General features: G+C 71.9%; 47 protein-coding genes and 2 tRNA genes (1 of these 49 cut by a window edge). 18 read left to right on the top strand and 31 right to left on the bottom strand.

Annotation, left to right across the window (positions count from 1 at the left end; translation table 11 throughout):
* The 4 genes from ACYVOO_RS05465 to ACYVOO_RS05450 all read right to left on the bottom strand — a co-directional run.
* Positions 1-1,126: the 5' portion of a sensor histidine kinase gene (locus tag ACYVOO_RS05465; protein ID WP_461014487.1), read on the bottom strand. It extends 446 nt beyond the left edge of the window; only the first 1,126 of its 1,572 coding nucleotides appear in the window; its start codon is at positions 1,124-1,126; its stop codon lies off the left edge, out of view.
* Between the two features lie 80 nt (positions 1,127-1,206).
* Entirely contained in the window at positions 1,207-1,737 is a 531-nt protein-coding gene (locus ACYVOO_RS05460; RefSeq protein ID WP_461014486.1) for a hypothetical protein, read from the bottom strand.
* A 408-nt stretch (positions 1,738-2,145) separates the two neighbouring features.
* The gene (locus ACYVOO_RS05455) at positions 2,146-2,541 is read right to left on the bottom strand and encodes a hypothetical protein (protein ID WP_461014485.1); all 396 of its coding nucleotides are present in this window, start codon (positions 2,539-2,541) and stop codon (positions 2,146-2,148) included.
* Complete coding sequence (locus ACYVOO_RS05450) at positions 2,538-2,972, bottom strand: ATP-binding protein (protein WP_461014484.1); 435 nt, start codon at positions 2,970-2,972, stop codon at positions 2,538-2,540. Before ACYVOO_RS05450 ends, ACYVOO_RS05455 begins: the two co-directional genes overlap by 4 nt.
* Before the next feature lie 248 nt (positions 2,973-3,220).
* Here ACYVOO_RS05450 and ACYVOO_RS05445 point away from each other — a divergent pair, with 248 nt between their 5' ends.
* The gene (locus tag ACYVOO_RS05445; protein ID WP_461014483.1) at positions 3,221-3,988 is read left to right on the top strand and encodes an SDR family NAD(P)-dependent oxidoreductase; all 768 of its coding nucleotides are present in this window, start codon (positions 3,221-3,223) and stop codon (positions 3,986-3,988) included.
* A 19-nt stretch (positions 3,989-4,007) separates the two neighbouring features.
* Here ACYVOO_RS05445 and ACYVOO_RS05440 read toward each other — a convergent pair whose 3' ends face one another.
* Positions 4,008-5,090, bottom strand: coding sequence for a hypothetical protein (locus tag ACYVOO_RS05440; RefSeq protein ID WP_461014482.1), 1,083 nt, complete (start codon positions 5,088-5,090; stop codon positions 4,008-4,010).
* Between the two features lie 621 nt (positions 5,091-5,711).
* On the opposite strand from ACYVOO_RS05440, the gene ACYVOO_RS05435 reads away from it, so the two are divergent.
* Complete coding sequence (locus ACYVOO_RS05435) at positions 5,712-6,599, top strand: radical SAM/SPASM domain-containing protein (RefSeq protein ID WP_461014481.1); 888 nt, start codon at positions 5,712-5,714, stop codon at positions 6,597-6,599.
* 13 nt (positions 6,600-6,612) lie between these two features.
* Positions 6,613-7,749: a methyltransferase domain-containing protein gene (locus ACYVOO_RS05430; RefSeq protein ID WP_461014480.1), complete on the top strand. Its 1,137-nt coding sequence runs from the start codon at positions 6,613-6,615 to the stop codon at positions 7,747-7,749.
* Between the two features lie 307 nt (positions 7,750-8,056).
* Here ACYVOO_RS05430 and ACYVOO_RS05425 read toward each other — a convergent pair whose 3' ends face one another.
* Positions 8,057-12,430, bottom strand: coding sequence for an AAA family ATPase (locus ACYVOO_RS05425; RefSeq protein ID WP_461014479.1), 4,374 nt, complete (start codon positions 12,428-12,430; stop codon positions 8,057-8,059).
* Between the two features lie 476 nt (positions 12,431-12,906).
* Between ACYVOO_RS05425 and ACYVOO_RS05420 the strand changes: the two genes are divergently transcribed.
* The gene (locus ACYVOO_RS05420) at positions 12,907-14,127 is read left to right on the top strand and encodes an IS30 family transposase (protein WP_461014478.1); all 1,221 of its coding nucleotides are present in this window, start codon (positions 12,907-12,909) and stop codon (positions 14,125-14,127) included.
* A gap of 587 nt (positions 14,128-14,714) precedes the next feature.
* Here the strand turns inward: ACYVOO_RS05420 and ACYVOO_RS05415 are convergent.
* Positions 14,715-14,787 (bottom strand) — tRNA-Ala (locus tag ACYVOO_RS05415).
* A gap of 129 nt (positions 14,788-14,916) precedes the next feature.
* Here ACYVOO_RS05415 and ACYVOO_RS05410 point away from each other — a divergent pair.
* Together ACYVOO_RS05410 and ACYVOO_RS05405 are read left to right on the top strand one after the other, a co-directional pair.
* Positions 14,917-15,468, top strand: coding sequence for a helix-turn-helix domain-containing protein (locus ACYVOO_RS05410; RefSeq protein ID WP_461014477.1), 552 nt, complete (start codon positions 14,917-14,919; stop codon positions 15,466-15,468).
* Between the two features lie 122 nt (positions 15,469-15,590).
* Entirely contained in the window at positions 15,591-16,895 is a 1,305-nt protein-coding gene (locus ACYVOO_RS05405) for a serine/threonine-protein kinase (RefSeq protein ID WP_461014476.1), read from the top strand.
* 139 nt (positions 16,896-17,034) lie between these two features.
* On the opposite strand, the gene pknB is transcribed toward ACYVOO_RS05405, so the two are convergent.
* From pknB to ACYVOO_RS05375, 6 genes are all read right to left on the bottom strand, one after another.
* The gene (gene pknB, locus ACYVOO_RS05400; RefSeq protein WP_461014475.1) at positions 17,035-19,041 is read right to left on the bottom strand and encodes a Stk1 family PASTA domain-containing Ser/Thr kinase; all 2,007 of its coding nucleotides are present in this window, start codon (positions 19,039-19,041) and stop codon (positions 17,035-17,037) included.
* Positions 19,042-19,220: 179 nt separating this feature from the next.
* Positions 19,221-20,687: a peptidoglycan D,D-transpeptidase FtsI family protein gene (locus ACYVOO_RS05395; protein WP_461014474.1), complete on the bottom strand. Its 1,467-nt coding sequence runs from the start codon at positions 20,685-20,687 to the stop codon at positions 19,221-19,223.
* Positions 20,684-22,075, bottom strand: coding sequence for an FtsW/RodA/SpoVE family cell cycle protein (locus tag ACYVOO_RS05390; RefSeq protein WP_461014473.1), 1,392 nt, complete (start codon positions 22,073-22,075; stop codon positions 20,684-20,686). Before ACYVOO_RS05390 ends, ACYVOO_RS05395 begins: the two co-directional genes overlap by 4 nt.
* Positions 22,076-22,090: 15 nt before the next feature.
* Positions 22,091-23,734 carry a Stp1/IreP family PP2C-type Ser/Thr phosphatase gene (locus ACYVOO_RS05385; RefSeq protein WP_461014472.1) on the bottom strand — a complete coding sequence of 548 codons (1,644 nt, stop codon included), beginning with the start codon at positions 23,732-23,734 and terminating at the stop codon, positions 22,091-22,093.
* A 22-nt stretch (positions 23,735-23,756) separates the two neighbouring features.
* Complete coding sequence (locus tag ACYVOO_RS05380) at positions 23,757-24,266, bottom strand: FHA domain-containing protein FhaB/FipA (RefSeq protein ID WP_453349262.1); 510 nt, start codon at positions 24,264-24,266, stop codon at positions 23,757-23,759.
* Positions 24,267-24,276: 10 nt separating this feature from the next.
* A complete protein-coding gene (locus tag ACYVOO_RS05375; RefSeq protein WP_453349261.1) occupies positions 24,277-25,089 on the bottom strand; it encodes an FhaA domain-containing protein in 813 nt (270 codons plus the stop codon).
* Between the two features lie 395 nt (positions 25,090-25,484).
* Here ACYVOO_RS05375 and ACYVOO_RS05370 point away from each other — a divergent pair.
* A tRNA-Leu gene (locus ACYVOO_RS05370) sits at positions 25,485-25,568 on the top strand.
* A 161-nt stretch (positions 25,569-25,729) separates the two neighbouring features.
* Positions 25,730-26,365 carry a TetR/AcrR family transcriptional regulator gene (locus ACYVOO_RS05365; RefSeq protein ID WP_461014471.1) on the top strand — a complete coding sequence of 212 codons (636 nt, stop codon included), beginning with the start codon at positions 25,730-25,732 and terminating at the stop codon, positions 26,363-26,365.
* A 69-nt stretch (positions 26,366-26,434) separates the two neighbouring features.
* On the opposite strand, the gene ACYVOO_RS05360 is transcribed toward ACYVOO_RS05365, so the two are convergent.
* The gene (locus ACYVOO_RS05360; protein ID WP_461014470.1) at positions 26,435-27,088 is read right to left on the bottom strand and encodes an FMN-dependent NADH-azoreductase; all 654 of its coding nucleotides are present in this window, start codon (positions 27,086-27,088) and stop codon (positions 26,435-26,437) included.
* Positions 27,089-27,196: 108 nt separating this feature from the next.
* Between ACYVOO_RS05360 and ACYVOO_RS05355 the strand changes: the two genes are divergently transcribed.
* From ACYVOO_RS05355 to ACYVOO_RS05340, 4 genes are all read left to right on the top strand, one after another.
* On the top strand, positions 27,197-27,592 hold the full coding sequence (locus tag ACYVOO_RS05355) for a winged helix-turn-helix transcriptional regulator (protein WP_461014469.1): 396 nt from the start codon (positions 27,197-27,199) through the stop codon (positions 27,590-27,592).
* Between the two features lie 125 nt (positions 27,593-27,717).
* Positions 27,718-29,193 carry a DUF2252 domain-containing protein gene (locus tag ACYVOO_RS05350; protein ID WP_461014468.1) on the top strand — a complete coding sequence of 492 codons (1,476 nt, stop codon included), beginning with the start codon at positions 27,718-27,720 and terminating at the stop codon, positions 29,191-29,193.
* 25 nt (positions 29,194-29,218) lie between these two features.
* A complete protein-coding gene (locus tag ACYVOO_RS05345; protein WP_461014467.1) occupies positions 29,219-30,268 on the top strand; it encodes a J domain-containing protein in 1,050 nt (349 codons plus the stop codon).
* Between the two features lie 177 nt (positions 30,269-30,445).
* Positions 30,446-30,790 carry a rhodanese-like domain-containing protein gene (locus ACYVOO_RS05340; RefSeq protein WP_453349255.1) on the top strand — a complete coding sequence of 115 codons (345 nt, stop codon included), beginning with the start codon at positions 30,446-30,448 and terminating at the stop codon, positions 30,788-30,790.
* Between the two features lie 42 nt (positions 30,791-30,832).
* Here the strand turns inward: ACYVOO_RS05340 and ACYVOO_RS05335 are convergent, their stop codons facing one another.
* The 6 genes from ACYVOO_RS05335 to paaA all read right to left on the bottom strand — a co-directional run bounded on the left by ACYVOO_RS05335 (position 30,833) and on the right by paaA (position 35,864).
* On the bottom strand, positions 30,833-31,987 hold the full coding sequence (locus ACYVOO_RS05335; protein WP_461014466.1) for an acyl-CoA dehydrogenase family protein: 1,155 nt from the start codon (positions 31,985-31,987) through the stop codon (positions 30,833-30,835).
* A 121-nt stretch (positions 31,988-32,108) separates the two neighbouring features.
* A complete protein-coding gene (locus tag ACYVOO_RS05330; protein WP_461014465.1) occupies positions 32,109-33,188 on the bottom strand; it encodes a 2Fe-2S iron-sulfur cluster-binding protein in 1,080 nt (359 codons plus the stop codon).
* 9 nt (positions 33,189-33,197) lie between these two features.
* Positions 33,198-33,776, bottom strand: coding sequence for a 1,2-phenylacetyl-CoA epoxidase subunit PaaD (paaD, locus tag ACYVOO_RS05325; protein WP_461014464.1), 579 nt, complete (start codon positions 33,774-33,776; stop codon positions 33,198-33,200).
* Positions 33,770-34,459, bottom strand: a complete 690-nt coding sequence (paaC, locus tag ACYVOO_RS05320) for a 1,2-phenylacetyl-CoA epoxidase subunit PaaC (RefSeq protein ID WP_461014499.1) — start codon at positions 34,457-34,459, stop codon at positions 33,770-33,772. Before paaC ends, paaD begins: the two co-directional genes overlap by 7 nt.
* A gap of 86 nt (positions 34,460-34,545) precedes the next feature.
* Positions 34,546-34,836, bottom strand: a complete 291-nt coding sequence (gene paaB / locus ACYVOO_RS05315) for a 1,2-phenylacetyl-CoA epoxidase subunit PaaB (protein ID WP_453349250.1) — start codon at positions 34,834-34,836, stop codon at positions 34,546-34,548.
* Positions 34,833-35,864 carry a 1,2-phenylacetyl-CoA epoxidase subunit PaaA gene (paaA, locus tag ACYVOO_RS05310; RefSeq protein ID WP_461014463.1) on the bottom strand — a complete coding sequence of 344 codons (1,032 nt, stop codon included), beginning with the start codon at positions 35,862-35,864 and terminating at the stop codon, positions 34,833-34,835. The genes paaB and paaA overlap by 4 nt, the downstream gene beginning before the upstream one ends.
* Before the next feature lie 154 nt (positions 35,865-36,018).
* On the opposite strand from paaA, the gene ACYVOO_RS05305 reads away from it, so the two are divergent.
* The 3 genes from ACYVOO_RS05305 to ACYVOO_RS05295 all read left to right on the top strand — a co-directional run bounded on the left by ACYVOO_RS05305 (position 36,019) and on the right by ACYVOO_RS05295 (position 39,072).
* Positions 36,019-36,717: a DUF5819 family protein gene (locus ACYVOO_RS05305; protein ID WP_461014462.1), complete on the top strand. Its 699-nt coding sequence runs from the start codon at positions 36,019-36,021 to the stop codon at positions 36,715-36,717.
* A 215-nt stretch (positions 36,718-36,932) separates the two neighbouring features.
* The gene (locus tag ACYVOO_RS05300) at positions 36,933-38,213 is read left to right on the top strand and encodes an HTTM domain-containing protein (protein WP_461014498.1); all 1,281 of its coding nucleotides are present in this window, start codon (positions 36,933-36,935) and stop codon (positions 38,211-38,213) included.
* Positions 38,214-38,256: 43 nt separating this feature from the next.
* On the top strand, positions 38,257-39,072 hold the full coding sequence (locus tag ACYVOO_RS05295; protein WP_461014461.1) for a TrmH family RNA methyltransferase: 816 nt from the start codon (positions 38,257-38,259) through the stop codon (positions 39,070-39,072).
* Positions 39,073-39,240: 168 nt separating this feature from the next.
* Here the strand turns inward: ACYVOO_RS05295 and ACYVOO_RS05290 are convergent, their stop codons facing one another.
* The 9 genes from ACYVOO_RS05290 to pdhA form a co-directional block, all read right to left on the bottom strand.
* Positions 39,241-39,816: a bacterial proteasome activator family protein gene (locus tag ACYVOO_RS05290; protein WP_453349248.1), complete on the bottom strand. Its 576-nt coding sequence runs from the start codon at positions 39,814-39,816 to the stop codon at positions 39,241-39,243.
* A 66-nt stretch (positions 39,817-39,882) separates the two neighbouring features.
* The gene (locus tag ACYVOO_RS05285; RefSeq protein ID WP_461014460.1) at positions 39,883-40,782 is read right to left on the bottom strand and encodes a hypothetical protein; all 900 of its coding nucleotides are present in this window, start codon (positions 40,780-40,782) and stop codon (positions 39,883-39,885) included.
* 121 nt (positions 40,783-40,903) lie between these two features.
* A complete protein-coding gene (locus ACYVOO_RS05280; protein WP_461014497.1) occupies positions 40,904-41,899 on the bottom strand; it encodes an NAD(P)H-quinone oxidoreductase in 996 nt (331 codons plus the stop codon).
* A 132-nt stretch (positions 41,900-42,031) separates the two neighbouring features.
* Complete coding sequence (locus ACYVOO_RS05275) at positions 42,032-43,201, bottom strand: potassium channel family protein (RefSeq protein WP_461014459.1); 1,170 nt, start codon at positions 43,199-43,201, stop codon at positions 42,032-42,034.
* A 13-nt stretch (positions 43,202-43,214) separates the two neighbouring features.
* Entirely contained in the window at positions 43,215-44,984 is a 1,770-nt protein-coding gene (locus tag ACYVOO_RS05270; protein ID WP_461014458.1) for a molybdopterin molybdotransferase MoeA, read from the bottom strand.
* Entirely contained in the window at positions 44,981-45,952 is a 972-nt protein-coding gene (locus tag ACYVOO_RS05265) for an NTP transferase domain-containing protein (RefSeq protein ID WP_461014457.1), read from the bottom strand. Before ACYVOO_RS05265 ends, ACYVOO_RS05270 begins: the two co-directional genes overlap by 4 nt.
* Positions 45,953-45,955: 3 nt before the next feature.
* Positions 45,956-47,539, bottom strand: a complete 1,584-nt coding sequence (locus tag ACYVOO_RS05260) for a dihydrolipoamide acetyltransferase family protein (protein WP_461014456.1) — start codon at positions 47,537-47,539, stop codon at positions 45,956-45,958.
* Positions 47,539-48,549 (bottom strand): alpha-ketoacid dehydrogenase subunit beta, encoded by a 1,011-nt coding sequence (locus ACYVOO_RS05255; RefSeq protein ID WP_461014496.1) that lies wholly within the window; start codon positions 48,547-48,549, stop codon positions 47,539-47,541. Before ACYVOO_RS05255 ends, ACYVOO_RS05260 begins: the two co-directional genes overlap by 1 nt.
* Positions 48,550-48,653: 104 nt before the next feature.
* The gene (gene pdhA / locus ACYVOO_RS05250) at positions 48,654-49,826 is read right to left on the bottom strand and encodes a pyruvate dehydrogenase (acetyl-transferring) E1 component subunit alpha (RefSeq protein WP_461014455.1); all 1,173 of its coding nucleotides are present in this window, start codon (positions 49,824-49,826) and stop codon (positions 48,654-48,656) included.
* A 172-nt stretch (positions 49,827-49,998) separates the two neighbouring features.
* Between pdhA and ACYVOO_RS05245 the strand changes: the two genes are divergently transcribed.
* A complete protein-coding gene (locus tag ACYVOO_RS05245; protein WP_453349242.1) occupies positions 49,999-50,490 on the top strand; it encodes an Lrp/AsnC family transcriptional regulator in 492 nt (163 codons plus the stop codon).
* Between the two features lie 50 nt (positions 50,491-50,540).
* On the opposite strand, the gene ACYVOO_RS05240 is transcribed toward ACYVOO_RS05245, so the two are convergent.
* On the bottom strand, positions 50,541-51,149 hold the full coding sequence (locus tag ACYVOO_RS05240; protein ID WP_461014454.1) for a TetR/AcrR family transcriptional regulator: 609 nt from the start codon (positions 51,147-51,149) through the stop codon (positions 50,541-50,543).
* Positions 51,150-51,338: 189 nt separating this feature from the next.
* Between ACYVOO_RS05240 and paaN the strand changes: the two genes are divergently transcribed.
* Positions 51,339-53,036: a phenylacetic acid degradation protein PaaN gene (gene paaN / locus ACYVOO_RS05235; protein WP_461014453.1), complete on the top strand. Its 1,698-nt coding sequence runs from the start codon at positions 51,339-51,341 to the stop codon at positions 53,034-53,036.
* A 55-nt stretch (positions 53,037-53,091) separates the two neighbouring features.
* Here paaN and ACYVOO_RS05230 read toward each other — a convergent pair whose 3' ends face one another.
* Complete coding sequence (locus ACYVOO_RS05230) at positions 53,092-54,777, bottom strand: protein kinase domain-containing protein (RefSeq protein ID WP_461014452.1); 1,686 nt, start codon at positions 54,775-54,777, stop codon at positions 53,092-53,094.
* Between the two features lie 391 nt (positions 54,778-55,168).
* Here ACYVOO_RS05230 and ACYVOO_RS05225 point away from each other — a divergent pair, with 391 nt between their 5' ends.
* Positions 55,169-56,785 carry a protein kinase domain-containing protein gene (locus ACYVOO_RS05225; protein WP_461014451.1) on the top strand — a complete coding sequence of 539 codons (1,617 nt, stop codon included), beginning with the start codon at positions 55,169-55,171 and terminating at the stop codon, positions 56,783-56,785.
* The last annotated feature ends 156 nt before the right edge of the window (positions 56,786-56,941 follow it).

The following is a 56,941-nucleotide window of genomic DNA, read 5'->3' as shown; positions in this document are numbered from 1 at the left end:
GGGCGAGCCGGGCGATCACCAGCAGGCCCGTACGCCCCTGCGCGACGTGCTCGCCTATCCCGTAGAGATCAGGGTCGACCAGCAGCCGGTTCAGCCGCTTGCGCTCCGGCGGGCTGATGCCCAGGCCCCGGTCGTCGATCTCGATCGCCAGGCCCGCCGGGACCCGCTCCGCGCGCATCGTCACTTCCGTCTCCGGCGGGGAGAAGGCGGTGGCGTTCTCCAGCAGCTCCGCCAGCAGATGGATGACGGCGAGAGCCGCGTGGCCGGGCACCGCCAGGCTCTCCGTCGGCTGGGCGGCCACCCGGGCACGGGCGTAACGCTCGATCTCGGCGGGCGCCTGCCGCAGGATGGTGAAGACCGGCACGGGGGTGCGGATGCTGCGGGGCGTCGCGCCGCCCAGCACCGCCAGGCTCTCGGCCTGCCGCCGGATACGGACGTTCAGGTGATCGATCCCGAACAGATCGTGCAGGAGATCCGGGTCCTCCACCACGTTCTCCACCGCGTCGATCGCTTCCAGCGCGCGAGTGACCAGTGCGTGCAGGCGCCGGGCGACGGCCAGCAGCATCTCCATCTCCTGCCGCCTGCCCGCCGTCATCACCGCCCCCAGCGCCTCGGCCTGGTGCTGCTCCAGCGCGGCGGTGAAAGCCGCACGGACGTCCCCCGGCTGGTGCGGCACCCGGTGGGGCGCGGATTCGGGCGCAGGGTCGGTCGCGGGCGCCGGTGGGCTCTCGCCGCGACCGACCGCCTCCGCCGCCAGAGCCAGCACCTTGCCGTACTGGAGCAGCCGCTCCTTCTGCCCCGTCGCCCAGGTCTCCCACTCCTCCTGGAGCTGCTGGCCCTGGTCGGACAGGGAAGTGGCCGTGCGTGTCGTGGCCTGCCATGCCCACCACAGCCCGCCGACGGTGAGCACACCGCAGGTGAGCGCGGCAACGGCCCGCCACGGACCGTCGATCAGATGCGCCAGGAGAGCCAGAGCCCATATGGGGGACAGCGCCGTGAGCGTCGGGACGAGCGCGAGCTGCCGCAGCCGCCGCCGCAGACCCGGCTCGTTCTCCAGGCCCGGCACGGTCCGACGGCCACGGTGCCGCCCAGGGCGGGCCATGTAGGGGGCATCGGACAGGCGCACAACAACTCCGGAAGAGGAAGACCGGCAAGAAGACCGGGAGGAGAACGGGAAGAGCGGGCGGAGATGAGGCGAGGGCCGGTTCACGGGGCCGCCTCCACCACCTCGCGACGCTGCACCGGCAGCGACCGCGCCCGCACGACGGGCAGGGAGCGGCGCAGCGCGCAGTGGTGGTGCGCCAGCCGCTGCACCAGCGGGTAGAGGTCCCCGCCCATGCCGCAGTCCTGCGAGGCGTCGCCGAAGCGCAGACACCGCGCCGCGATGTCCTGCTGGAGATCGGCCAGCCGCCGGTACGGGTCGGCTGTCGGCATCCGCCCGGCGTACCCGGCCACAGCCGTGATGAGGCCGGGCAAGGTGGCGCGCAACAAGGCCAGGACGGTCGCGGTCTCGCCGTGACCGAACGCGACGGGGCCGGATTCCCCGGCCGTGGCCAGCTCATCGGCGACCGTCGCGGCCAGCGCGCCCAGCAGCAGGCCGGGAGGGGTGAGCACAGGGCCGTCGGAGCGGAAGCGGACCCAGTAGGGGCCGGAGGAGCGGGTGCACCCGCGCGTCGCACCTTCACCCAGCAGCCCCGGCCCAGCACCCGCACCAGCGAGGTCTCCGGCAGCCCCCACGACTCGGCGCGCCCCGGGGCGATGAGCCAGTACAGGTAGTGGGCGTAGGGGTCGCGTATCACCGGCCCGGACTGCTCACCGAGCCGGTCGAGTACCCGTTCCCCCAGGTAGGAGGGCATCCGCGCCGCATCCCACCACCGGCCGGCCGCCACCAGCCCCTCGCCCGGCCCGTACGGGAACGCGAGCCCACGAGACTGCGGGACCCGCTCCGCCCCGCGCGGTTCTTCCGTCAGGTCTGCCGTCACGGGCCGGGGCCGCGGCGCCGTCACCGTCTCGTGCGGCGGGGCGGCAGTGTGCTGGTCGGGGAGAACGCAGTCCTCAACGGTACGGGGGGTCATGGGAGTCCAATCCGGCAAAGCGCGTGAAAGGAAGGAGGGGGGCCGTGAGCGGGGCGGGGCGGGGCGCGGGCTACAGCAGGTCGGACCGCAGTGGTTCGTCGTGCCACTGGCGCTGTTCGCAGGCGGCCGTATCGCTACAGACGACGTCGAGGAACCAGCCCCAGCGGTCTGCGGCCCAGGCGACCTCGATGTCGGCAGCCGTGACGGCGACGTCGCACAGATGGCAGCGGAACAGCGGCGCGCCCGGGGCCGGTTCGCGGACCGGGACGGCGATCTGGAGCAGGCCCCAGTGCTCGGTGGTCCGGCTGCGTCCGGCGCAGGCCGCCGCGTCGCGGCACCTCACCATCACGAAGACCCATGGCTCGTCGTCCACCGTGAAGTAATGGGGCCGCAGCTCGTGCAGGACGATCAGGCACCCGCACAACTGGCACCGCACCCGCCCCGTCCCCGTCTCGCAGCAGCTCACCGGGCCGCCCCCGGTATCCGCCGGGGCTGGGGGATGCCGAAGCTGAAGGAGACCGTCTTGCCCCTACGGGTGCGGGTGACGGTGAAATCGTGCGCCATGCTCTTGATCAGCAGCAGGCCACGGCCGCTGGTGTCCTCCAGCTCGGGACGGGTCGCCACCGGCACCCGGTCGGGATCACCGTCACCGACATGCACCCGCAGTTCCGACTCGGTCCGCAGCAGATCGAGCGTCACCTCGAAGACCGTGGTGGCGGCGGTGGCCGTGGTGTGGAGCACCGCGTTGGTGGCCGCCTCGGACACACACATGCGCACCTCGTCCCGCAGCCCCTCCGGCAGGCCCCAGCGCGCCAGGACATCGGCGGCGAAGTCACGAGCCGCGCGGACCGCCTGGCCTTCGCGGGAGAAGGCGCCCTGGGCCCAGCAGACGGTCACGGCCGGACGGTCGGCAGGTGGCGCTGCGGACCGGGGTGCGGTCTGCCTTGACGTAGTTTTCGACACGGTGCCTCCTTCCGTGACGCGGGGATGCGCGCTGAGCGGACGCCCCCGGGCGTGCGCCGTGCTGGTGGCGACGGCGGTGCATCGGGGGAGAACCAGGCAACCTGCTGGGAGGCGGGAAGGGGAGCCTGCACTCGGGGTGTCTTGACGAACGGAGGTTGCACAACGTGACGGGAAGTGGGCAGATGGCTCTGGGATTGTCCGGACGACGTGTTCTGATCGCGGGCGGAACACGTGGGATCGGCGGTGCGACCGCGCGTCTCCTGGCGGCGGAGGGATGCGTCCTGGCGCTGTGTGGCCGCAACGAAGACGACGTGCGAGCGGCGGTACGGGACACCGATGCCCATGTCTTCGGTCGGACCGTCGACGTCACGTCGCCCGGTGCCGTGGAGGAGTTCGTCACTCAGGCGGCGGAGGAGCTGGAAGGGCTGGACGGCGTCGTGGCATGCGCGGGTACGGCGCGCGGGAGGGGCTTGGGTGAGGCGACGGCGGAGGACTGGTCGGCGACGTGGGAGGCCAACGCCGGGTACAGCGCCCGCCTCCTGGCCGTGGCTGCTCCGCATCTGCGGGCGTCGAGCAGCGGCTCGGCCGTGCTGGTCTCCTCCATCTCAGGGTGGAAACCCGGGCCGCAGGCGCAGTACGGGGCCGCGAAGGCGGCCCAGATTCACATGGCGGCATCGCTCGCGAGGGAGCTGGGCCCGGACGGCGTTCGCGTCAACGCGGTCTCGCCTGGTTCGACGCTGGTGCCGGGCAAGCGTTGGGACCGGATGCGTACGCAACAGCCGCAGGACTTCGCGGTGTTCGCCCGTGAATTCCCTCAACAGCGACTCGTGCAGCCGGAAGAGGTCGCGGAGGTGATCGCCTTTCTGCTCAGCGACCGTTCGAGCGGGATCTCGGGGGCGAACATCCCCGTCGACCGGGCTCAGAACGCGCCCACGCCCGACGGATACTGACCGGCGTCACGCCCCGGCGTCACGCCGCGCCGAGCACCGGACGGGCCTGACGCACGAACTCCCGAACGGCTTCTTCGCGGCGGAAGGGTTCCAGCTCAGCGCGGAAGGCGCGCAGCGCCTGGACGGAGCGCTCGGAATGGATGTTTCCGGAGCCCAGCCGCTCCAGGGCCGTATGGGCGCTCTCCAGCGCCGCGTCGAGCTGCCCCTGCTGAAGATGCGCCGTGGCCAGGACGGATCGCCCGATCGCCTGCCGCCGTCCCCGCTGCGCGTTGTGCCGGACCGACTCCGCTGCCATCTGCTCCGCGCGCTTGCCGTCACCGAGGTCCCGGAAGACCTGCGCTGTCTCGGCCTCCAGGTAGTGGTGGTCCAGGTAGCCCACCCACGGTGATTCCTGTGCGGGGCCACGGCTGCGGGCAAGCGACTCTTCGGCGAAGCGCAGATGTGCGTGCGCCTTCTGCTGATCGCGTCGCGCGGCGTACCCGCGGGCCGCCATCGCGTGCAGACGCATCAGCCCCAGCGGACTGCCCGAATCCTTCGCCGTCGCCAGTCCGACGCGGGCGCTGTAGACGCCGTCGGACGGGTACCCCAAGCTCGTCTGCAAGTGGGAGATGCCGGCCCAGATCTGTCCTCCGAGCACACGGTCACCGCCCTCCCCGCACAGCCGCAGACCGAGGGTCATGTACCGCTGCGCCATGCCGTACTCGCCCGCGTCGTAACTGCTCCACCCCGCCATCGCCGCGAGCTTCGCGGCGGCGGTGAACAGCTCGCGGTGCTCGGCCTCACGTCGGCCTCGCTGCTGGACCATCGGCATGGCCTGGTTGCTGAGGTAGTGGACGATCGCGCTGCGCACGTGCGCCCCGCCGAAGCGGTTGTCCATCGAGTCGAAGGTCTGGATCATGTAGTGCAGCGGCTCCGCCGCGCCCCCGTCGCTGGCGGCGGCCAGCCGCGCAGGCTGCCCGTCCTCCGCCTCCGACAGCCAGAGGAGCCACTGGCGTTGAGGGTCGGCCAGCGCGCCCGCTACGAAGGGGACACCTCCCAGGAGGCTCCGGCGGGAGACATCCGTGGAGCCCAACTCGGCGAGAGTGCGCAACGCGTCATCCACATCTTCACAGTAAGACAACGCTCTGGCGGTCACCGGTCGTGTGTTCTCACCGCCGAGCCCGATCTCGGCGGGAGTAACCGTACGTCGCAGGGCCTCGCTCAGCGCCCCGGCCATGAACTCCGGGGCGCGTCCACGAGGACGCTTGCCCTGGATCCAGCGGGTCACGGATGCCTTGTCGTAGCGCAGAGGAATCCCTTGCTGAGCGCCCAGTTGGTTGACCCTGCGCGCCAGACGGGCATGAGAGAGTCCCGACTCCCGCAGGACAGCATCCAGCGCGGTGTTCTCCACCCGGGAGCTTGCGTCTCGCCTCATAAGCCGATGATGAGGGCTGCTCGGTCTGCCAGCACCGCGAATGCGGCGAGTCGGCCTCCCGTACAACCCCCGTACAACCCCCGTGCAACCCGCCAACCCGTATTGCCCCTGCCCGGAGCGGGTTCGCGGCGCCAGAATGGGCCCTTGGGCCGGTTTCCGTCGGAAGCGACAGGTCGCGCCCTTGCCCTCCCCCGCTTACGGAGGCCCGAGCACGGCGGGCAGGGGCGAGCATCAGGCCGGGCCGGGCTCGTTGACGTCATGCAGGACCCGCCAGGGCCGCGCTCGCAGAACCTGATGAAGGGGAAGCTCGTGACAGCTACTGCGGAAAGCCCCGTCGCCAGTCCCGTGAAGGGGCTGGACATGCTGGAGCTGGAGATCACTGGGAAGTGCCAGCTCTCCTGTACACACTGCCTGACCGAATCGAGCCCCAGGGCGGATCACGGCACGATGACAACGGCGGACTGGCGCGCGGTCATCGCCGACGCCGCCACGCTCGGCATCCCCAAGGTGCAACTGATCGGCGGAGAGCCGACCGTGCACCCCAACTGGCGCGAGTTCACCGAGCTGGCCCTGTCGCTGGGAATGAGGGTCGAGGTTTACAGCAATCTCTTTCACGTCCGGCCCGCGTGGTGGGACACCTTCAGCCGAGAGGGGGTGACGCTGGGCACGAGCTACTACAGCGACCGCGCCGACGAACACGACCGGATCACCGGCCGACCGGGCTCCTACCAGCGCACCCGCGCCCACATCCTGGAAGCCCTGAAGCGGGGCATCGGGCTCCGCGTCGGCATGGTGGACGTCCTTCCAGGCCAGCGCGTCGCCGAGGGCCGCACCGAACTGGAAGCCATGGGCGTTCGCCGAATCCAGGTGGACCGGGCGCGCGCTGTGGGCCGGGCCGCACTGCCGGGCCAGGCTCCGTCACTGGGCGAGCTGTGCGGCCACTGCGCACACGGCCGGGCCGCCATCCTCCCCAACGGGAACCTCGCGGGCTGTGTCCTCTCCCGAGGCTTCCCCGTCGGCAACGTCCGCGAGCGGCCTCTCGCCGAGCTGCTGTGGAGCAGGCAATGGGGCCGCCTGGTGGAACGCATCCCCCGGCCGCGCCGGAAGACCGCGGTGTGTGGGGTGTGCGGTGTCTGCACACCCCACGACTCCGAAGGCTGCGACCCCTCGAACGAAGCCTGCGACCCGACGGACTAGAGGCGGTTGACCGATGGAGTGGCACGACGCGGCGGCGCGACTGGCAGCCGCGGTGACCGATCCGGACTCACGGTGGCGCACGCCGGTGGCGAGCGTCCCCCGCCATGAGCTGATCCCCCGATGGTGGGAGCCCGGCCCCGGCGGGAGGTGGACCCTCAAAGACGGGGCCGCCGACCCCCGCGCGTGGGAGGAGTCGGCGTACGCGAACCGCTCGAAGATCACGCGTGTCGGCCCCCTGCACGCCGACCACGCCACACCGGATGAATCCCCCGAAGGGGCGCCGACCTCGTCGGCGACGCTGCCGAGCCTGGTCGTCCAGATGCTCCGGCACGGGCGGCTGCACGAGGACATGGACATCCTCGACGTGGGCACCGGCTCCGGCTACTCGGCAGCCCTGCTCGCACACCGCTTCGGCAGCTCGCGGATCACCAGCATTGACGTGGACCCGTACCTGACCGAAGCCGCCGACCAGCGCCTGAAGGAAATGGGGCTGCGCCCCACGATCGCCACGGTGGACGCCACCGGCCCACTCCCCGGGCAGTTCGACCGGATCGTCTCCATGGTGTCCGTGAACCCCCTACCCGCGTCCTGGCTTGCCGCCCTGCGACCCGGCGGACGGCTGGTGACGGTGATCGCCCGTACTTCCATGATCGTCACCGCGTGGAAGACGGAGGACGGCGGAGCGGTCGGGACCACCGCCCGTGACTGGGCCGGATTCATGAACGCCCGCCACGGCCAGGACTACCCGCCCGGCCTCGTCTCGCAGTTCGCCGACCAGATCAACCAGGACGCCGACGAGGTCAGCACCGGCCGGTACCCGGTCCTCGACGTGGACGAGGCATGGGAGGTGCGATCCATGCTGGAACTGCGCGCGCCCGGCACCGAATGCGCCTACCGCGAAGACGAGGACGGCCGGCGCACGGCCTGGCTGGTACATCCGGACGGCTCATGGGCCCGCGCCACCGGAAGCAAGAGCGAGCCCCCCACCGTGCACCAGAGCGGCCCCCGACACCTGTGGGACGTCCTGGACCGCATCCGCAACCGCCTCAACACCAGAGGCGGACTACCGGTCTACGGCGTGCCCCTGACCATCACCCCCGAAGGCACCATCCACCTGTCCAGAGGGCAGTGGCACGCCACCATTCCCTAGTTGCGACAGCACGGTGATCGGGTACTCCTTCGTGGCACTCGCGTCCGCGCCAGCCCCGACGGGATCGTGCACCTCGAACACAGCGGTTGGACAGCCACCGCCGATCGCCGACGGACCGGTGACGTCCGGGCGTCGTCCTATGGGCCGCTCTCTGACTTCCGCCGACCCGCGCGGGTGCCGCCTTCACCGGCGTAGGCGGTGATCGGTGCCGTCCAACGCGCTTCGACGCGAAAGTGGCTGTGACACCGTTTCATCGGGTGCGCTCGGCGCCAGCGTCTATTGCGGAGCTGCTAGTGACCCTCTGCCGTCAGACCGGAGGGGCTTCCGGTCCTTCGGGGTCTTGAGGTGTCACTTCGGCTGCCCGTTGCCGGTCCGTGTACGGGCCTGTTCGTCGGGTTTCGACATCGCGGGCCCCGTCGTCCAGGCGGGCGGGTTCGGATCGGCGCTGCTGGAGTTCGGCTTGCAGACCGGTTTCGCGGTGGTCGGCGCCGTCGGCGGTGCTGCGCGCTCGTGTCGCCTCGGTGCGCAGCTCCTTCGCCTGGGCGCGGTCCTGCTGGCGGGCCTGTCGGAGAAGTGCTGGCCTGTTCTCCTGGATGGCTTCCGCTTCGGTGAGTACGGTCGTGTGCTGGTCTGACGGGCCTGCGGTGATCTCCAGCTCGCCGAGTCGTGCGTGCAGGCGGTCCAGTTCGCGGGCGTTCTCCGTGAGTTGCTGCTGAAGCGCGTCGCGCTCGGTTTCGACGCGTGCGCGGTCATCTCCGCGAAGTGAGGGGCGTCCGAACCGCGCGGTGGCGGTGAGCTGCTGTTCGAGCTGGTGGAGTCGCTCGTCCGTACGGCTGTGCGCCTGGGTGTGGCGGGCGACGTTGTCCGAGAGGGCGCGGACCTCGTGAACAGCTTCGGCGCGTGCGGCCAGGTCTTGGTGGCGGCGGTCGAGTGCCAGCGTGTGCGGGCCGGTGCCTGCGGCTGCCTGTTGTTCGGCGTGGTCGGCCTTGGCCTCGGCCTTCGCCGCAGCGGTGTGGGTGGAGCGTGTGGCGCTGGCAGCCTTGCGGAGCGCGTGGCGCAGGGCCTCGTCACCGAGGTGGGCATACGGCCGCTCGTCCCTGGGAACGGGAGCGTTCGGCGTGCTGGGACGGCTCCCGCTCTGGGACTCTGGGGCGTCGTTGTCGTGCGGTTCGCCGGTTCCGGGGGCGCGAGGAACAGGCAGGTCGGCTGCGGCTTCGCGGACGTGTGCGGGGACGGCGTGCTGCGGCAGTTCGGTGAGGATCATGCGTTCCTCGGTGCCGGTCTCGATCTCGCGGATGAGCCCGGCGACCGCGCGGTCCAGCTTCTCCCGGTCGGTTTCCGGTTCGCCTGCGCGGGCGCGGTCGGCGTCGCTCTCGTAGAGGGAGAGGGGGAGGAAGAGGTGGCTCTCCTTCTTGTCGCGCGAGAGCATCGTGTAGAGCGCATTGGCCTGGGCGCCGGGACCGTAGACCAGGGCTTCCTGGACGCTGAGGCCCTGGCTCTTGTGGCCGGTGATCGCGTAGCCGAGGCTCAGCCCGCCCTGGGCGATGTAGTCGGCGTCGACCCATTCGGCGTGGTGCCGGTGGCCGTCGGCGCTCTTCTCCCGCCACTCGACCAGCACGCGGCGCTCCTCGTCGAAGGCGCGGACGAGGCCGCGGTATCCGTTGAGCACGTCCTCGCTCTCGCCGCCGGTGCGCCGGGATCGGTAGTCGTTGGTGCGAAGGAGGACCTGGTCGCCGACAGCGAGGGTGAGTTCCTGGCCTCCGGCGAGCGCGTAGGCGTACTCGGGGCCGGTGAGGTGGCCGCTGGCCCTGCGCAGTGCACGAGCGCCCAGGTTGAGTTCCTCGACGGTGTCGTTGGTGGCGGCGAGCATGAGGAGCTGCTGCACGGCGGTGTGGTCATCGGTGTGCGCGGCGCGCTTGTCGGCCCAGACGGTGAGCATGGCCGCGAGCGTCTCGTCCTTGTCGGCGAGCGCGTGGACGCGGCCGGTGCCCGCGAGGGCGCGGAGCGACTCCGTACGTTGGTCGTCGCGCCACAGCCGGAGCGCGCGGCGCTCGACGGCGTCCTTCTGCCGGAAGTTCTCCGTGAGGGTGACGCCGTCCACGAGGTGGTGGACGGCTGCGAAGTGTCCGCCGACGCCGGGCGAGTGCAACTGCTTGGGGTCACCGATGCCGACGACTTTCGTCCCGCTCGTCGCGGCGTGGGCGAGGAGTTCGGCGACGTCGCGGTCGTCGCACATCGCGGCCTCGTCCACGACCAGGACATCCACCCCCGTCAGCCCCTGCCCACCGTTGCGGATGCCGGTGAGCCAGGAGGCGAGGGTGCGGGAGCTGATGCCCGCTTCGGCCTTGAGGTTGGCGGCGGCGACGGCCGCCGTGGACGCGCCCGCGACCACGAACCCCTGGGCCTCCCATGCCTGTCGCGCGGCGTCCATGAGCGTGGTCTTGCCCGCGCTCGCGACGCCGATGACCGCGTCCACACCGTGCCCGGCGGACAGCAGCCGCTCCAGCACCGCGCGCTGTTCGCCGGAGAACGCGAAGCCCTGCTGGGCCTCGGCGGTGGAGAGGGTCATGGCGACCGCGTCGCCCTCGACGACGGCGGCCCGCGCGCCGAGGCGCCGTGTCGTCTCGGAGACGATCAGTGTTTCGGCGGCGACGATGTCCGTGGTGGTGTAGCGGTCGGCGTGGGTGTAGTGCTGGGCGCCGCGCGGTGCGAGCTTGACCGCGTATCCGGCGTGCCGCAGCACGGAGGCGGTGAGCTGCTCGGCCTCATCGGCGGTGCCGACGCCGTAGGGGAGGGCGTCCAGGGTGGCAGCGATGGCCGCGGCGTGGGTGAACTCCTTCGAGTGCGCCGTCAGCCCCGTCTTCGGGTCGAAGACCGTGGCGCACAGCTCGTCCAGCTCCGGGTTCGCCTCCGGGGCCGTCTGGTGGAGGGCGCTGGCGGCGACGGCGTCGGGGTCATCGCCCGCGGCGCGGCCTTCGGCCTGCCAGTACGCGCGCAGCACGTCGTCCCCCACCCCGGCGGCCTCGCTGTTCTTGGTGGCCTTGGAGACGGTGGAGGCGGCGGTGCGCTCGCGCACGGTGGCGCTGTCGTAGTCCAGCCCGAGCTTGCTCAGCAGCTCCCGGACCTGGCCGTCGCGCTTGCTGAACAGCGTGATGGTGGAGGCGGGGATGGCCGCGATCTCCCACGCTCCGGTGCGCTCCTCGCGGCGGAAGCCGATGCCGTAGCGGTCGGTGAGTTCACGGCGGATGCGCGCGTTCATCAGGGCCTGGGGCGCGCGGGCGTGCCGGTGCAGGTCACGTCCGCCCGCGGCCACCGTCGACCACTTCCCGTCCGTCCCCTTGACCATGTTGGCCAGGGTGAAGTGCAGGTGGAAGTGGGGGTCGCCAAAGGGGGCGCCGCCGACCGGACGGGCGGCGCGGTGGATCATCATCCAGCCGCAGAAGCCGCTCGTACCGAGGGTGCTCGCCGCCTCCCCGTCGCCGTGCCGGCCACGCATCGCGTACGCGGTCCAGCGCTCCAGAGCGTCGACCGATTCGCGCCCGCACGCGGTGTAGAGCGACTCGACCTCGGCGGCGACCTGGGCGGGCACGTAGGCGAGGAAGACACTCTTGGACTTGCCCAGATCCAAGGTCGCGTCCGCGCCCCGGTTGCCGACCTCGACGCGCCCCTCGCGCATGGCGGCCTTGATCTCTTCCGCATCCCAGATCTGCTCGGGGTCCAGCCCTGCGGCCTTGGCCATGGCGACCGCTTCCCGCACGGCCATGGGCAGATCGCGCAGCCGCCGTCCGCCCTCGGCCTCGGTCTGGAGGTAGCGCCGCTTCATCGACGCGGAGCCGAACAGGTCCGCGGGCTCCTGCCCGCCCTCGCGCGCCGTCGTCTCGACGGCGCCGAGGAGCGCGCGGGCGTCAAGCCGTCCGCCGGCCTCGGCGGTGAGCGCCTTCTCCAGCTCCTCTTCGCCATACAGCTCGGCGGCGTCGACGCCGATGCCGTCGGCGAGCTTGAGCAGCGTGGAGACGGGCGCCTTTTGGGCTTCCCCGAACCGCACGATCTGTCGCTCCATCGACCCGAAGGCGTCCTTCTTGCGCTTCGAGTCGAGTAGCGCCTGCGGCTTCGCTCCGCGCTCGGCGGCGCTGCGGCGGATCGCGCGCATCAGCGGGGCTGCGGGCAGTTTCGCGGCGGGGGCGATGGCGAGCTTGGGCTCCACCAGCGTGCGGCCGGTGCGCGGGTCCTCGCCGCGCATGAGGCGCCGCGCGGCCTGGAACTGCCCGGGAGCGAGCACACTTCCAGGGGCGATGCCGAACTCAGCCAAGCCCTGGCCGATCCACACCAGCGGGCGCTCGCTGGCATTGAGGTGGTAGTCCACCTGACCGTCGACGGCCGGGACGGGTAGCGCGTTCTCCCCGTACAGCGCGCGGGCGTCGAGCCCGGCAGCGGCGGCGACCTCGACGGCGTCGAAGCCGGTGAACCGGGCGCTCTTGCCGCTGCGCGACTGGGTGCGGGCCCGGTAGAACGCCTTCTTCGCCTCGGTTGCACCCAGCAGCGCGGCGACGGTGATTCCGGAATCCGCGGCCCTGGCCTCGACGGCGTCAAGAAGCGGAGCCGCGTCGACCGCGACGGCCTTACCGCAGCCGTGGCCCCCGCTCAGGCGGTACTCGACCTGCTCGTCGGACGGGCCGATCATCGTCACCCACCCCACCGGCCCGTCCACCTCCCGTGATCAGCACCGATCAGAACAAGCCATCTTGGCCGATTGTATCGTCACGAAGTGACGATACCTTGGTCCTCCTCACTCAAGACCGGTCAGAGCAGCAGGGACCTCTGCTCTGGAAACAGGGGTGAAGGACGGCCTGGGTCCTCGCTGTTACCGGGCGGCTCGTGATGGCTGTCAGTGGACGGTGCTTTCCTCATGGGACGGAGCGGCTCCCGGCAGAGGGGGCGCCGACCAACGCGAGGGGGCTCTTCGGTGACAGCCGACTCCGACCGTCCCGTGGCGGAGGTCCGACGGGCCCAGCGGCGGATGTGGACCGGGGTGGCCTGCGTCGTCGCAGGCGTGATCCTGATGACGGCAGCAAGCTTCGACGGGCCGTACTTCTTGTCGCCCCCTGCCGGGTCCTTGAGTTCTAGCGGTCATCGCAACACCCGACCTTCGGGGACGCGATGGCCTTCGAGATCCGCAAGATCCGTTCGTCACAGGGATGCAAGAAGCTGGTCCGTGAGCGGGAGGAATACTTCCGGCTCATGGATCAAGGCGTGAGTAGCCGGGAGGCATGCCGGATCGTCGGCATCAACCGGCGGACCGGCAAGCGGTGGCGCAACGGCACCAACCCGACGAAGAAGAGACCCGCTCAGCCCGCACTCTGCGTGCGGGCTGAGCGGGTCATTTCTGCGTCTCGACGCCTGACGCTGGAAGAGCGCCTCTACATCGCCGACCAGGTGTGGGCGAAGGTGTCGGTGCGGAGGATCGCCGCGGCCCTGGAGCGCAGTCCGTCGACGATCAGCCGGGAGATACGCCGCAACCGCCACCCCACCAACGGCCAGTACCGGCCCCACGCCGCGCAGGCCCGCGCCGAGTCGCGCCGGCCCCGCCCCAAGCCTGCGAAGATCGCTGAGAACTCGGAGCTGCGGGAGTACATCCAGGAGCGTCTGGGAAGGCGCTGGAGCCCGGAACAGATCGTGCAGCATCTGCACCGGGACTTCCCCGACCGCCCGGAGATGCACGTGGCCCACGAGACGATCTACCAGGCCCTCTACATCCAGGGCCGGGGAGAACTGCGCCGGGAACTGGCCAAGGCACTTCGCACCGGCCGGGCCCGTCGCAAGCCCCGCCGCCAGGCCCAGCAACGCCAGCCCCGCTACCGGCACCCCATGGTCATGATCAGCGAACGCCCCGCCGAGGTCGCCGACCGCGCCGTCCCCGGCCACTGGGAAGGCGACCTGATCATCGGCAAGGACAGCGGGTCCGCCATCGGCACGCTGGTCGAACGCTCCACCCGCTACGTCATGCTCCTCCACCTGCCCAACGGCCGCGGCACCGAGCTGGTCCGTGACGCGTTGGTGGAGGCCGTGACGGCTCTGCCTGCCCATCTCACGCGGTCCCTGACATGGGACCAGGGCAGCGAGATGGGGCGACACCACGAGTTCACCGTCGCCACCGACGTTCCGGTCTACTTCTGCGATCCGGCCAGCCCCTGGCAGCGCGGGTCGAACGAAAACACGAACGGTCTGCTGCGGCAGTACTTCCCGAAGGGCACAGACCTGTCCGTCCATACCCGCGAGGACCTGGCCGCCGTCGCCGCCGAACTGAACGGCCGCCCACGCAAAACGCTCGGCTGGGAAACCCCAGCCGAGCGCCTGCATACACTCCTCACGGCCGCCTAACACTGACCACGTGTTGCGACGATCGCTGGAATCCGCCGGTTTGCGGTCCTTCTCGTCGAGAGGTGCCGCCGCGCCGGAGGCCAGGTCGTTGACCCACCGCTGGACCATCTCGCGGCTGATGCCGCCTTCCCCGTCGCGGACGGAGAAGGGCTTGAACCACGGCAGCAGGTTTTGCTCGACCAACCGCCGGTACTTGGCCTTGGTGTCGCCCTGGACTCCGGTCAGGAGGTCGATGTGCTTCATCGCGAAGGGCACGAACATCTCGTCCGGGCTGCGGAGGTCCTCGACGAAGCCGCGGCCACGCACCCAGCCAGGGGGCCACTGCTGGCCGTGCCCGTTCACCAGGTCACGGAAGCGTTCTGCGGTCTTCTCGTCGTCGAAGATCTCGGACTCCTGCTTGGCGGACCTCACCCCGCCAGCCCGGAACAGCACGGTGTAGCTCACCGTGCCGTCGTTCCTCTCCCGTTTCCTGATCGAAGCCATGTTGCGCACGGTACGACAGGGGCGTGTTGACACGGTGTTGACGTGACGAACACAGAGAGGCCGTCCAGCCCGCGTTTCCGCAGGTCAGACGGCCTCTCGAAGTGTGGAGCCTAGGGGAGTCGAACCCCTGACATCTGCCATGCAAAGACAGCGCTCTACCAACTGAGCTAAGGCCCCGCTGCGCACTAGAGTACCGGCTCCGGTCGTTGAATTCCGACCGGGTATCGCCCCGTGCCCATCACCCTCCGTAGGATGCACCGCAAGTTCGCGTCAGCGAAGCGACATGGGGAGTCCAGGGGAGACGTGATGGACGCAGCACAACAGGAAGCGACGGCCAAGGCGCGAGAGCTACAGAGTCAGTGGTACGGGGAGCCGCTGGGGACGCTCTTTCGGAAGCTTATCGACGATCTGGGGCTGAACCAGGCCAGGCTCGCGACGGTGCTCGGCCTCTCCGCGCCGATGCTTTCCCAGCTCATGAGTGGTCAGCGCGCCAAGATCGGCAACCCTGCCGTGGTGCAGCGGGTGCAGGCGCTCCAGGAGCTGGCCGCCGAGGTCGCGCGGGGGGACGTGAGCGCGGCGGACGCCACACAGCGCATGGACGAGATCCGTCGTACCGCGGGCGGGAGTGTGCTCAACAACACGGGGCAGACGGCCTCTTCGGGCGCCTCGCAGACCCCGGTGAAGCGGGTGGTGCGGGAGATCCAGGCGCTGCTGCGCTCGGTCTCGGACGCCGCCGACATCATCGAGGCGTCCACCACGCTCGCCCCCACGCACCCGGAGCTGGCAGAGTTCCTCCGGGTCTACGGGGCCGGGCGCACCTCGGACGCCGTCAAGCACTACGAGTCGCACCAGAGCTGAGCCGGGCGGCCCACCCGTCAGCACGGCACGGGTGACCGGCACGGGTACGAGGTTTCAGGGGCACGCACGCTCAAAGCGGACAGTGCACAGTGGACAGTGGACAGGGGGATGGCGCAGCAGCCATGGGTGAGGTCTTCGCCGGCAGGTACGAGCTGATCGATCCGATCGGCCGCGGGGGTGTCGGCGCCGTATGGCGGGCCTGGGACCACCGCCGCAAGCGCTACGTAGCGGCCAAGGTGCTCCAGCAGAGCGACGCCCACACCCTGCTGCGTTTCGTGCGCGAGCAGGCGCTGCGCATCGATCACCCCCACGTGCTCGCCCCGGCGAGCTGGGCCGCCGACGACGACAAGGTCCTGTTCACGATGGACCTGGTCAGCGGGGGGTCGTTGGCCCATCTCATCGGGGACTACGGTCCGCTGCCGCCCGCCTTCGTCTGCACGCTGCTGGACCAGCTCCTCGCGGGGCTGACCGCCGTGCACGCGGAGGACGTGGTGCACCGCGACATCAAGCCCGCCAACATCCTCCTGGAGGCCACCGGGAAGGGCAGGCCCCATCTGCGCCTCTCGGACTTCGGCATCTCCATGCGCAAGGGCGAGCCGCGGCTGACGGAGACCGACTACGTGCTGGGCACGCCCGGTTACTTCGCGCCCGAGCAGATGATGGGTGCCGAACCGGACTTCACCGCCGACCTGTACGCGGTCGGCCTCGTGGGGCTCTATCTGCTGACGGGCAGGAGGCCCGACTCGATGGCGCTGCTGGCCGAGTACGAGCACGGCGTGCCGCCCGCGCCCGCCGGGGTCCCGGAGCCGCTGTGGCAGGTGCTGGGCCAGCTCCTCCAGCCGGACCCGGAGGCCCGCTTCCGTACGGCCACGGGCGCCCGCAAGGCGCTGGCCGCCACGCTGGAGCTGCTGACGGCGGACTCGACCGGCCCGACCGGCCCGACGCCGGGGTGGGAGGCCGTCGAGGTCTTTGACCACATCGGGCCGCTTCCCGAGGGCTTCGGGCCCGAGGGCCCCACGGGCCCGGCCCCCCACGGCTTCGCCGGGCAGGCAGCCGCACCCGCACCCGCACCCGCGCCCGTGCCCGCACCCGTCGCGCCGCCCGTGCCCGCCACGCCCCCCTCGCCCACCGGAAGCTACCCCCTCCAGCCGCCGCAGCCGGTCGCCCCCGCACACACGCCGCCTCCCCCCACGGCTCCCCCGGTGGCCCCGCACGCGTACGCCGTGGCCGGAGCCCCCACCGCCGCGGCACCCGTGACCGGCGCACCCGGCACCGGCGCCCCCACCGCCCCCACCGCCGCATCCTCGTCCGCGTCCGCACCGCGCCCTGCCCGCAGGCCGGGCCCGCCCGTGAAGGTCGCCGTGCCGGTGCTCGTCGTCGCGGCCGTCTGTCTGGCCGTCGGCATCTGGGCAGCGCTCAGCGCCTGACGCCCCGCCCCCCCACGCCCCCCCGCAAGCCGCCCCCCACAGCACCCCGTACACGCAGAACGGGCGGTGCGGGTGACCTCCGTCACCCGCACCGCCCGTTCGTACCGTCTCAGCGCCTCACCGCGCGGCCGCGGTCAGGTCACCAGCCGTTGCCGTGACCCCGGTTCTTCCAGGACTCGCCCATCGTGCCGCCGAAGGGGAGGCCGCCACCGTCGTCGCCGCCGTCCTGGCCCTCGTCGGCACCGGCGGGGCGGGCGACGATGTCGACCTTGTCGCCCTTCTTGCCCTGGCTGTTGGCCGCCGGGTTGGTGGAGATGACGATCGCCTCGTCGTCCTGGGCCCCGGCGATGTTGCCGATCTCGAAGCCCGCGTCCTGGAGGGCCGACTTCGCGTCGCTCAGCTTCTGGTTGGTGACGTCCGGCACCGTCGCGGGCTCCTCGTCGGGCGCCTTGGCGACGGTCAGGGTGACCTGGGTGCCCTTCGGGTGCTGGGTGTTGGCCGCCGGGGTCTGGTCGGTGACCTCGTTGGCCGCCTTGTCCTCCGCCTCGACGTCCTTGCGGGCCACCTCGAAGCCGAGGGCCTCCAGCTGCGTCTTCGCCTCGTCGTAGCTCTTGCCGACGACGTTCGGCACGGCCTGCTTGGCCTGGACGGCGACGGTCAGCGTGACCGTCGACTCCTTCTGGGCCTTCTGGCCGCCGTTCGGGTTCTGGTCGACGACGGTGCCGGGATCGACCTCGGAGTTCTCCTCGGTCTTCCGCTTGACCTTGAAGCCCGCCTCTTCCAGCTTCTGCTTGCCCTCCTGGAACGAGCTGTTCGTGACGTCCGGCACCTCGACGGGGGCCGGGCCCTTGGAGAGGTTGAGCGTGACCGTCGAATCGCGGTCGATCTTGGTGCCCTTGGCCGGGTCCGTGTCGCAGACCGTTTCCTTGGGCTGCTCGCAGAACTTCGTCTCGCCCTTGGCGACCTTGAAGCCGCCGTTCTGGCCGAGCGTCTTGGCCTCGTCGTAGCTCTGCCCCGCCAGCGCGGGGACCTCGACCTGGTCGGAGCCGTCGGAGCCGCTGAACAGGGCCCTGCCCACGAAGATCGCGCCGACCAGGACGAGGATGGCCGCGATGACCAGCAGGATCGTCGACGTGTTGCTCTTCTTCTGGCGGCGCCTGCCGCGCCCGTCGTCGTAATAGTCGTCGTCGCCGACCGGCGCCATCATCGACGTCTGCCCCTCCTGGGGGCGCAGCGCCGTGGTGGGCTGGTCCGGGTCGTAGCCGCCGTAGCCGACGGAGCCGAGCGCGGCTGTGGCCGCGACGGGCTGCCCGTCGAGGCACGCCTCGATGTCCGCGCGCATCTCGTCGGCGGACTGATAGCGGTAGTCCGGGTCCTTGACCAGCGCCTTCATCACGATCGCGTCCATCTCCTGGGAGATCTCCGGATCGAAGGTGCTGGGCGTCTGTGCCTCTTCCCGCACGTGCTGGTAGGCCACGGCGACGGGCGAGTCCCCGATGAAGGGCGGCCGGTTCGTCAGCAGCTCGTAGATCAGACAGCCGGTGGAGTACAGGTCGGAGCGCGCGTCGACGGACTCGCCCTTGGCCTGCTCGGGCGAGAGGTACTGCGCGGTGCCGATGACGGCCGCGGTCTGCGTCATCGTCATCCCGGAGTCGCCCATGGCGCGGGCGATGCCGAAGTCCATGACCTTGACCTGGCCGTTCCGGGTCAGCATCACGTTCGCGGGCTTGATGTCGCGGTGCACGATCCCGGCGCGGTGGGAGTACTCCAGGGCCTGGAGGATGCCGATGCACATCTCCATCGCCCGCTCGGGCAGCAGCTTGCGCCCGGAGTGCAGCAGATCGCGGAGCGTGGAGCCGTCCACGTACTCCATGACGATGTACGGGATGGAGACGCCGTCGACGTAGTCCTCGCCGGTGTCGTACACCGCGACGATCGCCGGGTGGTTCAGCGAGGCGGCCGACTGGGCCTCACGGCGGAAGCGGGCTTGGAACGAGGGGTCGCGGGCGAGGTCGACGCGGAGCGTCTTGACCGCGACCGTACGGCCCAGGCGCGTGTCATGAGCGAGGTACACCTCGGCCATGCCACCGCGGCCGAGCACATTGCCCAGCTCGTACCGGCCGCCGAGGCGACGCGGCTCTTCCATAGTCTCCAGCCCTCTCCGTTCGTCCGGGCCGTATCTGGTGTACGGCACGGCGGTGTGCTGCTCGGGATACGGTACCCGTCCGCTCGCACGGGTCGGAGGTGACCGGGGTCACCTCCTGCGCTCTCGCGGGCAACGCCTGTGCTTTCGTCGCGTCCGTTACGTCCGTCACGTCCGTCGCGTCACTGCTTCCCGTCGAGGACGGCCTCCATCACACCCTTGGCGACGGGGGCGGCGAGCTTGCCGCCCGCGATGTCGCTGCGGAGCGTGTCGGAGCTCTCGATGACGACGGCCACGGCCACCGGGGAGCCGTCGTCCGTCTTGGCGTAGGAGATGAACCACGCGTAGGGGTTCTCGCTGTTGCCCTCGCCGTGCTGGGCCGTACCGGTCTTGCCGCCGACGGTGACGCCGGGGATCTTGCCGCTGGATCCGGTGCCCTTCTCGACCACGGTCTCCATGGCCTGCTGGAGCTTCTGCGCGTTCTCCGAGGAGACCGGCTCGCTCAGCTCCTCGGGCTTGGTCTGCTCGACGACGTTCAGGTTGGGCGCCACGAGCTGGTCCACCATGTACGGCTTCATCAGCTTGCCGTCGTTGGCGACCGCCGAGGCGACCATGGCCATCTGGAGCGGGGTGGCCGCCACGGACGCCTGGCCGATACCGGCCTGCGCGTTCTGCGGGCGGTTGTCCTTGGGGTAGACGCTCTCGGCGGCGCGGACCGGGATGTCCAGCTCCTTCTCGTGGAAGCCGAACTTCTCCGACATCTTCTGCATGTCCTCGTTGCCGATGTCGTCGCTCATCTTCGCGAAGACGGTGTTGCACGACCACTGGAGCGCGACGCGCACCGAGGCGTTCTTGCAGGCCGGGTTGTTGCCCTCGTTGCCCAGCTCGTAGGTGGAGTCAGGAAGCCGGTACGGGTCGGGCGAGTCGGTCTTCGAGTCCAGGTCGTAGTCCCCGCTCTCCAGACCGGCGGCGGCGGTGACGACCTTGAAGGTGGAGCCCGGCGGGTACGTCTGGCGCAGCGCCCGGTTCAGCATCGGGTCGTCGGGGTCCTGGGCCTTCTGGAGCTTCGACCACGCCTCCGTGTCCTTCTCGCCGTTCCCGGCGAAGCTGGAGGGGTCGTACGAAGGAGTGCTGGCCAGCGCGAGGACGGCGCCGGTCTTCGGGTTGATCGCGGCGACGGCGCCCTTCTTGTCGCCCAGCCCCTCGAAGGCCGCCTTCTGGGCCTTGGCGTTCAGCGTCGTGACGACGTTGCCGCCCTTCTGGGGCTTGCCGGTCAGCATGTCGATGGTGCGGTTGAAGAAGAGCCGGTCGTCGTCGCCGGTGAGGATGCCGTCGTTGAGCGCCTCGAGCTGGTTGGCGCCGAACGCCTGGGACGCGTACCCCGTGACCGGGGCCCACATCTCGCCGTCCTTGTACGTGCGCTTGTACTGGAAGTCGTTGCCCTTCGTCTCGGCGTATCCGGTGATGGACTTGCCGTCGACGATGATGTTGCCGCGCGGCTGCGCGTAGCGGGCGATGGCGACCCTTCGGTTCTTGGGGTCGGTCTTCAGCTCGTCGGCCTGGACGAACTGGATCCAGTTGTCGCGGACCAGCAGGGCCAGGACGAGCAGGCCGCAGAAGATCGCGATCCGTCGAAGCGGCTTGTTCACGGTCGGACCACCTGAGTCATCTCGGCGTCGGGGTTGGGGGCCGGGGCGGGTGCCGGTCGCCTGGCGGTGTCGCTGATCTTCAGCAGGATCGCGACGAGCGCCCAGTTGGCGATGACAGAGGAACCGCCCTGTGCCAGGAAGGGCATCGTCATACCCGTCAGCGGGATGAGGCCCATGACGCCGCCCGCGACGACGAAGACCTGGATGCCGAAGGCGGCCGAGAGACCGACGGCGAGGAGCTTGCCGAAGGGGTCGCGTGCCGCGAGGGAGGTGCGGATGCCGCGCTCCACCAGGAGCCCGTACATCAGGAGGATGGCCATCGCGCCGCAGAGCCCGAGCTCCTCGCCGACGGTGGCGAAGATGTAGTCGCTCTTGGCGGCGAAGCCGATGAGCCGAGAGTAGCCCTGCCCCAGCCCGGAGCCGAGGGTGCCGCCCGAGCCGAAGGCCCACAGCGCCTGCGCGGGCTGCTCGGAGCCGTCCTTGTACGCCTGCATCGGGTCGAGCCAGTCCTGCACACGGCTCTGCACGTGCGGCTCGAAGCTGGCGACGGCGACGGCGCCGACGATGGAGAGGGTCAGACCGAAGACGATCCAGCTCGTGCGCTCCGTCGCCACGTACAGCATCACCACGAAGAGGCCGAAGAACAGCAGCGAGGTGCCGAGGTCGGTCTCGAAGACGAGGATCATCAGGCTGAGCGCCCAGATCGCGAAGATCGGGCCCAGGTCGCGGCCGCGCGGGAGGTAGAGCCCCATGAAGCGGCGGCTCGCCAGCGCGAGCGCGTCGCGCTTGACCATCAGATAGCCCGCGAAGAACACCGCGATGATGATCTTGGCGAACTCGGCGGGCTGGAGCGAGCCGACACCGGGGATGGTGATCCAGATCCGGGCACCGAAACGGGCCGGGAAGAACACCGGCAGGATCAGCAGGACCAGCGCGGCGGCCATCGAGATGTAGGTGTAGCGCTGGAGGACACGGTGGTCCTTCAGGAAGACGAGCACGCACACGAAGAGCGCGATACCGAGCGTCGACCACATGAGCTGCGTCGGCGCCGCGGCCCCGCCGGGGAGCGGCTCCAGGTCGAGACGGTAGATGAGGACCAGGCCCATGCCGTTGAGCAGCGTGGCGATGGGCAGCATCAGCGGGTCCGCGTACGGCGCCCAGCGGCGCACGACGAGGTGCGCGACCCCGGCCAGCAGGCCGAGACCGAGTCCGTAGCCGAGCATCCCGGCGGGGAGTGCGCCGTCCTTGGCCAGGCCGACGTTGGCGTAGGCGAAGACGGGGATGAGCACGGCGAAGACGAGCATCGCCAGCTCGGTGTTACGGCGGCTGGGCAGACCTCCGGGGGAGATCGTCGTGTTGCTGCCGGTGGTGCTGATATTGCTGCTCATGCTGTTTTGTGCCCCCTACGGCGCGGTGCACTGCTTGGCGAGCTCCTGCTGTTTCTCCGAGAGCCGGGGGCCGGGTGACGGAGAGCTGGTGCTCTTGTGAGTGCTGTCGTGGTCGGTGCGGAGTGCGACCTGGCCCGCGGTCGCCGAGGACTCGGACTCGGCCGTGCCGCCGGTGCCTCCGTTGGTGGCCCCGGTGTCGGTGCCGCCGCTCTTGCCCGCGTCGCCGGGCTTGTTCTGCTCTTCCTTCTTCTGCTCGTCGCTGGGCTCTTCCTTCTGCTCAGCGACGATCCGGCAGACCTCGGCCTGCGCGCCCAGCTCGTTCACCTTGTCCTCGGCCTCGCCGAGGCTGCTGGTGGCGATGGTCTCCCGCACCTGATTGCGCTGGTACAGCGGAAGGTACTTGAGTTCGATCTCGGGGCGGTCGCGGTAGACCTTGTTCAGCGTCAGACCCGCCAGCTCCTGGCTGATGCCGCGGTAGAGCGCGACGTGCTCGCCCTTGGCTCCCACGTAGTACTGCGTCTGGGTCCAGCGGAAGCCCCCGTAGAGGCCGCCGCCGATGACGGCCAGCGCGACGACGGTCCACGCGGACCGCTTGAGCCACTTTCTGCCCCGGCGCGGTTTGACGAAGTCCTCGTCCGTGTAGGCGCCGAAGGCGCCGGGCGGCGGGCCCGCGGCCATGCCGCCGCTGCCGGGCGGCCCGAAGCCGTCCCCCGGCCCGTCGGGGCCCGGCTGCTGCGGCACGGACTGCCCGCTCCGCCCCAGCTCGGCCGCGCGGGCCGCCGGGGTCTGGAGGGTGCCCATGTCGCTGCCGAGCGAGTTCTGGTTCTCGGCGACGGCGCCGACGATGACCGGGGTGTCGTTGAGCTGCCCCGCGAGGGTGTCGCCCGCCTGGTCGACGTCGAGGACGTCCGCGATGATGCAGGTGATGTTGTCCGGGCCGCCGCCGCGCAGCGCGAGCTGGATCAGCTCCTGCACGGTCTCCTGCGGGCCCTGGTAGCTGCCGAGGGTGTCCTCCATCGTCTGATGGGAGACGACGCCGGACAGCCCGTCGGAGCACAGCAGATAGCGGTCGCCGGCGCGGACCTCCCTGATGGAGAGGTCGGGCTCGACGTGGTCACCGCTGCCCAGCGCGCGCATCAGCAGGGAGCGCTGCGGGTGGGTGGTGGCCTCCTCCTCGGTGATCCGCCCCTCGTCGACGAGCCGCTGCACCCAGGTGTGGTCCTGCGTGATCTGGGTGAGCTGGCCGTCGCGGAGCAGATAAGCGCGGGAGTCGCCGACGTGCACGAGGCCGAGCCGCTGGCCCGTCCACAGGAGCGCGGTGAGCGTGGTGCCCATGCCCTCCAGCTGCGGGTCCTCCTCGACCATGACGCGCAACTGGTCGTTGGCCCGCTGCACGGCCGTGCCGAGGGAGGTGAGGATGTCCGAGCCCGGGATGTCCTCGTCGAGCTGGACCATGGTGGAGATCACCTCGGAGCTGGCGACCTCACCGGCGGCCTGGCCGCCCATGCCGTCGGCGACCGCGAGCAGCCTCGGGCCGGCGTAGCCGGAGTCCTCGTTGTGCTCGCGGATCATTCCGTCGTGTGATCCGGCGGCGAAGCGCAGTGACAGACTCATGCGCACCTCGCCCGTCGGCTCCGGGTACATCCGCACGGTGCCCACCCTCCGGTCGTCATGTCTGTAACTACTTCCGCAGCTCGATGACCGTCTTGCCGATACGGATCGGCGCTCCGGGCGGGATCGGCGTCGGTGTGGTCAGCCGGGTCCGCTCAAGGTACGTGCCGTTGGTCGACCCGAGGTCCTCGACGATCCACTGGCCGTCACGGTCCGGGTAGATCCTGGCATGGCGGCTGGACGCGTAGTCGTCGTCCAGCACGATCGTGGAGTCGTGAGCCCGGCCCAGGGTGATGGTCTGCCCCTGGAGGGCGACCGTGGTGCCGGTGAGGGAGCCCTCGCTCACCACGAGCTTGGTGGGGGTGTTACGGCCGCCGCGCCCGCGACGGCCGCTCTGCTGCTGTTGCCGCTGCGGCTGCTGGCGCTGCTGCGGACGTTGTCCTTCGTTGCGGCGCGCGGCGCGCTGGGTCACGCGCGTACCGAACAGGTCGCTCCTGATGACCTGCACGGCCACGATGACGAACAGCCACAGTACGGCGAGAAAACCCAACCGCATGACCGTCAGGGTCAGCTCTGACATTGCCCCCGCTTCACCCTTCGGCTTGCCGGTAAATGATCGTCGTGCTGCCCACGACGATGCGTGAGCCGTCGCGGAGCGTAGCGCGGGTGGTGTGCTGCCCGTCTACCACGATGCCGTTCGTCGAGCCCAGATCCTGGATGGTCGCCGGGTCCCCCGCCCGGATCTCGCAGTGGCGCCGGGAGACTCCCGGATCGTCCACGCGCACGTCGGCCTCGGTGCTGCGGCCCAGGACCAGCGTCGGCTTCGAGATCTGGTGGCGGTTGCCGTTGATCTCGATCCAGCGGCGGGTCTCGGCGTGCGGCAGCGGGCCGCCCGCGCCCGGCGCGTAGCCGGGCGGCGAGGGCGACGAGGCGGGCATGGGCGGCGCGGAAGCGGGGCGGGGCGGGTATCCGCCCGCCGCCTGCTGTCCTCCGCCGCCCGGAGCGCCGCTCCGCTGCGGTTGAGAGGTGCTGGACGCCAGAGTGCGGCTGCGCACGCGGTAGAGACCCGTGTCCAGGTCGTCCGCCTTCTCCAGATGGACCTTGATGGGACCCATGAAGGTGTAGCGCTGCTGCTTGGCGTAATCGCGGACCATCCCGGACAGCTCGTCGCCGAGCTGGCCCGAGTACGGGCTCAGGCGTTCGTAGTCCGGCGCGCTCAGCTCGACGATGAAGTCGTTCGGCACGACGGTCCGCTCGCGGTTCCAGATCGTCGCGTTGTTGTCGCACTCGCGCTGGAGGGCACCCGCGATTTCCACGGGTTGCACCTCGGACTTGAACACCTTCGCGAAGGTGCCGTTCACGAGACCTTCGAGTCGCTGCTCGAAGCGCTTCATTACTCCCACGGTGCACCTCCTTCCCAGATGCCCTCGGCTCTAGTGCGCCTCCCAGTGTCGCCTGGGCACGCGCATGCTGCTTTCCGGTACTGCTTACTGATCGTATCCACGCGCGGGGGAAACGGCTGGTTCCCCGCTGGGACCCGGTGGTCGAGTGTCACCTCTCACACCTTGAGGCCGTCGTCACAGCCTTGCATGGATCGTAGGGCTCCTGTGGCCAGTGTCTCGCAGAGCGGTGCGGCTCCGCTCTCCCCGGGGCTTCCCGGGGCTCCCTCCGGGCTCCTCCGGAGGAGGAGTGCCCCCGTTGCCCGTGACCGAACAAACGGATGTGAGCGCACCCCTTCCAGCGTGCTAATCTTCTGGATGTCGGCAGGGCGCCGCGACGGGCCCACGACACACCCAATGCGCGGGTGGCGGAATAGGCAGACGCGCTGGATTCAGGTTCCAGTGTCCGAAAGGACGTGGGGGTTCAACTCCCCCCTCGCGCACAAGAAGGAAAGCCCCGCAGGTCTCGGACCTGCGGGGCTTCTTCGTGTGCGCTGCGGGCAGCGGGGGCCGGGGCTCCGGGTTCCGGTTGGGGTTCCGCTTCTGTACGGATGACTTCTGCGCGCGTGCGGTCCCCGGCGCTGGCCCGCGCTACGGTGCGGGCGTGCGAAGGGACGCGTGGCGGAACAGGGAACTGGTGCTGGCGGCTGCCCGCGAGGTGTACGCGGAGCAGGGCGTCGAGGCGCCCCTGGACGTGATCGCCCGGCGGGCCGGGGTCGGCAACGCCACCCTGTACCGGCGCTTCCCCGACCGGGGCGCCCTCATCGAGGAGGTCTTCCGCGAAGCCCTCGCCGCGACCATGGCGCACGGCGAGGAGGCCCGGCGGTCCGAGGACCCGTGGGCCGGGCTCACCGGCTATCTGGAGCGCGTCTTCGAGGGGCTGGCCCACGACCGGGGCGCGAACGACCTGATGACGACGGGCATCGAGGGCGTCCCGACGCTGGAGGCGCTGCACGCGCACAACGCCGAGACGCTGGGCCTGCTGATCGAACGCTGCCGTGGCGCGGGCGCCGTGCGCGGGGACCTCGGGGTCGCCGACCTCCTCTTCGCGCTGGCCGCGCTGGGCCGGGCCGTGCCCGCCGCCGAGGCCGTGGCGCCCGGGTCCTGGCGCCGTCAGCTGGCGCTGCTGCTCGACGGGCTGCGCGGCGAGGGTGCCCGCGAGCTGCCGGGGCCGCCGCTCACGCGGGAGCAACTGGACGGCGCCATGCGGGAGCTGAACGCGGCGCGGGCCCGGCGCTGAGACGCGGCGCGGGCCCGCGCTGAGGGTGCGCGGGGGCCCGGTGCCGAGGGCTCGCGCGAGGCGGTGCGCTCAGGCCGCCGCGACGCGCGCCGCGAGGGTCTTGGCCCTGGCAGCGGCATCCTCGTGGGCCTTGGCGCGCGACTGCTCGGCCAGCTCGATCAGCCCCTCCATGCCCGGGGTGGTCGGGGCCAGCGTCAGCTCCGGAACGATGAACTCCACGTCCAGGTTCAGCCCCTCGCCGAGGGTCTTGGCCAGGTAGCTCTGCGCGAACTCGAAGCTCTCGCGGGGGGTGCCGGGGCCGTAGCCGCCGCCCCGGCTGGTCACGACGGTGGTGGGCGTGCCCGCGGCCGAGGGGGACTCGCCGCCCGCGGTGCGGCCCATCATGATCACGTGGTCGAGCCACGCCTTCAGGGTCGAGGGGATCGTGAAGTTGTACATCGGGGCGCCGATGAGGATCGCGTCGGCCTGCTCCAGCTCGCGGGCCAGCTCGTCGCGCAGCGCGAAGGCGGCGGCCTGCTCGGGGGTGTGCTCAGGGGAGGGGGCGAGCACCGAGGCGGTGACGGCGTCCAGGTGGGGCAGCGGGTTCGCGGCCAGGTCCCGGTAGACGACGGTGCCGTCGGGGTGCTGGGCCTCCCATGCCTGGCGGAAGGACGCGGTGACGTCGCGGGAGACGGAGGCGTCCTGGGGCCAGAGGGACGAGTCGATGTGCAGCAGCGTGGCCATGAGGGTGTCCTGCCTTGGAGTAAGTGGGTTAACTTCCGTACGCAACTATTGATAACACAGGCACTTACTTTTCTGCACCCCCTTGTTCGGACACAGTACGCTGGAGGCATGGCAGAGCTTCGGGAACAGACGCAGGAGGTCCCTCCGGCACCGGTGTCGGCGTGCACCGAGCCGGAATCGGGGATCACGCTCGTCTTCCATCTGCTGGGCAAGCGCTGGACCGGGCTGATCATCGCCGCGCTCATGAACGGTCCCGGAGGCTTCGCCGAGCTGCGCAGGGCCGTGCCGGGCATCAGCGAGCGCATGCTCTCGGACCGGCTGACGGAGCTGGCCTCGCTGGGCCTCGTCGTGCGGACCGTCGAGGACGGGCCCCCGCTGCGCGTCAGCTACCGCCTGACGGACGCGGGCGAGGCGCTCAAGCCCGCGATGGTCGAGCTGACCCGCTGGGCGGACGCGCACCTCGCGGCCGACGGCGCCCGCTGCCCCGAGGAGTTCCGGGGCTGACGGCCCGACGGCTCCGCGAGTAGCGTCGTCCCCCGGACAAGCGGTGCCGGGGCTGACCGGGCCGGGTGGGGCGCTGGGCGTTTCCCGGTTCCGTCCGCCTCCGGCACGTCAGGGGAGGGCTCGGTATGGGGACGACGGGAACGACGGGAACGGCGGGAACAGGCGACGTGGACGCCGGCCGGGGCAGTGCGCGTATCCCGCCGGTGGCGGGCTTCGCCGCGTGGCCGCCGCCCGCCGAGTCTCCGAAGCGCGCGGGCAAGGCGCTGCGCGACTCCGTACCCCGCGCCGAGCACTCCGGGTTCACGGTCGCGCCGGGCCGCCCGGGCGCCGTCGCCGCCGTCGAGGCGTCCAACGCGGGACGGCTCCCGGCCCTGACGCCGATCAGGGTGGGCCGGATGGCCGCCACCCCCTTCGCCTTCCTGCGCGGCTCCGCCGGGCTGATGGCGTACGACCTGGCGCACGGCACCCCCGCGACCGGCATCGGAGCCCAGCTCTGCGGCGACGCGCACGCCGCCAACTTCGGGCTCTACGGGGACGCGCGGGGCGGCCTCGTCATCGATCTGAACGACTTCGACGAGACCGCCGTCGGCCCCTGGGAGTGGGACCTCAAGCGGCTGGCGGCCTCGCTCGTGCTCGCCGGGCGCGAGGCGGGGGCCGACGAGGACGTGTGCGCGGGCGCCGCGCGGGACGCGGTGGGCGCGTACCGCCGCACCATGCGGCTGCTGGCGCGGATGCCGGCGGCCGAGGCGTGGAACGCCATCGCCGACGAGGAGCTGGTCTCGCACACCGACGCGCGCGATCTGCTGGGCACGCTGGAGCGGGTCAGTGAGAAGGCGCGGCGCAACACCAGTGCCCGCTATGCCGCTAAGTCCACCCGCCTCCTGGACGACGGCGCCCGCTGCTTCGTCGACGCGCCGCCCGTGCTGCGCCGCGTCCCGGACGCGGAGGCGGCGGCCGTGGCCTCCGCGCTCGGCCGGGGCGGAGATGGCGCCGGAGACGGGTATCTGGCGACGGTGCCCGAGGACAGGCTGCCGCTGCTGGAGCGGTACGCGATCCACGACGTGGCCTTCCGCGTCGTCGGGACGGGGAGCGTGGGGACGCGCTCGTACGTCGTGCTGCTGCTCGACCACCGGGGCGAGCCGCTGGTGCTCCAGGTCAAGGAGGCGCGCGCCACGGCGCTGGCGCCCGCGCTGGCCGCCGCGGGCTTCGCCGCGCCCCGGGTCCCGCACGAGGGGCGCCGGGTCGTGCTCGGCCAGAAGCGCATGCAGGTCGTCTCGGACATCCTGTTGGGGTGGACGAGCGTGGAGGGGCGCCCGTACCAGGTGCGGCAGTTCCGCAACCGCAAGGGCAGCGTCGATCCCGCCGCGCTCGCCGCCGACCAGGTGGACGACTACGCGCGGATGACCGGCGCGCTGCTCGCCCGCGCCCACTCCCACAGCGCCGACCCGCGCGCCGTCGCCGGGTACTGCGGGAAGGGCGAGGCGCTGGACGAGGCGGTCGGCGCCTTCGCCGTGGCCTACGCGGACCGTACGGAGGCGGACCACGGCGAGCTGGTCAAGGCGGTACGGAGCGGCAGGCTGGCGGCCGAACTGGGAGTGTGAGGCTCCCTTCCGTAGGGTGGGCGTGATGAACGCGAACCCGGAGGCGGAGCAGGCCCACGACGACGGCCGGAGCCAGGGCCCCGGCCAGGCACAGGCCCAGGGCCAGGATTCAGGCGAGGCCCAGGACCCGGGCCAGGGCCAGGGGCAGGGCCAGGGCCAGGGGCAGGACCCGGGCCAGGGGCGGCCCCAGTCCCCGACGCAGCCCCAGGACGGGGGGACGGAGCGGCTGGAGCGGGCCGTGCGGACGGCGGAGACCGCGCTGATCGAGTACGAGATCGCGGTGGAGACCTTCCGGGTCGAGGTGGAGAACTTCTCCCGCCTGCACCACCAGCGCCTCGGGCCGATGTACGCGCGGCTCGACGAGCTGGACGCGCGGATCGCCGAGGCGGTCGCCGCCCGTACGGGCGACCCCGAGGACGTGCGCAAGGCGGAGGCGGCGCGCGGTGCCGTGCTGCCGATGCCCGCCGTCGAGGAGCTGTTCCACGGCTGGATCGACTCCGAGGGCATGCCCCCCGAGGCGACGGCGATGCTCAACGAGCAGAGCGTCCAGCCCCCGCCGCGGGTCCGCCCGAGCGAGGAGGCGCGCAAGGCGTACCGCGACCTCGTGCGCCGTGCGCACCCCGACCTCGCCCAGGACGAGGCGGAGCGGGAGCGCCGCGAGGCCTTCCTCGTACGCGTCAACAGGGCTTACGCGGACGGTGACACGCAGGAACTCGCCGTACTCCTGGAGGAGTGGGAGTCGGGGCCGCGCGAGCCGGAGGAGGAGCGGGTCAGCCGCAGCGAGGAGCTGTACGCGCGCCTGGAGTGGCTGGCCCAGCGCAAGGACATGCTGGCCGACATGGTCACCAGCCTGGAGGAGAGCGCCATCGGCGCGATGCTGCGGATGGCGCCGGACGACCCCGACCGGCTGCTGGACGAGATCGCCGAGCAGCTGCTCGCGCAGGTCGAGGAGCGCGAGGCGGAGCTGGCCCGGTTGCTGGAGCAGCAGGCGGGGGCGGAGCGGGAACCGCGGCAGGAGCCGGAGCGGTCCGGGCAGAAAGAACAGTCCGGCCGGTCGGAACCCGGGCAGGGCTGAGCCGACGGGGAACGGGACGGAAGGAACCGTTCCGGGCAGGCGGGCGGGTCGAGCCGGGCCGGGACGGGACGGGCCGGAAAGAGGCCGTCCGCCGGTCGGCAGGGACCAGTCAGCAGGGAACAGAGCGAACTGACCCGTGGCGAAGAGCCGTGCGCGGGTCGAGAGAGGCAATACGTCATGCACTTCGGTCAGTTGCCCCAGGTGGAGGCGGCATCGGTGCCCGCTGAAGGGCTGTTGCTGGACGTCCGGGAGAACGACGAGTGGGCGGCGGGGCACGCCGAGGGCGCGCTGCACATCCCCATGAGCGACTTCGTCGCCCGGTCCGGTGAGCTGACCGAGCGGGTGGGCGACGGTGAGCGGGTGTACGTGGTCTGCCGCGTCGGCGGTCGCTCGGCGCAGGTGGCGCAGTACCTGATCCAGCAGGGCATGGACGCGGTGAACGTGGACGGCGGCATGCTGGCCTGGGACGCGGCGGGGCGCCCGATGGTCGCGGACGGCGGGGAGCCTCCGTACGTGCTGTGAGTCCGTACGGGGCGTGGGCCCCGTACGTGCTGTGAGCCGGAGTCAGCCGGGCTGGTGGGCGGCGAGGAGGTCGCCGAGGGCCTCCTCGTGGGCCGCGGCAGGGCCGAGGGAGAGTTCGAGCTGCTTGGCCCAGGCGTGGAAGCGGTGCAGCGGATAGTCCGTGTCGGCGCCGAAGCCGCCGTGCAGATGCTGCGCTGTCTGGACGACGCGCCGCACGCCCTCGGCGGCCCAGATCTTGGCGACGGCCACATCCGTGGGATCGAGCCGCCACGCCGCCTGCCAGAGTGTGGCCTCCATGGCGCGGAGGTCGATGTAGCGGTCGGCGGCCTGGACCGCGACGGCCTGGAACGTCGCGATGGGGTGGCCGAACTGCTCGCGCTCGCCCGCGTAGGCGCTGGTCATGGCCAGCACGCGCTCGCCGAGGCCCAGCGCCAGCGCACAGGTGCCGGTGGCCATGAGCCGGTGGAGGTGCTCGGCGGCGCCCTCGGCCTCGATGACGTCGAGCGGACGTACGGGGGCCGCGTCGAGCCGCAGTTCGGCGTAGCGCTCGCCGGTGGTGGAGATCTGCTCGGCCAGGGTCACGCCCTGCCCTGCGGGGTCGACGAGGGCGAGCAGGGTGCGGCCCTCGGCGGTGTGCGCGGGCACGAGCACGAGATCGGCCGTCTGCGCCCAGGGAACGGCGGTCTGGATCCCGTCGAGCAGCCAGGGTTCTGACGGGTTCGACGCGGGCGAAGGCGAGGGCGAGGGCGAGGGCGCGGGCGTGGGGCGGGTCGCGGTGACGGCGAGGGCGGCGGCCTCGTGTCCCGTACGGCCGCTCGCGGCGACGCTGACCGCCAGCTCGCCCCTGCCGATCAGGGGGAGGCGGGTCCGCTGGAGTTCCGGGGTGCCGTACGTCTGGAGGGTGAGGGCCGCGGCGGCGGTCTCCAGCAGCGGGACGCGGGCCAGCACCCTGCCCGCCTCGCGCAGGACGAGGCACAGGGCGACGGGGCCCAGGCCCGCACCGCCGTGCTCGGGCGCGACGAACAGGCTGAGCAGATCGGAACCGGCGAGCCGCCGCCACAGCGCGCGGTCGAAGTCCTCGGCGACGGCGCCCCCGGTGAGGGAGGGGCTGGGCACACTGTCAGGTACGACCTTGGCGAAGACCGCCCCGGCCGCTTCCGAGGCCGCCCGCTCTTCTTCGGTGAAGGTGAAGTCCACTGTCCGTCCGCCCCTCCGGTCGCGTCGCGACGTCGGCGTACTGGCGTACTGACGTCGGCGTCGGCGTGCTACTGGCCCGGCATTCCTGACGGGTCGTCAGGTGTGAGGCAGGGTAGGAGCGTCAGGCGTCGAAGTCCACCTCGACGGCGGAGGTGAGCGGATGCGACTGGCAGGCCAGCACATAGCCCGCGTCCAGTTCCTCAGGCTCCAGCGCGTAGTTGCGGTCCATGCGGACCTCGCCGGACACCAGCCGGACCCGGCAGGTCCCGCACACCCCGCCCTTGCACGCGTAGGGGGCGTCGGCGCGGTTGCGCAGCACCGTCTCCAGGACCGATTCGCCGTCGTCCATGGGCCAGGTGCCCGAGCGGCCGTCGAGAGTCGCCAGCACGGTGGCCGCCGCCCGGTCGCGCGCGGCGGACTCCGTCGCGGAGCCGGAGGCGGTCGCGGTCGCGGGTATCTCCTCGGCGTGGAAGATCTCCTGGTGGATACGGGCGCGCGGCACGTTCAGCCCGCGCAGCGCGCGTGAGGCGCCCTCGACCAGGCCGAGCGGACCGCACAGATACCAGCCGTCGACCTCGTCCACGGGCACGAGCGCGGGCAGCAGCGACGTCAGCCGCCGCTCGTCCAGGCGGCCCGTGGGGAGCCCGGCCTGCTGCTCCTCGCGGGAGAGTGCCGTGACGAGCTGGAAGCGGCCGGGGAAGCGGTCCTTGAGATCGGCCACGTCCTCCAGGAACATCGTGGAGGCCGCCGAGCGGTCGCTGCGTATCAGACAGAACCGCGCCTCGGGCTCCCGCTCCAGCAGGGTGGTGGCGATGGAGAGCACGGGCGTGATGCCGCTCCCCCCGACGACGGCGGCGAACCGCCCCGGACGGGGTTCGAGGATGAACCGGCCGCTGGGCGGCAGCGCCTCGACCACATCGCCGACGGCCAGTTCCTTGACCGCGTACGTGGAGAACTCGCCGCCCGCGACGCCCCTGATGCCGATGCGCAGCTCCTCGGGCGCCTCCCGCGCGGGGCCGCAGAGCGAGTACGTGCGCCGGATCTCGCGTCCTTCGCCGTCGCGGCGGCGCAGCGCGATGTGCTGGCCGGGGGAGGAGCGGAAGGCCGTGCGCAGCGGGGCGGGGACGGCGAGGGTGACGGCGACGGCGTCGTCCGTGAGCCGCTCGACCGAGGTGACCCGGAGGGGGTGGAAGGTGCTCATGGCGCTCGCTCACACCTCCTTGAAGTGGTCGAACGGCTCCTGGCAGGACTCGCAGCGCCGCAGTGCCTTGCAGGCGGTGGAGGAGAAGCGGCTCAGGAGGGTGGTCTCCGTGGAGCCGCAGTGGGGGCAGCGGATGGCGAGGCTGAGCGGAACGGGGCCCCCGGCGCGGGTGCGGGTGCGTGAACCTGTCCCGGTGCCGGTGCCGCAGCGTGGTGGGGCGACGCCGAACTCGGCGAGTTTGCGGCGCCCTTCGTCGGAGATGTCGTCCGTCGACCAGGGCGGCGAGAGCACGGTGCGCACGCTGACCTCCGGGACGCCGTGTTCCCGCAGCACCCGCTCGACGTCGGCGGCCATGGTCTCGATGGCGGGGCAGCCGGTGTACGTCGGCGTGAGGGTGACCGTCACCCGGCCCGGTGCCGTTTCCCGTACGTCCCGCAGGACGCCCAGCTCGGCCAGGGTGACCGCGGGCAGCTCCGGATCGGGGACGGAACCGGCGAGGGCGCGGAGTTCCTGGAGGTCCGGGGCGCTGCTCGCGGGCGAGGCGGGCGCGGTCGCGGGGGGCGAGGGGGTGGCGTGGGTGGTCACCATGACGTCCCCGGGTGGCTGCGGTGCAGGTGCTGCATCTCGGCGAGCATCCGCCCGAAGGACTCCGTGTGCACGCCCTGCCGTCCAGCGCCCGCCGTCCAGGCACCGGTCCGCGGGCCCTCGGGGACGGTGAGGGTGGCGGCGTCGAGCGTGGACGCGATCCGCTCCTGCCAGGCGCGCTCCAGCGCGGACAGCTCGACGTCCAGCCCCTCGACGGGCTGGAACAGCTCCCCCGTGAACCTCCACAGGCCGTCCACCGCGCTCTGCATCCGCGCGTGGCTCTCCCGCGTGCCGTCGCCGAGCCGCAGGGTCCAGTGCTCGGCGTGATCGCGGTGATATGCCACTTCGCTGACCGCCTTGGCGGCCAGGGGGTGGCCGTGCTCGGCGAGCCGGGCGTACAGCAGCTCCTGATACGTGGAGAAGAGGAGCTGCCGTGCGATGGTGCGGGCGAAGTCGCCGTTCGGCTGCTCGGCCAACTGGCAGTTGCGGAAGGCGCGTTCCTCGCGGAGATACGCCAGCTCGTCCTCGTCCCCCAGCTCCGCGTACAGCACGCGGGCCTGGCCCAGCAGATCGAGGGCGATGTTCGCCAGGGCCACCTCCTCCTCCAGGACCGGAGCGTGTCCGGCCCACTCCCCCAGGCGGTGGGAGAGGACGAGCGCGTCATCGGCGAGGGCGAGCGTGGCCACGGGCCCGACGCCGTAACCGGTCTCGCCCCCGGTCTCGGCGCGGGTGTCCGCTGCGGCGTCCGTCGTGGTGTGCGTTCCGGGAGCGGTCACAGGTTCTTCACTCCCTCCGGCACCTCGTAGAAGGTGGGATGGCGGTACGGCTTGTCCGCCGACGGCTCGAAGAAGGGATCCTTCTCGTCCGGCGACGAGGCCGTGACGTGCCGGGAGGGGACGACCCAGATCGAGACGCCCTCGGAGCGCCGCGTGTAGAGATCGCGGGCGTTGCGCAGGGCCATCTCCGCGTCCGGGGCGTGCAGGCTTCCCGCGTGCGTGTGCGAGAGGCCGCGCCTGCTGCGGACGAAGACCTCCCACAGGGGCCACTCCGACTGCGCCGTCATGCCACCGCCTCCTTCCGCGCGCCCTCGGCGTCGCCCCCGCCGTCACCGCTGTCGCCCCTGCCGTCGCCGCTGTGCTTGGCCGCGTACGCCGCTGCCGCCTCGCGGACCCAGGCGCCCTCTTCGTGGGCGCGGCGGCGCTGGGAGATCCGCTGTTCGTTGCAGGGGCCGTTGCCCTTGAGCACCGCGTGGAACTCCGACCAGTCGATGGGACCGAAGTCCCAGTGGCCCCGCTCCTCGTTCCAGCGCAGCTCGGGATCGGGGAGGGTGAGCCCCAGCGCCTCGGCCTGGGGGACGCAGATGTCCACGAAGCGCTGGCGCAGTTCGTCGTTCGAGTGCCGCTTGATCTTCCAGGCCATGGAGCGGGAGCTGTGCGCCGACTCCTCGTCCGGCGGCCCGAACATCATCAGCGAGGGCCACCACCAGCGGTCCACCGCGTCCTGGGCCATCGCGTGCTGGGCCTCGGTGCCGCGGCTGAGGGCGAGCAGCAGCTCGTACCCCTGGCGCTGGTGGAAGGACTCCTCCTTGCAGATACGGACCATCGCGCGTGCGTACGGGCCGTAGGAGCAGCGGCACAGCGGGACCTGGTTGGTGATCGCGGCGCCGTCCACCAGCCAGCCGATCGCACCGACATCGGCCCAGGTCAGCGTGGGGTAGTTGAAGATGGACGAATACTTCTGGCGCCCGGAGTGCAGCTTGTCCAGCAGCTCGTCGCGCCCGGTGCCCAGGGTCTCCGCCGCGCTGTAGAGATACAGGCCGTGGCCCGCCTCGTCCTGGACCTTGGCCATCAGGATGGCCTTGCGGCGCAGGGAGGGCGCCCGCGTGATCCAGTTGGCCTCGGGCTGCATGCCGATGATTTCCGAGTGCGCGTGCTGGGCCATCTGGCGGACGAGCGTGGCGCGGTAGGCGTCCGGCATCCAGTCACGGGGCTCGATCCGCTCGTCCGCCGCCACCGCGGCCTCGAAGGCGGCCTCGAACTCCTCCTGCGCTCCGGCGTCACCGGAGTCCTCTTCGAGCAGCGTCGATGTCATGCCGACCCCCTTGCTCGCGATCTCACTCGCGTTCCACCGCGGCTCCCGACCATTCCCGCGACCATCCCGACCGACCGATCGTTCGGTTCAATGGTGTGCTGTTGGCCCATAGGGTGTCAAGGCTCGAATAACCTCTGAGGCGTACTGGCCAGTCATGAGCATGGGGAGCAGGGAGGGCATGGAGCCAGAAGAGCACCAGGCGCCGGGGGCGGACGGGGCCGGAGTCGCCGCGCTCTCCGTGCCGGGCCGCGTCATCGTGGCGATAGCCGTGGCGGTCGTCGCGGTCACGGTCGCCTACCACATTTTGATGGTCTTCCTGCACGTCGCACCGGAGAACACGGCCACGCGGCAGCACGGCCAGGCAGTCGACGACTACGTCTATCCGGAGTTCGAGCAGAACTGGAAGCTCTTCGCTCCCAACCCGCTCCAGCAGAACATCGCCGTCCACGCGCGCGCCCGTATCGCCAAGGACGGGGGCACGGAGACCACCGGCTGGGTCAACCTGACCGCCATGGACGGCGCGGCCATCCACCACAACATCGCCCCCAGCCACACGCAGCAGAACGAACTGCGCCGCGCCTGGGAGTTCTTCAACAACTCGCACGACGGCAAGGGCAAGCCCGTGGGCCTGCGCGGTGAGCTGTCCGAGAAGTACATCAAGCGCATCGTGATGGGGCGCTTCGGTACCGAGCTGAACGGCGGCACGGTAGAGGGCATCCAGGTCCGCTCGGCGGTGACGCCCGTCGCGCCGCCGCCGTGGAGCGCCGAGAAGACGGACAACAAGACCGACTACCAGGTGAAGCCCTGGTGGCCGGTCGCCAGCGAGGACATCCCGGGGGGTGGCGGCAAGTGAGCGGGGAGAACGAGAGGCCCGGGGAGACCGAGCAGAGCGGGCAGGCCGGGGGCCGGGTTCCGGACCGGGTCCAGGGCACGGTTCCGGACCAGGGCCAGGGCGGGGACCGCGGCGGTGCCGACGGCCCCGTCGCCGGGAACAGTGACGGCGCCGGCAACGGCCACGGTGACGTCGCGACGAAGCCGTCCGCCCCGCCGCCCCTTCCGCCCACGCGCCTGGAGAAGGCGCTCGGGCGCGGGCTCGCCCGGGTGACGGGGAGCGCACTCGCCCCGTACCAGACCGCCGTCGTGCGCATCGGCTTCGCCGCCACCTGGCTCTTCTTCCTGCTGCGCGAGTGGCCGCACCGGCACGAGCTGTACGGGCCCGAAGGGCCGTGGGGCTGGGACCTGGCGCAGCGGCTCGTCGAGTCCAACCACGCCTTCACCGTGCTGCTCTGGTCGGACGGCGACGGCTGGTTCGAGTTCGTCTACCTCTGCGCGATCGCCTCCAGCGTCGCCCTGCTGATCGGCTGGCGTACGCGTACGGCCTCCGTCCTCTTCATGATCGGCGTGCTGGCGCTCCAGAACCGCAGCGTCTTCATGGGGGACGGCGGCGACAACGTCATCCATCTGATGTCGATGTACCTCGTCCTCACCCGGTGCGGACAGGTCTGGTCCCTGGACGCGCGCCGCCGCCGTCGCCAGAACGCGGAAGCGGGAGCGGGTGCCGGGGGCGCGGACACGGGTACGGGTACGGATACGGACGCGGTCGGCGTCGTGCTGTGGTCGGTGCTGGGCGTGTGTCTGATCGGGGCCACCGTCTCGGGCGGCTTCAGCATCGGCTGGGGCCTGTTCTTCTGGGCCCTGTGGGCGGTCTACGGCGCCTGGTGGGCGCTGGGCCGCCGCGCGCCGGGCAGCGAGGCGCGGCGGGTGTGCGACATCCTCGCGAACCTCGCGCACAACGGTGCCCTGCTGGTCATCGTCGTCGAGGTCTGCCTGATCTACGCGACGGCTGGCTGGTACAAGATCCAGGGTTCGCGCTGGCAGGACGGCACCGCCGTCTACTACCCGATGCACCTGGACTACTTCTCGCCCTGGCCCGAGCTGAACCAGATCCTCGCGGGCAGCGGCACCATGATCCTGCTGATCACCTACGGCACGGTCATCGTCCAGGTCGCCTTCCCCTTCACGCTCTTCAACCGCCGGGTGAAGAACGTGCTGCTCGCCGCCATGATCACGGAGCACCTCAGCATCGCGGTGCTGCTGGGGCTGCCGTTCTTCTCGCTGGCGATGGTCGCCGCCGACGCCGTGTTCCTGCCGACGGGCGCCCTGCTGTGGCTCGGCGCCCGCGCCTCGGGGCTCACCGGGCGGCTGCGCGGCAAGGGGCGGCCCGGCAGCCGGGACGCGGGCGAGGGGGCCGGTGGCGGCCGTGCGGGGGACGGCGGTGACGGCGCGCGGGACGGCGCGGGCACCCAGGGCCAGGGGACGGAACCGTCGTCCCTCAGCTTCACCCGCTGACGGCCGGGCACCGGGCCGAGTGCTGCCGCCGTACGCTGGCGTCGTGATCACCGATGAGGACGCCGCGGTACGGCTGTGGCGCGAACGCGCCGAACGCGCCGAACGCGTCGAGGGCCGCGAGGGCCGCGAGGGCGGTGCGGGGGGCGTGCTGCTGGACGGCTTCCACGCGCTCAAGCACGCGCTGCGCTTCGGCGCCCGCGTCCCCCTCGCCCTGACGGAGGACCGGACGGCCGTGCTCCGGCTCGCCGGGGAACTGGCCCCGGACCTGACGGCGACCCTGGACGAGCTGCTGACCCAGGTCTCCCCGCGCACCCTGCGCGCCCTGGTGCCCCGCGTCCATCCGACGGGCGTCGTCGCGCTGGCCGAGCGGGATGACCCCGGGACCCGTAGCGCCCCAGCCGCCCGTACCGCCCCGCTCGTCGTGCTCGACAACCCCCGTCACCTGGGCAACATCGGCGCCGTGATCCGGCTGGCGGCGGGCGCGGGCGCGTCCGGGGTGTTCACGACGGGGTCCGTGGACCCCTGGCACCCGAACGTGGTCAGGGCGAGCGCGGGGCTGCACTTCGCCACCGCCGTGGAGCGGTGCGAGGCCGACGGCCTGCCGTCCGGGCCGCTCTACGCGCTCGACCCGGAGGGCCAGGACATCCGCTCCCTCGCCCTCCCCGACGACGCGCTGATCGCCTTCGGCTCGGAGCGGCACGGGCTCTCGCCCGAGCTGCGGGAACGCGCTGACCACCTCGTCGCGCTCCCCATGCGGCCCCTGGTCTCCAGCTACAACCTCGCGACCAGCGTCGCGATGACCCTCTACCACTGGATGGCGGCCCCGGTACCCGGGCGCTCCCCCGGTACGGGCCCGTAACCCCTCTCAGCGCCTCAGCGCCTCAGCGGTAGAGCGGCAGAGCGGCAGAGCGGGAGCGGCGGAGGCACGACGACGCGCGAGAGCCCGCGCTGCCGCCCTGCTGGGAGACGGCCGCACGGGCTCTTCTCGTTTCCGCTTCTCGCGTCACCGCGCCGGGCCCTGCCCGCCTCAGAGGTACGGGCCGCCCGAGCGGGTCTGGCGGCCCGCGAGGTCCTCGACGCCGGAGCCGCCGTCCTCGGGAAGAGTGCCGGGAGGCAGTGCCCTGCGCATCTGCTCCAACTGCGCCCGCGCCGCCATCTGCTGCGCGAACAGGGCCGTCTGGATGCCGTGGAACAGGCCCTCCAGCCAGCCGACGAGCTGGGCCTGCGCGATGCGCAGCTCGGCGTCCGTCGGCACGGAGCCGTCGGTGAACGGGAGCGACAGCCGCTCCAGCTCCTCGATCAGCTCCGGAGCGAGACCGTCCTCCAGCTCCTTGATGGAGCTGGTGTGGATCTCCTTGAGCCTGACCCGGCTCGCCTCGTCGAGAGGCGCGGACTTCACTTCTTCCAGTAGCTGCTTGATCATGCTTCCGATGCGCATGACCTTCGCCGGCTGTTCGACCATCTCCGTCACGGGGACCTCAGCCTGCTCATCGCCATCACTGTCACCGCCCTTGGGGGCAGTGCTGCCGAGAGCCATCCCGTCTGGTCCGACGACCAGGACCTGGGGGCTCTCCTGCGACCGTTCGTTGCTCGGCTGTGTCATACCCCCCATTCTGCACGCACTCCCGACCTCCACGGCCGACGAGTCCGCCCTCTCCGGGGTCCGTTCTCAGCGACGGCGCAGCCGCAGTGCCAGGAAGGCGAGGCCCAGGCCCATCGAGGTGAGCCCGGCGCCCAGCGGCAGGACCGGCAGTATCTGCTCGCGCGCTGCGGGCGCGGCCTCGACGGAGCCCTCGGGGCGCGGTTCGCGGCGGTCGGGCTCGTAGAGGTCGTGGTTGCCGACGGCCTGGTCGGAGTCGCGGGGAGCGGGCCTGCGCGTGCCCTCGCCGGAGGGCTTCTCCGTACGGGAAGGGCCCGTCGTCCCGTCGCCCTGCGGCTGCCCCTGCCCCTGCCCCCGCCCCTGGGCCTCGTCCGGGGTGCCCGGCCGCGCGGGCGAACGCGGCGCTACGGGCGCCGACTCGTCGCCCTGGTCACCGCGCCCGCCTTCGCTTTCGCCCCCGTCCCCGTCCCCGTCCCCGCCCTCGTCTCCGTCCCCGCTGTCGCTGTCCGAGGGCTGCCTGCCGGAGGGGCTCTGGCCGCCGTCCTCGTCCTGGGAGGCGTCCGTCTCGTCCGGCGAGGTCTCGCCGGGGGCGGTCCGCCCGGGCGTGCTCTGGCTGCTCTGGCCGTTCTGACCGGGGGAGGACGGGCCGTCCCCGTCCGGGCCGGTGCCGGTGCCGGTGCCGGTGCCGGTGTCGCTGTCCGGGACGTCGGGGACGTCCGGGTCGGGGACGGGGCCCGGCTCCTTGCCGTGGACGAGGGGGTCGGCGCCGGGCGCTCTGCTCGCGCGGCTGCCCGTGCCTGACGTCGTCGCCACGCCCTTGCCGGGAGCGCTCCGCGCGGCGTGCGCCGCACCTGGCGCCCCCGGTGCCTGCGGCGCCGCCTCGGCGGCGGTCGCGAGGGGGGCGGGGAGGGCCGCCGCGAGGCAGGCGACAAGGGCGACCGTTATGTGGCTGCGCTGCGACTGCCTCACGACTGAGTCCTCCCCGAGCCGGATCGTCCCTCGGTGTAACCAGCGTCACACGGCGGGACGAAACCGGCATTTCGGGCGGTTCTCCCAGGCTTCCCGGAGCACCCCGGGCCACCCCTGTGGGTTACCGCTCGTGCGGCTCCCCGGTCGTCAGCAGGATCTTGCCGACGTGGTCCCCCGCGTCGAGCGCACGGTGCGCCTCAGCCGCGTCGCTCATCGGCAGCTCGCGCTCCACCACGGGCCGCACCCGGCCGTCGGCCAGCAGCGGCCACACGTGCTCGCGCACCGCCGCCACGATGGCCGACTTCTCGGCTGCGGGCCGCCCGCGCAGTGAGGTCGCCGTGACCGCGCCCCGCTTGCCGAGCAGCGCTCCGAGGTTCAGCTCGCCCTTGGCGCCGCCCTGGAGGCCGATGATCGCGAGACGCCCGTTGACCGCGAGTGCCTTGACGTTCTGGTTCAGGTACTTGGCGCCGATGATGTCGAGGATGACGTCGGCGCCGTAGCCGTCCGTCGCCGCGTGCAGCTCTTCGACGAAGTCCTGCTCGCGGTAGTTGATCAGGATGTCGGCGCCCAGCTCGGCGCAGCGCTCCAGCTTCTCCTGGCTGCCCGCCGTGACCGCGACCCGCGCACCCACGGCCTTGGCGAGCTGGATCGCCATGGTGCCGATGCCGCTGGCGCCGCCGTGGATCAGCAGCGTCTCACCGGGGCGCAGGTGGGAGACCATGAAGACGTTCGACCAGACCGTGCACGTGACCTCTGGCAGCGCGGCGGCCGTGCGGACGTCCAGCCCCTCGGGCACGGGGAGCAGTTGCCCCGACTGCACGACGACCCGCTCGGCGTAGCCGCCGCCGCCCAGCAGCGCGCACACCTCGTCGCCGACGGACCAGCCGGAGACGCCGGGGCCGAGCGCCGCGATCCGGCCCGCGCACTCCAGACCGGGGTACGGGGAGGCGCCGGGCGGCGGGTCGTAGAAGCCCTGGCGCTGGAGGAGGTCGGCGCGGTTGACGGCGCTGGCCGCGACCTCGATCAGGACCTCGCCCTCGCCGGGCTCGGGGGCCGGGACCTCGGCCCAGACCAGCGCCTCGGGGCCGCCGGGCTCGGGGACGGTGACCGCGTGCATCGTGGCATCGGTGGAAGTGGAGTTACCCATGGGACTGACGCTACTCCGGCCCGGGGCCTCCCGGCCGGTCGCCCGCCCGCCCGGCCTCGTCGGCCTGCCGAGTCGTTCCGTCGGCCCCGTCGTTCCGTCGCGTCAGTCCGTGGGCCCGCCGCGCCGGTCGGTGGGGCCGCCTCGCCGGTCGGCGATCCCGTCGCGCCGGTCCGTCGCCCCGCCTCGCCGGTCGGCCGCGCCGCCGCCCGCCGCGGCGATCGGCCCCGTACCGGGCCCGCTGCCCGCTCCTGGGCCGCCGGGGTGCGGGGCAGGGGAGCGGTGGATGACGACTATCCGGTCGGTGGGCTCCAGCGGGTCGGCCGCCGGGTCGTCGAAGCCGAGCAGCCGGTGCCCGCGGACGACGGTGACCACCAGGTCGTCGCACTCGCGCGGCGAGCGGCCGACCTCGGCCTTGGTGACGGGGCGTTCGTTGAGGCTGAGCCCCGTGCCCTGCTGGATCAGGTCCTCCATGACGGAGCTGGCGTTGGGGCTCAGCACCGAGAGGCCCAGCAGGCGTCCCGCGGCGCTGGCGCTGGTGATCACGGAGTCGGCGCCCGACTGCCGCAGCAGCGGCGCGTTCTCCTCCTCGCGCACCGCCACGACGATCTTCAGCCGGGCGTTGAGCTGACGGGCCGTGAGGGTGACGAGGACCGCCGTGTCGTCGCGCTGCGCGGCGATGACGATCTGCTTGGCGCGCCGCACCTCGGCGCGGCCGAGCACCTCGCTGCGGGTCGCGTCGCCCAGGACGCTCGCGTAGCCCTCGTCGTTGGCCGCCTTGACCACATGGTGGTTGGGGTCGACGACCACGATCTGGTTCCTGGGCACGCCCGTCGAGAGCAGCGTCTGCGTCGCCGAGCGGCCCTTCGTACCGAAGCCGACGACGACGGTGTGGTCGCGCAACTGGGACCTCCAGCGGGACTGGCGCCACTGCTCGCGGGTGCGGTCCGTGAGCGCTTCGAGCGTGGTGCCGATGAGGATGATCAGGAAGATCACGCGCAGCGGCGTGATGAGCAGGATGTTGACGAGCCGCGCGGTGTCGCCGACGGGCGCGATGTCGCCGTAGCCGGTCGTGGAGAGCGTGACGGTCGTGTAGTAGACGCAGTCCAGGAACGAGACGTGGCCGTCGGCGTTGTCGTTGTACTCGTCGCGCTCCAGGTAGACGAGGAGCACGGTCGCCCACAGGACGCCGAAGGCCGCCAGCAGCCTGCGGGTCACCTGTCGGAGGGGACTGATCTCGGGCCGGGGCAGCAGGACGCGGTGCTGGTCGTTCACGTGTCTGTGGTCCTCACCAGGGGAGCGTCAGAAGCTGTACGTCCGTGCCCGGTGTTGCGCCTCCGGGCGGGACGACGGCGAGGGCGTTGGCGGTCGCGATGCCGCGGAGCATGGCGGGTCCGGTGTAGTGCAGGGGGCGGGCGAGGGACTCCGCCGGAGAGTACGCGACCGGGACGAGCCGGGTGTCGCGGGGGTGACCGTGCACCTCCTCGGACAGGGGCGCGCGGATCTCCTCCGGGGCGTGGCCGTGGTCCCGTTCCCGTCCGCGTTCCTGGTTCCGGTCCCGGCCTCGTCCCTGGTTCCGGTCCCGGTTGCGGTTCCGTTCGTGCGGGCGTCCGGCGAGGGTGCGTACCAGGGGCGCGGCCAGCGTGACCAGGCCGGAGAGCGCGGCCAGCGGATTGCCCGGCAGGCCGACGAGGTGCTGGCCGCCCGGCAGCCGGGCCAGCAGCATGGGGTGCCCGGGGCGCACGCGTACGCCGTCGATCAGGAGCCGCGCCCCCACACGCTCCAATGTGGGGTGGAGGTGGTCGACGGGGCCCGAGGCGGTGCCGCCCGTCGTCACGACGAGGTCAGCCGTGGTCGTGGCCACCGCCTCGTGCAGCGCCTCCGCGTCGTCGCCGAGCCGCCGCGTCACCAGCACCTCGGCGCCGAGCGCCGCGAGCCAGGGGCCCACCATCGGGCCGAGCGCGTCCCGGATCCGGCCGTCACGGGGCAGTCCCCGGTGCAGCAACTCGTCGCCCAGCACCAGCACTTCGGCCCGGGGACGGCGTACGACGGCCAGTTCGTCGTAGCCGGCGGCGGCCGAGAGGCCCAGCGCCGGCGGGGTCAGCGGGGTGCCCGGGGGCAGCAGCGTGTCGCCGGAGCGGCACTCCTGGCCGCGCGGGCGGATGTCGGTGCCCGGCTGCGGCGGTCGCTGGGTACGCAGCCGGCCGCCGACGGTCTCGCCGTACTCGGAGCGGAGCACGGCGCTCGCGCCCGGCGGGATGCGCGCTCCGGTCGCGATGCGGATGGCGTGGCCGTCGGCGAGCGGGGGCGGCTCGCGCCGGTCACCGGCGAGGATGCCCAGGCTGGGCGTGGCGGCCTGGTGCGTGCCGCTCTCCCCTGTATGTGTCCCGGTACGCGTCGTGCCCGGTGCGTCCTCGGCCTCCGGCGCGTCGGGGAGGTACGTCAACTCCCATGGTCCCGGGCCCGATACGGCCCAGCCGTCCATCGCCGAGGTGTCGAACGACGGCAGGTCGGTCAGCGCCGTCACGGGTGCCGCGAGCGTGTGGTGCAGCGCGCGGTCGAGGGGGAGCGTGACCGTGCCGAGGGGCGCGCCCGTGCGGGCCGCCAGGGCGTGGGCCTCGTGCCAGGTCGTGGGGTCGGCGTGCTGGTGGGGCGGCTGTGTGCGGGTGCTGTGCTGCGGGGGGCCGTCGGGCTGGGCCGGTGCGGCGTTCCCGGTTCCGGTTCGGGTTCCACCTCCGGTTCCGGTTCCGGTTCCGGTTCGGGTTCGGGTTCCGTTTCCAGGGCGGGACGAGGACGGCGACGGGGACGGGGAGGGCGCGGCCCGTTCCGGGGGCTCGCCGGGGCGCCGGTCGGGCGCTGGGCCCGAGGCGGAGCCACGGGAGGGGCCGCTGTTCCTGAGCACGCCGAGCCCTTCCAGTCCGTCCAGCCCGTCCAGTCCGTCCAGCTCGTCGGACGTCGTCGGAGGCGTCGTCGCTCCTCGCTGTGGGGGCGGCGGCTGCCCGTCACCCCGGTAGTTGGCCAGTGCGATTGCCTCGTCCAGCTCGTCCGCGCCGCTCATCGTCCGTCGTCCGCACCCTTCGTCTTGCCGTCGCCCGCCGCTCCCCCGTCCTCTGCCTCGTCCGCTGCTCCGGCGGATTCTTCCTCCGCCCAGCGCAGCGCCAGCGCCGCCGCCTTGCGGGCGGCTTCGGCGACATCCTCGGGGGAGCCCCCCTTCGCCGCCGCCGCGTATCCCACGAGGAAGGTGGTCAGGGGCGCGGCGGGGCGCGCCACGTTGTGCGCGGCGTCGCGCGCGAGGTCGAGAAGGGCAGCGGTGTCCACATCGAGGTGATCGATGCCGAGTTCGCTCTTGACTGCGGAAGTCCATTCGTCCAGCACGGTGCCATGCTCCCTGATACGGGCTCTCGCGGCGGCGATGTCGTCCCAGGTGTCGCAGTCGAGAGCGTCGGACGCGGTGATGCGCCGAAGTCTCAGCTCCGGGAGGAGAAGCCGCAAGGGCAGGTTGCCGAGCCGCCCGTACTCGGTCTGGAGCAGGGCCAGTTCACGGCGCAGCGGCTCCGCGCGATAGGCGGCGAGGAGGGGTTGGTCGCGCCCGTCGTTGACGACGGCACCCTCGTACGCGTCCTCGTCCTCGTCCCCAGTCCCGGCGTCCAGGAGCGCCCGCACCGTCGGGACGCGAAGGAAGGGCAGGTCGGCGGAGAGGACGAGCACCGTCGCCGCCGTCGTGCGGCGCAGACCGGCGTCCAGCGCGGCGAGCGGGCCACCGCCCGGCGGGTCCTCGCGGACCCAGGTGACGGGGCGGTGGGTGGGGCGGCGCGGCCCGACGACGACGGTGGCGGAGGCGTCGGCGCACGCCGACAGCACCCGGTCCAGCAGGGAGCGGCCCCCGACGGTGAGCGCGGGCTTGTCGGCGCCGCCGAGGCGGCGGGCACCGCCGCCCGCGAGGACGATCGCGTCGTACGGGGCCCGTGTGCCGTGCGGGCCGGGTGCGTCGTTCGGAACCGGTACGTCGTCGTGGGTGTGCGTCACGCCCTAGAGCGTACGGAGCAGCACCGCGGGTTGTTCCACGCAGTCCGCGACGTACCGCAGGAAGCCGCCCGCCGTACCCCCGTCGCACACCCTGTGGTCGAAGGTGAAGGAGAGCTGCGTGACGGACCTGACCGCCAGCTCGCCGTTCACCACCCACGGCTTCTCGGCTATCCGGCCGACGCCGAGCATGGCCGCCTCGGGGTGGTTCAGGATCGGGGTCGAGCCGTCGACGCCGAACACGCCGTAGTTGTTGAGGGTGAAGGTGCCGCCGGTGAGATCGGCGGGGGTGAGCGTGCCCGCGCGGGCCGCCTCGGTGAGGCGGGACATCTCCGCGCCGAGCGCGGCGGCGCCGAGCGTGTGCGCGTTCCGTACGACGGGGACCACGAGACCGCGCTCGGTCTGCGCCGCGAACCCGAGGTGCACCTCGGACAGTTGCACGATCTCGCGCGCCTTGGTGTCCACCGTCGCGTTCAGCTCGGGGAAGCGGGCGAGGGCCGCCGTGCAGATGCGGGCCAGGAGCGCGAGGAGGGAGACCTTGCCGCCCTCGTCCGTACGTGCCGCGTCCGTACGTGCTTCGTCCGTACGCGACGCGTTCATGGCGCGGCGCGCCGCCAGCAGCTCCGTGGCGTCGGCGTCCACCCAGCACGAGGCGTCCGGGATCTCGTGCCTGCTCCGCGAGAGCTTGTCGGCGACGGTGCCCCTGAGGCCGGTCAGCGGGATGCGCCGGACCGTGCCGGAAGCCGTGGTGGGTGCCGTGGCCGTTGTCGCGGGCGCCGTGGCCGCCGGGGCGCCCCCGGCGAGGGCCCGCGCCGCGCGTTCGACGTCGGCGCGCATGATGAGCCCGTCAGGCCCGGTGCCGCTCACCTCGCGGAGGTCCACGCCGTGTTCGCGGGCGAGACGCCGTACGAGCGGGGAGATCACCGCCACCGGTTCGGCACCCCGGCCGGGCGCACCCTGGGACGCGCCCGCCGACGCGCCCGCTCCCGTGTCCGCCGAGGCCACGGTGGAGAGCGGTCCGCGCACCCGGCGACGCCGCGCCGCCGGAGCCTGCGTGCCGTACCCCACCAGGACGTTGCCGGACGCCTCCTCGCCGCCCGGGGGCCTGGCGCCCGTGCCGCTGCCATTGACGCTCCCGGCGACGACCGGAGCCGTCGCCCCACCGCCCCCTTCGCCGCCGCCACCCGCACCGGCGCCCCGGCCGTCACCGGGACCACCCGCAGCACCGGGGCCACCCGCAGCACCGGGGCCACCCGCAGCACCCGGAGCGCTCGGAGCACCCTGGTCACCCGGGGCCCCCTGCGCGCCGTCGGCCCCGGCCTCGTGCCCGCCGTCGGAGGGCGCCGCGCCCACGGCGACCGTCACCAGCGGCGTCCCCACGGGAATCTCCGCGCCCTCCTCGCCGTAGCGCGCAGTGATCACCCCGGCGTACGGGCAGGGGACCTCCACCAGCGCCTTGGCCGTCTCAACCTCGACGACGTGCTGGTCCACAGCGACCACGTCCCCCGGTGCGACGAGCCACTGCACGATCATGGCCTCCGTCAGGCCCTCCCCCAGATCGGGCAGGGTGAACTCGCGGACCTCCGCCATCAGTGACCGCTCCCCTCGCGTCCGACGCGGCTCTCGACCCAGTCACTCTCCCACTGCAACCGTGCCACCGTGTCCAGAATCCGGTCCACGCCCGGCAGATGGTGCCGCTCCAGCATGGGCGGCGGGTAGGGGATGTCGAAGCCCGCGACGCGCAGCACCGGGGCCTCCAGATAGTGGAAGCAGCGCTCGCCGATCCGGGCCGCCAGCTCGCCGCCAGGGCCTGCGAACCCCGGCGACTCGTGCACGACGACGGCCCGGCCCGTACGCCGTACGGACGCGACCACGGTCTCCTCGTCGAGGGGGACGAGCGAGCGCAGATCGACGACTTCGAGGTCCCAGCCCTCGGCGCGCGCCGCCTCGGCGGCCTCCAGGCAGACGGGGACCGAGGGCCCGTAGGTGATCAGAGTGGCCGACGTGCCCTCCCTGCGGACCACGGCGCGCCCTATGTCCGGCACCGGCACGGGCTCCTCGGGCGACCAGTCGGCCTTGCCCCAGTAGAGCCGCTTGGGCTCCATGAAGATGACCGGATCGTCGCTCTCGATGGACCGCCTCAGCAGTCCGTAGGCGTCCGCGACGGTGGCGGGCGTGACGACGTGCAGTCCGGGCGTCGCCATGTAGTACGCCTCGGAGGAGTCGCTGTGGTGCTCCACCCCGCCGATTCCGCCCCCGTACGGCACGCGCACGGTGAGCGGCATCGGCAGCGCGCCGCGTGTGCGGTTGCGCATCCGGGAGACGTGCGAGACCAGTTGCTCGAAGGCCGGGTAGCCGAACGCGTCGAACTGCATCTCCACGACGGGCCGCAGCCCGTACATCGCCATGCCGACGGCCGTGCCGAGGATCCCGGCCTCGGCCAGCGGCGTATCGGCGCAGCGTGCGGCGCCGAACTCCTTCGCGAGCCCGTCGGTGACCCGGAAGACGCCGCCGAGCGTGCCGACGTCCTCGCCGAGCAGGTGCACGCTCGGGTCCTCGGCCATCGCGTCGCGCAGCGCGCGGTTCAGCGCCTGCGCCATCGAGGACCGCGTACGGGCGCCACGGCCCGCTCCCGCTCCTGCCCCGGCTCCCGTCCCCGTACCGGTACCGGTGCCCGCTCCGGTTTCCGTCCTCGTCCCCGCACTCATCGGGCGTCTCCCCCTTCGCTCCCCGTGCCCGCCGTGTCCGTGCCCGTCCCGGCTTCGGCTTCCGCTTCCAGCTCGGCGCGCAGCCGCTCGGCCTGCTCGCGCAGCCGCGCCGTGTCGCGGGCGAAGACGTGGTCGAAGAGATCGGCGGGGCGCAGTTCCGCGTCCGCGTTCATCCGTTCGCGCAGCTTCGCGGCCATGTCCTCGGCGGCCCGCGCCGCCTCCCGCACGCCCTCCTCGTCGAGCAGGCCCCGCTCCCGCAGCTCCCGCTCCAGCAGCGCGACGGGATCGTGCGCGCGCCAGGCGGCGACCTCGTCGTCCGTGCGGTAGCGGGTGGCGTCGTCGGCGTTCGTGTGGGCCTCGACGCGGTACGTGACGGCCTCGACCAGCGTCGGCCCCCCGCCCGCGCGGGCGCGGGCTACGGCCTCGGAGAGGACCTGGTGCACGGCCGGCGCGTCGTTCCCGTCGACCAGACGGCCCGGCATCCCGTACCCGACGGCCTTGTGGGCCAGAGAGGGCGCGGCGGTCTGCTTGGCGAGGGGCACGGAGATCGCGAAGCCGTTGTTCTGGACGAGGAAGACGACGGGCGCCTGCCACACGGCCGCGAAATTGAGCGCCTCGTGGAAATCGCCCTCGCTCGTGCCGCCGTCCCCGACCATGGCCAGCGCCACCACGTCGTCACCCTGGAGGCGCGCGGCGTGCGCCAGGCCGACGGCGTGCGGGAGCTGGGTGGCGAGCGGGGTGCACAGGGGAGCGACGCGGGTGGCGCGCGGGTCGTAACCGGAGTGCCAGTCACCGCGCAGCAGGGACAGCACCTCGACCGGGTCCAGGCCCCTGGCGACGGCCGCGAGGGTGTCGCGGTAGCTGGGAAAGAGCCAGTCCCGCTCCTCCAGCGCCAGCGCGGCGGCCACCTGGCTGGCCTCCTGGCCCGTGGACGAGGGGTACACGGCGAGGCGGCCCTGCTTGGTGAGGGCCGTGGCCTGCTCGTTGTACCGCCGCCCGCGCACCAGCTCTCCGTACAGCTCCCGCAGCAGCCCGGCGTCCAGCTTCGCGCCGGTGCCGAGCAGCCGGTGCGGCTCGGCGTCGGGCAGGAGGGGAGCGGGGTCCAGGCGGGGGCGCCAGGCCGGGGGCGGCGCGAGGCGGTAGGCACCGGGCTGCTCTAGGACCGTCATGACGAGCACCTCCTCATGGGAAGCCGCGAAGGGGCGGGAAGCCTGGTGGGCTTCCCTACCGATTGTTCGGTCGCTGGCACATTTTGGCTACAGGCACCCTCTGCCTGTGGACAAACGGCCCAGTAGTGCGTTCGATATCAGCAGGACGTCCAGGGAGGGGAGGCCGCAGGGCATGCCGGACGAACAGATGGTCACCGACGACATCCCGCGTCCTCCGGCCCGTCCCCTCGACGCGATCGACAGGGACATCCTGCGGCTGCTGCGTTCGGACGGCCGCGCCTCGGTGCGGTCCGTCGCCGAGCAGGTCCACGTCTCGCGCGCCAACGCGTACGCGCGCATCAACCGCCTCATCGAGGACGGCGTGATACGCGGCTTCAGCGCCCGTGTCGACCAGGAAAGGGCAGGTCAGGGCGCCTCCGCCTACATCACGCTCAAGATCGTCCAGGACTCGTGGCGCAGCGTGCGGGAACAGCTCAGGGAGCTTCCGGGTGCCTCCCACATCGCGCTGGTCAGCGGCGATTTCGACGTCCTGCTGCTGGTCCACACGCCCGACAACAGGGCGCTGCGCGATCTGGTGCTCACCCGTATCCAGTCCATACCGGAAGTGCTCAGCACGCGGACGCTGCTGGTCTTCGAGGAGACCGACCTCGAACCGGAGGCGTGAGGGGCGGGAGTGTCAGGCGTCCGGGCGGCTCAGGGGCCCGCCCGCGCCCGTCAGGTGACGCGCAGACCCGCGAAGGCGGTACGGACGACGGCCTCCGCGACCTCCTCGCTGGTGGTGGCGCCGCGTCCGGCCCGCCCTGGGCGGTACCACTCGACGATCGAGTTGATCATCCCGAAGAGCAGCCGCGTCGCGAGCCGTACGTCCACGTCGGCGCGCAGATCCCCGTCGGCCGTCGCCTGTTTCAGCAGCTCGGCGACCCGCTGGTCGAACTCGCGGCGCCGCTCCATCGCCCACCGCTCGGTGTCGGTGTTGCCGCGCACGCGCAGGAGGAGCGTGACGTAGGGCAGCTCGGTCATCAGCACCTCGACGGTGCGGCGGGTGACGTGTTCGAGCCTGTCGACCGCGCGGCCCTCGCGGGCGCGGGGTTCCTCCAGGATGCCGAAGAGCCCGTCCAGGGCCCGGCTTATCGCGCGCCGCAGCAGCTCCTCCTTGCCGCGGACGTGGTGGTAGATGGAGGACTTGGAGATCCCGGCGGCTTTGGAGAGGTGCTCCATCGACGTGCCGTCGTAGCCGCGCTCGTTGAACACCCGCACGGCGACCGTGAGCAGCGAGTCCGGCGTGTACGTGTCGCGCTTGTAGGCGTCGCGCTTGGCTGGCATGCCGCCGATGCTATCCGCGCCGCTGACCGAGTTATCCACAGGCTTACGAGCCCCCTTGCCCCGACCGATCGTTCGGTAGCAGTATCTGTCCTGTGCCGGGGAAGCGCACCCCCCCCGGCGCACCCCGGCCGTCGCGGCCGTTGCCTGCCGCCCATCCATTCATCCAGCTCAGCGAGGAGTTGGTCGCTCGTGACCACCGGACTCAGCACAGCGCAGCTCATCGAGAAGCACCGCCCGGCCCGTGACCGGGCGCTGGAGGCGATCCGCAGCCGGGAATTCTGGTCCCCGCACCCCGAGCACCCCAAGGCGTACGGCGAGGGCGGTTCCCTGAGCGCGGAAGCGGGCCAGGCCGCGTTCGACGCGCTGCGCGGCACCCGATTCGCGCTCGACGACCAGCCGGGGGCCGATGGCGAGTGGACCGCCACCGAGTCCTCTCCCTACGGCCTGGAGCTGGGCATCTCCTATCCGCACATGGACGCCGATGTGCTGCTGCCCGCCATGCGCGCGGCGATGCCCGCGTGGCGCGCGGCGGGGCCGGAGGTCCGCGCTGCCGTGTGTCTGGAGATCCTGTCGCGCATCAGCGCCCGCACGCACGAGTTCGCGCACGCGGTCATGCACACCAGCGGCCAGGCGTTCATGATGGCCTTCCAGGCGGGCGGCCCCCACGCGCAGGACCGCGGCATGGAGGCGGTGGTGTACGCGTACGAGGAGCAGACCCGCACCCCCGAGTCCGCCTCCTGGTCCAAGCCCCAGGGCAAGCGCGATCCCCTCGATCTCAGCAAGCGGTTCACCGCAGTGGGGCGCGGCGTCTCCCTCCTCGTCGGCTGCAACACCTTCCCGACGTGGAACGGCTATCCGGGCTTCTTCGCCTCCCTCGCCACCGGGAATCCGGTGCTGGTGAAGCCGCACCCGCGCGCGGTGCTGCCCCTCGCGCTCACCGTGCGGATCGCCCGCGAGGTGCTCGCCGAGTCCGGGTTCGATCCGAATCTGGTCGCGCTGGCCGCCGAGCGCGAGGGCGAGGGCCTGGCCAAGGAGCTGGCGCTGCGCCCCGAGGTCCGCATCATCGACTACACCGGCTCCACCGCCTTCGGCGACTGGCTGGAGGCCAACGCGCTCCAGGCCCGCGTCTTCACCGAGAAGGCCGGGGTCAACACCGTCGTGATCGATTCCACCGACGACTACAAGGGGATGCTGGCCAACCTCGCCTTCTCCCTCTCGCTCTACAGCGGTCAGATGTGCACCACCCCGCAGAACCTGCTGATCCCGAGGGGCGGCATCAGCACGGACGCGGGCGAGAAGAGCTATGACGAGGTGGTGGCCGATCTGGCCACGGCCGTCTCCAAGCTCCTGGGGGACGATGCCCGTGCCAACGCGCTGCTGGGCGCCATCGTCAACCCCCAGGTGCGCGAGCGCATCGAGTCCGCGCCCTCGCTCGGCGAGGTGGCCCTGCCCTCCCGTGCGGTGGAGCACCCCGATTTCCCGGACGCCACCGTCCGCACCCCGGTGATCGTCAAGCTGGAGTCCGCGAAGCCCGATGCCGAGGCCGTCTATCTCTCGGAGTGCTTCGGGCCCGTCTCCTTCGCGGTGGCCGTCGATTCCACGGCGGACGCGGTGTCCCTCCTGCGCGGCACCATCCGGGACAAGGGCGCGATGACCGTCGGCGCCTACACCACCTCGCCGGACGCCGAGCGCCTGATCGAGGACGCCTGCCTGGACGAGTGCGCCCAGCTCTCCCTCAACCTCACCGGAGGGGTGTACGTCAACCAGACCGCCGCCTTCTCGGACTTCCACGGCTCGGGCGGCAACCCGGCGGCGAACGCGGCGCTGTGCGACGGCGCGTTCGTCTCGGACCGCTTCCGCACGGTGGAGGTGAGGCGCCCGGCCTAGACACAGACGCGGGCGCGGAGGCGGACCCGGCGGCAAGCGGCTCCGGCTGCTCCGGCTACTCCGGCTTGCCGGTGGAGACGGTCAGGTCGATGGAGTCCTTCTTGGGGTCGAAGTCGTCCAGGTCGTCGGGGGACTGCTCCAGGACCATGTTCTTGCCCCAGACGTTCTCGTCCTCGTACGAGACGTCGCCCAGCTTCCACCCGGCCTCGCGGATGCACTGCTTCACCGAGGACAGGTTCTTGTAGGTGAACTCGGGGATGAGAACCTTGGACTTGTCGTTGTAGCTCTCGGTCGCGTCCGTGCACTTGGTGGAGTCGATGGTCTTGGTCTTGTCCTCGGGCTTGAACTGGTCGGTGTCGTCCGAGTCCGAGCTGGCGTCCTCGCCGCCGCTGCCGCCCGTGCCCGCCGGTTCCTGGGACGTCGCGCCGCCCGACCCGCCACCGGCCTGGGGCTCCTCCTCGCCGCCGCTGTTCATGCTGATCGCGATGATCAGCGCGGCGACGACCACGATGGCCGCGACGGCGGAGCCGATGATCACCGGGGTGTTGTTCTTGCCGCCGCCACCGTTCCCCGAGGGGGTGGGCGACATGGCGTACGGCGGCGGGGTGTGGGCGCCGCCCTGGTAGGGGGAGCCCGTCGCGTAGCCCGGCTGGCCCATGGGCGCGGGGCCCGTGGCGGGCGGCGGGGTCGAGGGGCCGAAGCCGCCGTACTGCCCCTGGTAGGGCTGCTGCACACTGCCGGGCGGCGGGGTGCCCTGCGCCTGCCCGACGGGCGGGAAGACGGCCTGGCCCACGCCCGCGCCGCTGTTCGCCGCCGGGACGCCGCCGACGATCATCGGGTTGGCCCCGGAGGCCGCGCCGGAGCCGCCGATGCGATGGCACTCGTCGTGCATCGACTCGGCGGAGGGGAAACGTTCGTTGGGGTTCTTCTTCAGCGTGCGCGCGATCATCGCGTCCACGGCGGGCGGGATCGCCTGGTTGATCGAGGAGGGGACGGGCGGCTCCTCCTGCACATGCGCGTACGCGATGGCCAGCGGCGAGTCCGCGTCGAAGGGCAGCCGTCCCGTCAGCAGCTCGAAGAGCATGATGCCGACGGAGTAGAGGTCGGAGCGGGCGTCCACACCGCGCCCGAGCGCCTGCTCGGGGGAGAGGTACTGCGGGGTGCCCACGACCATGCCGGTCTGCGTCATCGAGGTGACCCCGGACTGCATGGCCCGCGCGATGCCGAAGTCCATGACCTTGACGACGCCGCGCTTGGTCACCATCACGTTGCCGGGCTTGATGTCGCGGTGCACCAGGCCCATTTCGTGGCTGACCTCGAGCGCTGCCAGCACATCACCGGTGATCTTGAGGGCCTTCTCGGTCGGCATGGCGCCGAACTGCGCCACGTCCTCGTCCAGCACGCTGCGCAGCGGCTTGCCCTCGACGTACTCCATGACGATGTACGGGACCATCGAGCCGTCGATCTCGTCCTCGCCGGAGTCGAAGACGGAGACGATGTTGGTGTGCGTGAGCTTCGCCACTGCCTGCGCCTCGCGCCGGAAGCGCTCACGGAAGGACTGCTCGCGCCCCAGCTCGGTGTGCAGCGTCTTGACCGCGACCTGGCGGTCGAGCACCGAGTCGTAGGCGAGATACACGGAGGCCATGCCACCCGCGCCGAGCAGGCTCTGAAGCTGGAAGCGCCCCCCGCCGACCGTACGGCCCAAATACTGTGCGGCTGCCTGTGCGCCGTCGTCGCTCATCTGACTGCTTCCCCCTCGGCGGCGCTGCCCCCGCGCAGGTACGTCCCCGGAGCTTCCCGAGGGGGCTCCGACGATCCAGTGACAATTGATCCAGTGACAATGATCCTGATCCTGGCCCAAGTCTGCCGGAGGGCTCTAGTACGTCAAGCTCGTTGCCCGTTCCGTAACCGGATGCGCATCCTGTGCCCACAGGTGTGGCCGTCCTGTCGCGGTCCGCTCGCGGTCTGCGAACTTGCCAGTCAGGTACCGCAGCCGCTTGGATGACTCCTCCGTCCCCATCCAAGTACCTCCTCCGAGCCTGTAGCCTCCAAGCGGGGGTCGGGACATCCCCAGCGAAGCGGGGGAGTACGTACCGCGCGCGGCGCGGAACCGAAATCGACGGCGAGGACTGATGGCTCAGACGCAGGCCGCCGGGGGCCCTTCGGACCCCGACGCGAACGGCGGCTCCATGCCGGATTCGCCGGAGTTGTGGGGAAACCAGGGGCTGGTCGGTGACGGCCGCTACCGCCTGACCTACCGACTCGGCCGCGGCGGCATGGCAGAGGTCTTCGCAGCCGAGGACCTTCGCCTCGGCCGTACGGTCGCCGTCAAGCTGCTCCGCCCCGATCTCGCGGAGGACCCGGTCTCCAAGGCCCGGTTCACCCGCGAGGCGCAGTCCGTCGCGGGGCTCAACCACCACTCCGTGGTCGCCGTGTACGACTCCGGCGAGGAGCAGATCGGCGGCAACATCACGCCGTACATCGTGATGGAGCTGGTCGAGGGCCGCACCATCCGCGATCTGCTGCTGAACGCCGACGCTCCGCCGGCCGACCAGGCGCTGATCATCGTCGCGGGCGTCCTGGAGGCCCTGGCCTACAGCCACCAGCACGGCATCGTGCACCGCGACATCAAGCCCGCCAACGTCATCATCACCAACACCGGCGCGGTCAAGGTGATGGACTTCGGCATCGCCCGCGCCCTGCACGGCGCCTCCAACACCATGACCCAGACGGGCATGGTCATGGGCACCCCGCAGTACCTCTCCCCCGAGCAGGCCCTCGGCAAGACCGTCGACACCCGCTCGGACCTCTACGCCACGGGCTGTCTGCTCTACGAGCTGCTCACGCTCAGACCCCCCTTCACCGGCGAGACTCCCCTCTCGGTCGTCTATCAGCATGTGCAGGACGACCCGTCGCTCCCCTCCGAGGTCTCCGACGCGGTGCCGCCGGAGCTGGACGGGCTGGTCATGCGTTCGCTGGCCAAGGACCCCGACGACCGCTTCCAGACCGCCGAGGAGATGCGCGGTCTGACGCAGTACGCGCTCCAGATGCTCCACGAGCAGGGCGGCCACACCGGCGGCATCTGGAACACGGGCCCCGTCGCGCACGCCGGCGGCTCCACCCCCGCCATGGGCGTGCCCGGCGCCGATGCCCGCCAGCACCCCCAGCACGGCGACACCTCCCAGCTCGGCCCGCCCCTGCTGATGGGCCGCCCCGACCGCGACGACGGCGGCTTCGAGGGCGGACACCGGGGCGGCGGCGGGCGCGGCAGCGGCGTCAAGTACGCGCTGATCGCCTTCCTCGCCGTGATCGCCATCGCGGGCGGCATCTTCTTCGCGCTCAACTCCGGCTCGGACGACGGGGACAAGACACCCAAGCCCGACACCTCCAGCTCGGCGCCCAAGGACGAGAAGACCTCGGACGAGCCGTCCGTGACGCCGACGGAGACCGAGGAAGAGGACCCGGGCACCAGCACGGGCGACACCGGCGACTACTCGCCGACCCCGACGTACTCGGAGAGCCGGCCCACCGACCCCGAGACGACCCCGTCGAACCAGCCCACGGGGCGCCCGACCGAGACCAGCTCCGGCAGCGGCGGCAACTCCTCGAACGGCGGCGGCAGCGGCGGCGACACCTCGGACCCGACGGACGAGGACCCCTCGCCCCCGGACGACGACGGCGGCAACACGAACCAGGGTTCGGATGACGGCGGTGCCGCTGCGGACGGCGGCGGCGCGGCGGAGAACTGACCCGTAGCGACGGAGCGGTTCACCGACTGAGTGACGGAGTGTGCGAGGCCCCGGCCCACGGCCGGGGCCTCGCCCGTTGTGCGCCCAGCATGGGCGATTGCTTGGGGGTGGAAGTCCCCTGGGGGAAGAGGTGGTGCTAACCCCGAGCCGGAGGCA

This window comes from Streptomyces daliensis, assembly GCF_054782395.1.
The sequence above is the reverse complement of the archived record's forward strand: the minus strand, read 5'-3'. Positions and strand labels throughout refer to the sequence as shown.

What these genes read in the sequence shown, in the direction of transcription:
- ACYVOO_RS05380 (WP_453349262.1), bottom strand. Translation starts at nt 24,266, where the DNA reads ATGTCAGAGCTGACCCTGACGGTCATGCGGTTGGGTTTTCTCGCCGTA.
- ACYVOO_RS05240 (WP_461014454.1), bottom strand. Translation starts at nt 51,149, where the DNA reads ATGCCAGCCAAGCGCGACGCCTACAAGCGCGACACGTACACGCCGGAC.
- ACYVOO_RS05245 (WP_453349242.1), top strand. Translation starts at nt 49,999, where the DNA reads ATGCCGGACGAACAGATGGTCACCGACGACATCCCGCGTCCTCCGGCC.
- ACYVOO_RS05290 (WP_453349248.1), bottom strand. Translation starts at nt 39,816, where the DNA reads ATGACACAGCCGAGCAACGAACGGTCGCAGGAGAGCCCCCAGGTCCTG.
- paaA (WP_461014463.1), bottom strand. Translation starts at nt 35,864, where the DNA reads ATGACATCGACGCTGCTCGAAGAGGACTCCGGTGACGCCGGAGCGCAG.
- ACYVOO_RS05350 (WP_461014468.1), top strand. Translation starts at nt 27,718, where the DNA reads ATGGGGACGACGGGAACGACGGGAACGGCGGGAACAGGCGACGTGGAC.
- ACYVOO_RS05360 (WP_461014470.1), bottom strand. Translation starts at nt 27,088, where the DNA reads ATGGCCACGCTGCTGCACATCGACTCGTCCCTCTGGCCCCAGGACGCC.
- pdhA (WP_461014455.1), bottom strand. Translation starts at nt 49,826, where the DNA reads ATGACGGTCCTAGAGCAGCCCGGTGCCTACCGCCTCGCGCCGCCCCCG.
- ACYVOO_RS05420 (WP_461014478.1), top strand. Translation starts at nt 12,907, where the DNA reads ATGGCCTTCGAGATCCGCAAGATCCGTTCGTCACAGGGATGCAAGAAG.
- ACYVOO_RS05230 (WP_461014452.1), bottom strand. Translation starts at nt 54,777, where the DNA reads ATGAGCGACGACGGCGCACAGGCAGCCGCACAGTATTTGGGCCGTACG.
- ACYVOO_RS05340 (WP_453349255.1), top strand. Translation starts at nt 30,446, where the DNA reads ATGCACTTCGGTCAGTTGCCCCAGGTGGAGGCGGCATCGGTGCCCGCT.
- ACYVOO_RS05260 (WP_461014456.1), bottom strand. Translation starts at nt 47,539, where the DNA reads ATGGCGGAGGTCCGCGAGTTCACCCTGCCCGATCTGGGGGAGGGCCTG.
- ACYVOO_RS05305 (WP_461014462.1), top strand. Translation starts at nt 36,019, where the DNA reads ATGAGCATGGGGAGCAGGGAGGGCATGGAGCCAGAAGAGCACCAGGCG.
- paaB (WP_453349250.1), bottom strand. Translation starts at nt 34,836, where the DNA reads ATGACGGCGCAGTCGGAGTGGCCCCTGTGGGAGGTCTTCGTCCGCAGC.
- ACYVOO_RS05445 (WP_461014483.1), top strand. Translation starts at nt 3,221, where the DNA reads ATGGCTCTGGGATTGTCCGGACGACGTGTTCTGATCGCGGGCGGAACA.
- ACYVOO_RS05280 (WP_461014497.1), bottom strand. Translation starts at nt 41,899, where the DNA reads ATGCACGCGGTCACCGTCCCCGAGCCCGGCGGCCCCGAGGCGCTGGTC.
- ACYVOO_RS05425 (WP_461014479.1), bottom strand. Translation starts at nt 12,430, where the DNA reads ATGATCGGCCCGTCCGACGAGCAGGTCGAGTACCGCCTGAGCGGGGGC.
- ACYVOO_RS05255 (WP_461014496.1), bottom strand. Translation starts at nt 48,549, where the DNA reads ATGGCGCAGGCGCTGAACCGCGCGCTGCGCGACGCGATGGCCGAGGAC.
- ACYVOO_RS05225 (WP_461014451.1), top strand. Translation starts at nt 55,169, where the DNA reads ATGGCTCAGACGCAGGCCGCCGGGGGCCCTTCGGACCCCGACGCGAAC.
- ACYVOO_RS05430 (WP_461014480.1), top strand. Translation starts at nt 6,613, where the DNA reads ATGGAGTGGCACGACGCGGCGGCGCGACTGGCAGCCGCGGTGACCGAT.
- ACYVOO_RS05330 (WP_461014465.1), bottom strand. Translation starts at nt 33,188, where the DNA reads ATGAGCACCTTCCACCCCCTCCGGGTCACCTCGGTCGAGCGGCTCACG.
- pknB (WP_461014475.1), bottom strand. Translation starts at nt 19,041, where the DNA reads ATGGAAGAGCCGCGTCGCCTCGGCGGCCGGTACGAGCTGGGCAATGTG.
- ACYVOO_RS05405 (WP_461014476.1), top strand. Translation starts at nt 15,591, where the DNA reads ATGGGTGAGGTCTTCGCCGGCAGGTACGAGCTGATCGATCCGATCGGC.
- ACYVOO_RS05410 (WP_461014477.1), top strand. Translation starts at nt 14,917, where the DNA reads ATGGACGCAGCACAACAGGAAGCGACGGCCAAGGCGCGAGAGCTACAG.
- ACYVOO_RS05355 (WP_461014469.1), top strand. Translation starts at nt 27,197, where the DNA reads ATGGCAGAGCTTCGGGAACAGACGCAGGAGGTCCCTCCGGCACCGGTG.
- paaD (WP_461014464.1), bottom strand. Translation starts at nt 33,776, where the DNA reads ATGGTGACCACCCACGCCACCCCCTCGCCCCCCGCGACCGCGCCCGCC.
- ACYVOO_RS05390 (WP_461014473.1), bottom strand. Translation starts at nt 22,075, where the DNA reads ATGAGCAGCAATATCAGCACCACCGGCAGCAACACGACGATCTCCCCC.
- ACYVOO_RS05270 (WP_461014458.1), bottom strand. Translation starts at nt 44,984, where the DNA reads ATGAGCGGCGCGGACGAGCTGGACGAGGCAATCGCACTGGCCAACTAC.
- ACYVOO_RS05345 (WP_461014467.1), top strand. Translation starts at nt 29,219, where the DNA reads ATGAACGCGAACCCGGAGGCGGAGCAGGCCCACGACGACGGCCGGAGC.